Raw genomic sequence first — 55,752 nt, forward strand, 5'->3', positions numbered from 1 at the left:
CTGGTGGAGTGCGCCGGCCAGGTGCTGGAGGCCAGCATAGGGGAGCCTCTCGAAGGGGAGAGGGCGCGGGTGACCGTGGCCCCCCATGCCCTGGTGCTGTTCGAACAGATGCCTTGATAGTGATGTGAAATCAAGGAATTGACCCCGTTCCGGTTTATAATCGCGCCACGCCCATAGCCAATGTCTTTGGAGAGAGAAATGAAAGCCCAAGCCGGGATCTGCGCAGAGCCGAATCTGCATGCCCTCTATCTGATGTTCAATCGCACCGGTGACGGTGTCGAGCTGGCCACCCGTCTGGCCAGGCTGCCGGTTCTGTGGGATGCGGTGAGCGCCGATTTCCCCGACGCAGGTTTCAGCGGTCTGGTCGCCGTCGGCGCCGAGGGCTGGGATGCCATCTACCCGGCCGCCCGTCCGCCCCAGTTCCGTGGCTTCATGGCGCAGTCTGCCAATGGCCAGGAGGCCCCGAATACCCCGTTCGATCTCTTCGTGCAGCTGCGCGCCGATCGGGTGGACGTGCTCCATCATGCCGGCCATCGTGTCATGGCCCTGCTGGCCGGACTGGTGGAGCTGACCGAGGAAGTCCGCGGTTTTCGCAACCAGGATTGCCGTGATCTGACCGGTTTCGTCGACGGCACCGAGAACCCCCAGGGTGAGCACAGGGCCGACGTGGCGCTGATCGATGGGGGTGAATTTGCCGGTGGCTCCTACGTCCATGTCCAGCGCTGGGTGCACGCCATGAGCGACTGGGAGAAGCTGGCCCTCAAGGAGCAGGAGGACATCATTGGCCGCACCAAGGTGGACAACATCGAGTACGAGTCGGCCGACAAGCCGCTGACCTCCCACATCAAGCGGGTCAACCTCAAGACCCCGAAGGGAGAGTCCATGGAGATACTGCGCCAGAGCATGCCCTGGGGCACCATGCGCGAGCAGGGGCTCTACTTCATCTCCTGCTGCCGCACCCCGCAGCACTTCAATGCCATGCTGGCCAGCATGTACAAGGGGGAGGGGAGCCACTTCGATCACCTGCTGCGCTTCACCAGGGCGGTGACAGGGGCCGCCTTCTTCGCCCCCTCCATCGATTTTCTGGTCGCTCAGGGCAAGTAACCGCTTGCCGAGTGCGCGGAAACGAAAAATCCCGGCCTTGGCCGGGATTTTTCGTTCAGGTGGCGCGAGCGCGACCGGATCAGGGGGTCTGTTCGAACAGCTCGAGGGCGGAGAGGTAGAGCTCTTCGATGTCGGTGTCGCTGGTCGGGGTGATGAAGATGGTGTCATCACCGGCTATGGTGCCGAGGATACCTTCGGCCTTGCCGAGGGAGTCGAGCAGGCGGGCGATGAGCTGGGCCGCACCCGGGCTGGTGTGGATCACCACCAGGGCGCCGTTGTGGTCGACATCCAGTACCAGGTTCTTGAGCGGGCTGGAGGTGGTGGGCACACCCAGTTCCACCGGCAGGCAGTAGACCATCTCCATCTTGGCATTGCGGGTGCGGACGGCGCCGAAGCGGCTCAGCATGCGCGAAACCTTGGACTGGTTGATGTTCTCAAAGCCCATCTCTTGCAGGGCAGTGACTATCTCTGCCTGGGAGCCGAAACGCTCCTCTTTCAGCAAGGCTTTAAAGGCCTTGGCCAGTTTTTCTTGCTTGTCGTTATGTTTCATCTTGGACTCACGAATGAGGGAGGTGACCGCCTGTCACGCTCAGGCGGCAGATACGAACAGCGCTGCTATTTTGCATTCATATGCCTGTTTTGGCAAGGAAGCGGCGCTTGTTCTGCATATTGATTCAAATATAGCTTGCATCAACTTATGCTGGCGCTAGAATCAGGACGAAATTTTGAAAACTTATTCAATTGGGCTGTATGGGTATCGAATTAATCGGCATCGAAAAATCCTGGCACAAGGTGCCGGTACTGCAACAGGTCAGCTTCCGGACTGCACCCGGCGAGACCTTGGTATTGCTGGGCCCGAGCGGTGCGGGCAAGAGCTCGCTGCTGCGGATGATGAACCTGCTGGACACCCCGGATGCGGGTGTGCTGCGCATCGCCGACAGTGAATTTTCTTTCCCGTCCAGCCTCTCTCCCGCGGAATTCAACCGCCAGGCCCAGGCCTTGCGCCGCAAGGTGGGCATGGTGTTCCAGCAGTACAATCTGTGGCCCCATCTCACCGTGATGGAGAACCTGATTGAAGCCCCCATCAAGGTGCTGGGCATGAGCCGCGAGGCTGCCATCGAGAAGGGCGCCTACCTGCTGGCCCAGTTGCAGTTGGCCGACAAGCGGGATGCCTGGCCGGCGCGCCTCTCCGGCGGCCAGCAGCAGCGGGTCGCCATCGCCAGAACCCTGATGATGGATCCCCAGGTGCTGCTGTTTGACGAGCCCACTGCGGCGCTCGATCCTGAAATAACCAAAGAGGTGGCGGAGATCATCCGCACCCTGAGCCAGACCGGCATCACCCAGGTGGTGGTGACCCACGAGGTGGAGTTCGCCCGCAAGGTGGCCAGTCAGGTGATTTATCTGGAGAAGGGGCGGATCATCGAATCCGGCACCGCCGCCATCTTCCAATCCCCGCAAACCAGCCGGTTTGCCGAATTCTTGATGCATTGATACTGAATCGATAAGGAAGCTGTCATGAAAAAGAGTCTGTTGCTGGTTGCTGCCATGGGTCTGCTGAGCACCTCGGTGCTAGCCAAGGAGATCAAGTTCGCCACCGAGGCCACCTATGCGCCGTTCGAATACCTGGATGACAAGAACGAGTTCCAGGGCTTTGACATCGATCTGGCCCGCGCCGTCTGCGAGCAGGCCAAGCTGGAGTGCAGCTTCCACAACCAGGCCTTCGACAGCCTGATCCCCAGCCTCAAGTTCCGTCGCTATGACGCCGTCATCGCCGCCATGGACGTGACCCCGGAGCGGGCCGCCCAGGTCGACTTCTCCGATATCTATTACGAGAACTCAGCGGTCTTCGTGGCCAAGAAGGGCGCCTTCAAGGGGCCTGAAGAGCTGGTGGACAAGACGGTCGGCGTGCAGAACGGCACCTCCCACCAGTCCTACCTGGTGGACAACTGGGTGAGCAAGGGTCTGCTGACCGTGCCCTACGCCAGCTACCAGAGCGCCTTCCTCGACATGATGAACGGTCGCACCGACGGCGTCTTCGCCGACACCGCCGTTGCCGCCGACTGGCTCAAGCAGCACAAGGAGTACGGTGTCATCGGCACGCCGGTGACCGACGCCAAGTACTTCGGTACCGGCTTTGGCATCGCTGTGGCCAAGGGCAACCAGGAGCTGCTGACCCAGCTGAACAAGGGGCTGGCCGAGATCAAGGCCAACGGCACCTATCAGAAGATCTTCGACAAGTACTTCGCGCAGTAAGCCATGCTGAGCCTGTTGTTGGATGCAGCCTGGATGACCCTGGGGCTGGCCTTGGCATCACTGGTCGGGGGCATGGTGCTGGCGCTGGCGTTCAGCGCCGCCGAGCTCAGCAAGCGCAGTTGGCTGGTGTGGCCTGTGGCCACGCTGACCACGCTCATTCGTGGTTTGCCCGAGCTGCTGGTGGTGCTGTTCATCTACTTCGGCTCGACCCAGGTGTTGTTCCTCATCACCGGGGAGTACGTGGAGTTCAGCCCCTTCGCCTGCGGCGTGCTGGCGCTCTCCCTGCTGTTCGCGAGCTACGCCACCCAGACCCTGCGGGCGGCGCTCAATGCGGTGCCCGCCGGGCAGCGGCTGGCGGCGCTGGCGCTGGGCCTTGACAAGGGCCACATCTTCTTTCGCATCGTGCTGCCCCAGGCCTGGCGTCACGCCCTGCCGGGGTTGGGAAACCAGTGGCTGGTGCTGCTCAAAGACACCGCACTGGTCTCCCTCATCGGGGTGAACGAGATGATGCGCCAGGCCCAGATGGCCTCGGCCAGCACCTATGAACCCTTCACCTGGTACGCCGCGGCCGCCCTCATCTATCTGGCCATCAGCCTGGTGAGTGAGTTTGGCCTCAAGCAGGCTGCCCGCTACACCCGCCGTTACGGAGGCTGACCATGCAGGATTACCTGATGACCCTGCTGGGGGGGCTGGCGATTACCCTGCAGCTCACCGCGTTCAGCTTGCTGCTCGGCGTGCTGATGGCGGCGGGCATGACCTGGGTGCTGGAGCGCCGCATTCCGGTGGCGACCCAGCTGGTGCAGCTGTGGGTGCTGGTCTTCACCGGCACGCCTCTGCTCATCCAGATCTTCCTCATCTACTATGGGCCTGGCCAGTTTGAATGGCTCAAGGCGGGGCCGCTCTGGCCGTTGCTCAAGCAACCCTGGTTCTGCGCCGTGCTGGCGCTCGGGTTCAACACCGCAGCCTACTCCACCCGGCTGTTCAAGGGGGCGCTCGACGCCATCCCTGCAGGCGAGGTAGAGGCCTGCCGGGCGCTCGGCTTCTCCGCCGGCCAGACCCTGTGGATGAAGACCCGCCACGCGGCCCGTCGGCTGGTACCCGCCTACTCCAACGAAGTGATCCTGGTGCTCAAGGGCAGCTCGCTGGCCAGCACCATCACCATCATGGACATCATGGGGCTGGCCCAGCGTCTCAACGCCCAGACCTATGACACCCTGGCGGTGTTCACCGTGGCCGGGGGCCTCTACCTGACCATGAATGGATTGTTAACAATTGGTTTCCGCTGGTGCGAGAAGCGGGCACTGGCATTCCAGTCCTGAAGCAGTCGTATTTACCTCTTAATTGTGAGGGAGACACAGGAAATCTGTGTCTTTCCTCTCATTTATCGCATATTCCTCTCCGCTTTCGTCGCCGCTTGCTCCCTGGCTCACAGAACCCGTGATTACAACTGTTATCAGATTGTTTTTTAGCAGGGGATCCTTTAAGGTGAGGCGCACAATAAGAAACAGCGTTAACCCAACTAGAAACAACCTTAAACCTACGCTTAGACATGGAGTTGATCATGAAAGTTGCCGTTCTGGGTGCCGCCGGTGGCATCGGCCAAGCCCTTGCTCTGCTGTTGAAAAATCGCCTGCCTGCCGGTTCCGAGTTGAGCCTGTATGACATTGCCCCGGTCACCCCGGGCGTGGCGGCGGACCTGAGCCATATCCCGACTGACGTGAAAGTAAAAGGTTTCTGCGGTGAAGATCCGAGCCCGGCTCTGGTCGGCGCCGATGTCGTGCTGATCTCTGCCGGCGTGGCGCGCAAGCCCGGCATGGATCGTTCCGATCTGTTCAACATCAACGCCGGTATCGTCAAGAATCTGGTGGAGAAGTGTGCCGCCTCCTGCCCGAAGGCACTGATCGGCATCATCACCAACCCGGTCAACACCACGGTCGCCATCGCCGCCGAAGTGCTGAAGAAGGCCGGTGTCTATGACAAGCGCCGCCTGTTCGGCGTGACCACCCTGGACGTCATCCGTGGCGAGACCTTCGTGGCCGAGGCCAAGGGCCTGAACATCGACAAGATCCGCGTCAACGTGATCGGTGGCCACAGTGGCGTGACCATACTGCCGCTGCTCTCCCAGATCGAAGGGGCCAGCTTCACCGCGGAAGAAGCGGCTGCCATGACCAAGCGCATCCAGAATGCCGGTACCGAAGTGGTGGAAGCCAAGGCCGGTGGCGGTTCTGCCACCCTCTCCATGGGTCAGGCAGCCTGCCGTTTCGGTCTGTCCCTCATCAAGGGTCTGCAGGGCGAAGCCAATGTCATCGAGTGCGCCTATGTGGAAGGCAACGGCGAGCACGCCACCTTCTTCGCGCAGCCGGTGCTGCTGGGCAAGAACGGCGTCGAGAGCGTGCTGGACTACGGCAAGCTGAGCGCCTTCGAGCAAGAGTCCATGGACAGCATGCTGGCTACCCTGAAGGCCGATATCCAGCTGGGTGTCGACTTCGTCAAGTAAGCCGCAGCGTCGATCATGAGGGGAGCCCAGGCTCCCCTTTGTCATTTCCGGGGTTTGCCATGGAGAGCTAAGGAGATGGACCCGGCTGCCGATAAAGAGGGCAGCAGGAGATCCCTATGATGAAACCCAGTACCCTCATCGGCCTCGTCGGTCTGTGCAGCCTCCCCTTGCAGGGGGCCGAGCCGATCTCGGCGGCCGCGCAAACCCAGTCGGTGGCGGCCGCCACAGTCCCGGCGCCCTCGGCGGCCTTGGCCCCGGCATCGGCTGCATCAGCGACCCTGCCGGCCACCGCACCTGTACCGTCAGCCGCAGTGCCGGCGGCTGCCGTTGCCCCAGCGCCGGTGGCGTCGGCTGCGTTGCCTACGGCTGTCGCTGCTCCGGCCCCTGTGCTGTCGAGCGTTGATGCACCCGCCCCAGTGGCATCAACCCCGGCGGCAGCGCCGCTGCCCAGGGCGGTGAACCCTGGCTCCCTGGCCACCGGAGAGCTGCAGGCGGTGCCGCTCTATCGGCAGGACGAGCTGCTCAACTGGATAGAGCAGGGACGTCATCTGGCCCGGGTGAAGCAGGACAGGTGCCAGCTGACCCAGGACATAGAGGCGCGCGCCTCCGTGATGAAGATCCCGGCCTATCAGTTCCTGTGGGGGGACATGCTGGCCTGGGGCGTCTGCATCAAGCCAGACGCCCAGATCGGGGTGCAATACATGTGGGAGGCGGCCAATCAGGGTCTGGCTCCCGCACTGGAGCAGCTCGGGCGCTATTACTGGAAAGGCATTTTGGTCCAGAAGGATCTGGTGCGGGCCGAGACCCTGATGCGGGAGGCCGCCAGCCTGGGTTTCCAGCGGGCCCAGATAGAGTGGGTCGAGATGCTGCTGCAGGGCATGGGCAGTCCGCTGGACTACGAGGAGGCCTACCACTGGCTGCACGGCGCCGTCATCGGCGACAAGGCGACCCACCAGAAGGCGGCTAGCCTGCTGAGCCGGCTCGGCAATCGCATGCCCGCCAATGCCATCGCCCGCGCCAAGGCGATGCATTAAGCCCGGCAAGCCAGGCCACTCGATACAACAAGGCCCGCGAACCTGAGTTCGTGGGCCTTGTGCATTTCTCCGGTCAGAGGGAGGGATCAGAGATCCTGATGGGGGCCGAATACCTCGTAGTGCATCCGGTCGGCAGGCACGCCCAAACTGCTCAGCTGATCTTTCACCGCCTTCATGAAGCCCAGGGGGCCGCAGAAGTAGTAGTGGGCGTTGGCCGGGATGAGGCCCGTGACCTGTTCCAGCACCAGGGTGCCGCTGAAGTCGTAGTCCATCCCCTGCACGTCCTGCTCGGCAGGCACCCTGTACCAGACCCGGCTCTGCAAACTGGCATGTTGGCGGCTCTTGGCCTGGATCTCTTCCTTGAAGGCATGGTGGGCGCCATGCTCGCAGGCATGGAGCCAGCGGATTTCAGTTTCTGGTTGCTCGGCCAGCAACTGGTTGAGCATGCTCAGCATGGGGGTCAGGCCCACTCCGGCGGAGAGCAGCACCACTGGTGTGGTCGTCTCGGTCTTCAGGAAGAAGTCCCCTGCCGGTGGCATCAACGCCACCTCGTCACCGATGTGAAGCTGGTCATGCAGCATGTTGGAGGCCTGGCCATGGGGCTCGCGCTTGACGCTGATGCGGTAGTCGCGGCCATTGGGGGCATCGGAGAGGGAGTATTGACGGATCTCCTGATGCTCCAGCGACGGGTGATTGAGCCTGATGCTGATATATTGCCCCGGCTTGAAGCGCAGCACGGGTTTGCCGTCGACGGGGGCCAGCACGAAGGAGGTGACAAGCTCGCTCTCCTGGCGCTTCTCCTTGATGAGGAAGGGGCGGGCCCCCTGCCAGCCACCGAGCTCGCTCGCCTTCTCCCGGTAGAGCTCGCCCTCCCGACCGATGAAGATGTCGGCCAGCACGCCATAGGCCTTGCCCCAGGCTTCCAGCACCTCGTCCGTCACCGCGTTGCCACCCATTTCTTTGAGCGTGGCCAAGAGATGACTACCCACAATGTGATATTGTTCCGGCTGGATCAGGAAACCCGTGTGCTTGTGGGCGATGCGTTCCACGGCTCCGGCCAGGGCCCCCAGGTTGTCGATGTTCCTGGCGTAGGCCGCCACGGCACTGAACAGGGCCAGGGGCTGACCACCACTGCGCTGATGGGCCAGGTTGAACACATCCTTCAACTCTGGGTTGTGGTTGAACATGCGCTGGTAGAAGTGCTGGGTGAGGGCTGGCCCCGCCGATTCGAGCAAAGGAATGGTGCTCTTGATGACGGCGATGGTGGCTTGGTCTAACATAGGAGGTCCTTTCTAATTGAACATCTGGAATGTCACTTAATAAGTTGCATCCTAAATGTTTAATTGATCTGGATCAATCATCAATTCTTTGCGCTATGCGCCACAGGCACTATGAGACTAACAAGCTATACCGATTTTGGATTGAGAGCCCTGCTCTATCTGGCCACGTTGCCGGAGGGGGAATTGTCGAGCGTGGCCAAGGTGTCTGCCTTGTATGACGTCTCTCGCAATCACATGGTGAAGGTGGTGAATCAGCTGGTGAAGTTGGGTTATCTGCAGTCCCAGCGTGGCAAGAATGGCGGGATCCGTATGGCCTGTTCCCCTGAGAGCGTGAACATAGGCCAGGTGATCCGGGCGCTGGAAGGCAATCTGGACGGCATCGACTGCAACTCGCCGGTGTGCCACATCGTCTCGGTCTGTCTGCTCAAGAGTGCCCTGAAGGAGGCGATGAACGCCTTCCTTGCGGTGATGGACGGCTATACGCTGCAAGATCTGCTGGCCAACCGCGACGAGCTGCAGCAGGTGTTCGGCGAGTTGATCCCGACCCTGGTGCTGGAGCCGGATGACGAGAGCGAGTGAGACGAAAAAGGCTGCCATCGGCAGCCTTTTTTCAATCCTCGTAACCTGACTCGTTACGGTAGAGGTGTGGCATGATCCTCGCCATCTTCACCATGTTGTTCTCCACTTCGAGTATCTCGATGGGATAACCCGCCAGCCTGACGCTGATGTTGGGCTGGGGGATCTCTTCCAGATACTCCAGTATCACCCCGTTGAGGGTGCGCGGGCCGTCGATGGGCAGGTGCCAGTGCATCTCCTTGTTCAGCTCGCGGATGCTGGCGGAGCCTTCCACCAGGAAGGAGCCATCCGGCTGGGGGTGGATCTCGTCGCTCGGCGCCGGGGCCATGGAGGTGGTGAAGTCGCCCACTATCTCTTCCAGGATGTCATCCAGGGTGATCAGCCCCTGGATATCCCCATACTCGTCCACTATCAGCCCGATCCTCTCCTTGTTACGCTGGAACTTGGCCAGCTGCACGTTGAGGGGGGTGCCCTGAGGAATGAAGTAGATGGGATCGACTTCCCGCAGCAGGCTGGACTTGCTGAACTGGTCCTTGGCGACCAGTCTGAGGGCATCACGAGAGTGTAAAAATCCGACAACGTCGTCAATATTGTCGCGATAGAGCAGGATCTTGGTGTGAGCGCAGTGAGCCAGCTGGCGCAATATGCTCTTCCAGTCGTCGTTGATGTCGATGGCAGAGATCTCGCTGCGCGGCACCATGATGTTTTCCACCGTCATCTTGTCCAGATCCAGAATGCTGATCAGCATCTCCTGATGGCGCTGGGGAATGAGGCTACCCGCCTCGTTGACTATGGTGCGCAGCTCTTCGGTGTTGAGGGAGTCATCCTTGCGATGTTCCAGTCGCAGCAGCTTGAGCAAGAGGTTGGTGATGCTGTTGATGAGCCAGACAAGGGGGGCGAAGGGCACCATCAGCCCCTTGAGGATCCAGGAGGCGGGGTAGGCTATGCGCTCGGGAAACATGGCCGCCAGTGTCTTGGGGGTGACTTCCCCGAACACCAGCACCACCAGGGTGAGGCCGAAGGTGGCGATGGCGACGCCGAGATCCCCGAACAGCCGGATGCAGACGATGGTGGCGATGGCGGAGGCCAGGATGTTGACCAGGTTGTTGCCGATGAGGATGAGGCCAAGCAGGCGATCCGGTCGAGCCAGCAGCTTTTCGACCCGACGGGCTGCCTTGTGCTTGGTTTGGGCCAGATGCCGCAACTTGTAGCGGTTGAGGGACATCAGACCGGTTTCGGAACTGGAGAAGAAGGCTGACAACACAATCAAGATAACGAGAACAATCAGTAATGTGCTCGTTGAGATACTGTCCAAGAAGGGCTCCTGTTGGGGTGGTGTTTGGGTGGCTGAACCGTCAGCTCAGCAAGACTTCCTTGACGAAGCGGCTGCCAAAGTAGGCCAGGGTCAGGATGACGCTGCCGATGAGGCTCAGCATGATGACCTTGCGACCACGCCAGCCACGGGTGTGGTGACCCCACAGCAGCAAGGCGTAGACGCACCAGGCCAGGATCGAGAGGATGGCCTTGTGGGATTTGCCCTGGGCGAACATGTCTTCCAGGAAGAACAGACCCGAGGCGATGGAGAGCGTCAGCAGCAAGAGGCCCGCGGAGATGAGCTGGAACAGGCGCTTCTCCACCGTCATCAGGGGCGGCATGGCCGGCAGATGGCTTATCTTTCTGGACTTCAGCTGCCGATCCAGACAGGCAAGCTGGAGCGCAAACAGGCAGGCGATCATCAGTACCGAATAGGCCATCAAGGCGAGCCCGATGTGCAGCAGCAGTTGGGGATGCGCTTCCAGATGGGTGATGTAGCGACCCGGAATGAGGGCGCTGGCAGCGAGCAGCAAGGCCGAGAAACTGTAGACCACGGGCAGCAGGATCCAGCCGTTGAAACGGCGGGTAACGCAGGTCATGAAGCAACTGATGATGAGGCTGACCAGGGAGGCGACGTTCAACATGCTGAGATTCTGGCCGGAATGGGTGGCCAGCACCTCGCTGCCCACCGCCACGCCATGGGCGGTCAGGGCCAGGCCGACACAGGCAAACAGCGACACCTGCCCGACGGGCTTGGCGCTGAGCAGCAGGTGCAGAGAGGCGATGATGGCCAGCAGGTAAAACGCCAGGGCCAGAACAGAGATCACGATCATAACCAGGTCGTTGTCGAACAAGCTTTTATGGATAAGAGAGGCAGTATACCTTGCACAAGATATGCTCGCCAGTTGTGCCAGGGGCTAACTGCCCATATATAAGTAGCAGCTGACAGCCCCGTGCGGCGAATAATCGTCCTCCGGCGTTGACTGGGGTATAATGCCCTCCATTTGTTACACCCGCTCATTCGATGGCGGGTCACCGCCGCAAGCGGTGAGTAATCGTCCTCACAGTGCTGACTGGGGTATAATGCCCCACTAGTTACGCCAAGAATCGGAATGCGTCATGTTTGAGAATTTGACTGAACGACTCTCGCGCACCCTGCGCAATGTCAGTGGCCGTGGCCGGCTGACCGAAGAGAACATCAAGGATACCTTGCGTGAAGTGCGCATGGCGCTGCTCGAGGCGGACGTGGCCCTGCCGGTGGTGCGTGACTTCGTTGCCCGCGTGAAAGAGCGTGCCGTCGGCCAGGAAGTGGCCAAGTCCCTGAGCCCGGGCCAGGCTTTCATCAAGATAGTGCATGGCGAGCTGGTCTCCGTCATGGGAGAGGCAAACGAGCAGCTCAATTTGGCCGCACAGCCGCCGGCCATCATCCTGATGGCGGGCCTGCAGGGTGCCGGTAAGACCACGACTGTGGGCAAGCTCGCCAAGCTGCTCAAGGAGCGCCACAAGAAGAAGGTGCTGGTGGTCAGTGCCGACGTCTACCGCCCGGCGGCGATCAAGCAGCTCGAGACCCTGGCCAATGACATCTCGGTCGATTTCTTCCCGAGCGATGTGACCCAGAAGCCGGTGGCGATCGCCACCGCCGCCATCGATCAGGCGCGCAAGAAATTCTATGACGTGGTGATCGTCGATACCGCCGGTCGTCTGCACGTGGACACCGAGATGATGGCAGAGATCCAGGATCTTCACGCCACCATCAAGCCGGTCGAGACCCTGTTCGTGGTGGATGCCATGACAGGTCAGGATGCTGCCAATACCGCCAAGGCGTTCAACGAAGCGCTGCCGCTCACCGGCGTCATCCTCACCAAGGCGGACGGCGACGCCCGCGGCGGTGCCGCCCTGTCGGTGCGCCACATCACCGGCAAGCCGGTCAAGTTCATCGGTATGGGCGAGAAGACCGATGCCCTTGAGCCCTTCCACCCGGACCGTCTCGCATCCCGCATCCTCGGCATGGGGGACGTGCTGTCACTCATTGAGGAAGTGGAACGCACAGTCGACAAGGAGAAAGCCGCCAAGCTGGCCAGCAAGGTCAAGAGCGGCAAGGGCTTCGATCTGGAAGATTTCCGCGAGCAGCTGGCCCAGATGCGCAACATGGGCGGCATGATGGGCATGCTCGACAAGTTGCCCGGCATGTCCGGTCTGCCGGATAACGTGAAAGATCAGATGGATGACAAGATCACAGTGCGGATGGAGGCCATCATCAGCTCCATGACGCCCAAGGAGCGTGCTCATCCCGATCTCATCAAGGGCTCCCGCAAGCGTCGCATCGCCGCGGGTTCCGGCATGCAGGTGCAGGACGTGAACAAGCTGCTCAAGCAGTTCACCGAGATGCAGCGCATGATGAAGAAGATGTCCGGCAAGGGTGGCATGCGCAAGATGATGGGCCAAATGAAGAACATGCTGCCCCCCGGATTTGGTGGTGGCGGACGCGGTCCGTTCTGATTTTCCTGCTTGTCAGGCAAAAAGGCTCACCGCGGTGAGCCTTTTTCATGCCAACTCCTGCGCAAAAAATAGCAGGCTTGGTTGCAATTATTACGAATCCAAGTAGAATTACGCGGCTTATTTTAAGCTAGGGTCTGCGTATTTGCAGGCCTTGTTCATTAGATGTTCATGAGGACGATATGGTAACCATTCGTTTACAACGTGGTGGCGCGAAAAAGCGTCCGTTCTACCAGGTAGTAGTTTCTGACAGCCGTTGCGCCCGTGACGGTCGCTTCATCGAGCGCGTTGGTTTCTTCAACCCGGTTGCTGCTGGTAACGCTGAAAAGCTGAACCTGGACCTGGCTCGTATCGAGCATTGGGTTGCTACTGGTGCCACTGTTTCTGACCGTGTTGCCAAGCTGATCAAAGACGCTAAAAAAGCTGCTTAATCAGCCAAGCGGTAAGGAGTTAAGGTGGAAAAACCTATAGTTCTGGGCACCCTGGGTACCGTCTACGGCATCAAGGGCTGGCTTAAAGTGAACTCCTTCACCGATGTTGCCGAAGCGATTTTCGATTACAACCCCTGGCTGATCAATCAGAACGGGGTGTGGCGTGAGATTCAGGTCTCGGCCTGGAAGCGTCACAACAAGGGTCTGATCTGCAAGCTCGATGGTATCGATGTGCGCGAGGATGCCCTGGCATTGACCAATGTCGAGATTGGCGTAGCCGCCGATCTGTTGCCTGCGTTGCCTGAAGGTGAGTTCTACTGGCGTGACCTGATTGGTTGCTCCGTGATGACCACCAAGGGATACGACCTGGGCAAGGTGACCGAATTGATGGAAACCGGCTCCAACGATGTGTTGGTGGTTGAGGCCAATGTAAAAGATGCCTTTGGTGCAAAGGAGCGGCTGATCCCGTTCCTGGAAGAGCAGGTGATCAAGAACATTGATCTGACTGCTCGAACAATCGAAGTTGATTGGGATCCTGGTTTCTAGTTTCCCGCGCTAACACGGGTGCCGGAGGTTTCTTATGTGGATTGGGGTGATTAGCCTCTTCCCGGAAATGTTCCGAGCCATTACCGAGCACGGGGTAACGGGTCGGGCCGTCAAGAGTGGCCTGCTGCAGATTGAGTGCTGGAACCCTCGGGATTTCACCCACGACAAACACCGTACGGTCGATGATCGTCCTTATGGTGGTGGGCCTGGGATGCTGATGATGGTTCAGCCGCTGCGTGATGCGATTCATGCAGCCAAGCAAGCGGCGGGAGACGGGGCGAAAGTCATCTATCTCTCTCCTCAGGGGCGCAAGCTGACTCAAGCGGGCGTAACCGAGTTGGCGACGAATCAGAAACTGATTCTGGTCGCCGGTCGATACGAAGGTATCGATGAACGCGTGATACAAACCGAAGTCGACGAAGAGTGGTCTATCGGGGATTACGTGTTAAGTGGTGGCGAGTTGCCTGCCATGACCCTGATCGATGCGGTTTCGCGTCTGGTCCCCGGGGTCTTGGGTGATCAGGCCAGTGCCGAGCAGGACTCCTTCACGGATGGCCTGCTGGATCATCCCCACTACACTCGGCCGGAGTTGTTGGATGGATTGGCGGTGCCCGAGGCGCTGACAAGCGGCAATCACGAAGTGATTCGGCGCTGGCGTCTCAAGCAGTCGCTCGGACGAACCTGGCAGAGAAGGCCGGAACTTATTAACAACCTAGCTCTGACTGACGAGCAAGAATCACTTCTTGCCGAGTATGTCCGCGAAGTGCGTGACAGCGTTAAGTAGAGTTTTCAGTTTATCCTAGGTAAGGAAAGACAATGAGCAAGATTATTCAGCAGCTTGAACAAGAGCAACTGCGTACCGACATCCCGGCTTTTGCCCAGGGCGACACCGTACGTGTTCAAGTTCGTGTTAAAGAAGGTGGTAAAGAGCGTCTGCAGGCTTTCGAAGGCATCGTCATTGCCAAGCGTAACCGCGGTCTGCACTCTGCTTTCACCGTTCGCAAGATCTCCAACGGCGAAGGTGTTGAGCGTGTATTCCAGACTCACTCTCCGCTGATCCACAGTGTAGAACTGAAGCGTCGTGGTGATGTTCGCCGCGCCAAGCTGTACTACCTGCGCAACCTGTCCGGCAAAGCTGCTCGTATCAAAGAGAAGCTCAACTAATTCGATTCGAATTGGTGTCGGTATGTCGACGAATAGCTCGACAGGTAGTGAAAAGGCTCGCCAATGGCGAGCCTTTTTTGTATGCGGATTTCGCGCAGGCTGGCTTCAGCCAGGCTGGCTGACCCGCACCACAGAGTTGTCGCGCCCGAAGGGGCCGGGCACATAGTCGTCCGCTTCCCAGTCGTTGTCATAACGGGTCTCCCCGTCTGGCTGCACCAGTTGATAGCAATACTCGAAATGACTGGGGCCATCGGTGGGAAGGTTGAGGGTCGCCTTGAACTCCCCGCTCTTCATTCTTTTCAATTCAATGGGTTGCCACTGGCTGAACTCCCCCAGCAGCAAGACCTGTTCGGCCTCGCCTGCGGCCTCTTTTTCCACTGCGAAGGTCACCTTGACCTCGGGGCGGGACTTGAGAAATTGCTTGTTGATCGGCATATCGACTCCTTGTCACTGACTGCGAAGAAAGCAGCGCTGTTCATTTTTATATCACCTTATGACAAAGATGTTGATAGCAATCGTCAGGCAGGCAGGGCGAAATGACGCCGAAGCAGCTGGTGAGTGAACTCAATCTTGAGGTAGAAGCCCCTTGGCAGTGTCTGGATTGGCTGGCCATTGCGGCCGATGGCGCGAGTCAGCGCCTTGCTGTTGGCCGCCTTGGGGCGCAGTTGCATGACCTGACCGTGGCGGGCGCTGATCTGCTCCACCTCCCCCAGCACTATCATGTCCATCAGCTCCTCCCAATCCTGACGCAGCAACCTGTCTTCTTCTTCGCTCGGGCTCCACAGCAACGGCATGCCGACCCGGCGTTCGCCGATGGGTATGGTGCGGCTGCCCTCCACCGGGATCCAGAGTACCCGCGACAGCTTGTTGCGCACATTGGACTCCTCCCAGCGCTGGCCACTGATCCCGATGAGGGGAGCGACGCAGACGAAGGTGGTTTCCAGCGGTTTGCCCTGAGGATCGATCGGGATCGTCTTGAGTTCTATACCGAGATCGGGGAAGTCCTGCTCCGGGCGGCTGCCCGCGCTGGCGCCCAGCTGCCACTCGATCAACTGGCCGATCCAGCCCTTGTCCCGCCTGAGATCCCGTGGCACCGGGATACCGGCCGTCGCGGCGAGCTGGGCCAGGGTGAAGCCCGCCATGGCGTAGGCGCGCGCCATCAATTCCTGCTCTGACTGTGGATTAGCGGGCATGAGGGGCTCCTGTTGGCGAGAAGGGGGTGGACAAGTGTGATCCTGACAGAGGATCGCTGTTTTTGTAACCGATCCTTGCCCGGCTATGCACAGGGGGGGCAAGATTGTGAATTATCATCTATGGCAATGATTTTAAAGGAATTTGACTTTTTTCTCCAGCCTGGAGAACGGGAGGATCCCGGTTGCAACGAGTTGTCCAAGGGTTTGGCCTGGCTGTTGCACATAGTTATCCACAGAAATCTTGGATAAGTGACATAAAGTGGTGATACAGGGCCCGGCATCAGAAATAAATGTGAGAGCACGCCGATTTTTCTCGCCATATCGGTGCAGATAATGCGCCATCCTTGTGGATAAACTAGCCTTGGTGGATCTTTGAACAGTCGAACTTGTTCACAATTGACAGTCAGGATCCTCGGGCGCAAAAGACATGGATCTTGATCCAGTCTTTAAATATTAACTATATGTATTTAAATGAATATTTTGTTTTTATATGAATCGGGTATGATACGGCATGATTTGAAGTCGTAGTATAAAACTACTGTATATACCCGCTTGATCACAGGCTTATGCACAGTCTGGGTGGGCAACTTGCGGAGCTTGTCCTTCAGGTTTGTTTATAACTTTGCTTGAAATGCCAAGTTATTCATGAGTGGAAGATGACAGTCCCTGTTTGCCGCCACGGGGTGAATGTGGAACAATCTCTTTATAGATTCAGCCTTTATAAGGTGATCACGTGATAGATGGCGACGGATTTCGTCCCAATGTCGGCATCGTGATCTGTAACCGTGACGGGCAAGTATTGTGGGCTAAGCGCTATGGGCAGCACTCCTGGCAGTTTCCGCAGGGGGGAGTTGATGATGGTGAATCGCCGGAGCAGGCCATGTATCGTGAGCTGTATGAGGAGATAGGCCTCAAGCCCGACGATGTGACCATACTGGCGACCAGTCGCAACTGGCTGAAGTATCGCTTACCCAAACGACTCGTTCGCTGGGACAGTTCACCGGTCTGTATTGGCCAGAAGCAGAAATGGTTTTTGCTGCAGCTCGATCCTGGCAAAGAGTCCAGGATCCAGTTCGGTTGTCATGGTCACCCGGAATTTGATGATTGGCGTTGGGTCAGCTTCTGGTACCCGGTTCGTCAGGTCGTCTCCTTCAAGCGGGAAGTTTACCGCCGGGTGATGAAGGAGTTTGCCCCGCTGGCCATGCCGGTGCCGGTGGTGCAGGTTAATCGAAAGGATGGGCGGCGCAACCGCTCGCGCTAAGGAGCACAATTAGTTGCTGACGGAACTCAGACGCATCGTCGAGAGCATGGCCGAGGCCAACACCCTCGAACAGGCCTTGCAAGCATTGGTGAGCCAGACCCGGCTCGCCATGACGGTGGACTGCTGCTCCGTTTATGTCGCCGAACCGGACATGCGCCGCTATCGACTGGCGGCGACCGATGGTCTGGCCGAGTCTGCGGTGGGCAAGGCCACCCTGCCGTTCGAGCAGGGCATAGTCGGCCTGGTGGGTCAGCGGGAAGAGCTGATCAACCTGGCCGATGCGCCTTCTCACCCCAGTTTCAAGTTCCTGCCCGATGTCGCGGAAGAGGCGTTTCGCTCCTTCCTCGGCGCCCCCATCATGCACCAGCGCCAGGTGGTTGGCATTCTGGTGGTGCAGCAGAAAGAGAGCCGGCTGTTCGATGAAGGGGAAGAGTCCTTCATGGTCACCCTGGCGGCACAGCTAGCGGCCCGCATCGCCCAGGCCCAGGCCAAGGGCTGGTTGCAGAAGACCGACTGGAGCAAGCCGCTGCGCGGCATCGCCGGTGCCAGCGGCATCGCCATCGCCAAGGCCTGGGTGTGGCGCCCGCGCAAGGCGCTCAACAGCATCACCCCGCGCAAGGACGAGGAGCATGGCAAGCAGCTGGCCCGGCTGGAGCTTGCGGTGGAAGAGGTGCGCCACGACCTGGAGAGCCTGGCGCTGCGCTTTCGCGAGAGCTACAGCCAGGATTCGGTCGCCATCTTCGACATCTATCTGCACCTGCTGAACGATCCCGGCTACATCAAGCCCATCCGCAACAAGGTCAGCAAGGAGCACTGGACCGCCATCTCCGCGGTCAAGATCATCAGCGATCGGTTGATCGAGCAGTTCAAGGGGATGAAAGACCCCTACCTGCGGGAGCGCTCCACCGATGTGAAAGACATCGCCCAGCGGCTCATCAGCCGGCTGGTGCAGGACGAACCCGAGCAGCTCACCATAGGGGAGCCGGTGGTGCTGGTCGCCGACGAGGTGACCGCCACCATACTCGCCGAGATCCCGCGGGAGTTTCTGAGCGGCGTGGTCTCCCTCAAGGGGGGAACCAACTCCCATGCTGCCATCCTGGCCCGTGCCATGGGGGTGGCGGCCATCATGGGGGTGGATCTGCCCCTGGGTGACATAGGCGGGCGCACCCTGGTCATCGACGGTTACAGCGGTGATCTCTTCATCGAACCCAATCAGGTGATCCTGACCGAGTACCGGCAGCTGCTCAACGAGGAGCGGGCGCTCGATACCCTGGTGCGCAGCGTCGACAACCAACCCTCGGAGACGGCTGACGGCACCCCTGTCTCCTTGCTGCTCAACGCCGGCCTCAGTGCCGACACCGAGATCTCCCTCAATCATCTGGCGGACGGGGTCGGGCTCTATCGCACCGAGATCCCCTTCATGCTGCAGGACAGCTTCCCCTCCGAATGGGAGCAGACGGCGCGCTATCGCGGGATCCTGGAGACCTATCGGGATCGCCCGGTCTGCATGCGCACCCTGGACGTGGGGGGGGACAAGCAATTGCCCTATTTCCCCATAGTGGAGGAAAATCCCTTCCTTGGCTGGCGGGGGATCCGGCTCACCCTGGATCACCCCGAGTTGTTCCTGGTGCAGCTCAAGGCCATGCTGCGCGCCAGCGAAGGGCTGGACAATCTAGCCATCATGCTGCCGATGATCAGCAGCGTCAGTGAAATCAAGGCTTCCCGCCGGCTGCTGGATCAGGCTTGGCGTGAAGTGTCGGAAGAGGCGGTGAGCCGCGATGCGGTGATCCGCTACCCCAGCCTGGGGGTGATGATAGAGGTGCCCTCCGCCCTCTACATCCTGCCGGAGATGGCCCCCCTCATCGACTTCTGGTCGGTGGGCAGCAATGACCTGACTCAGTATCTGCTGGCGGTGGATCGCAACAACGCCCGGGTCGCCAGCATCTATGACGCCTTCCATCCCGCGGTGATCCGCGCCCTGCAACTGCTGGTCGATGCCTCCCATCGCTACCAGAAGCCGGTCTCGGTCTGTGGCGAACTGGCCGGGGATCCGGTCGGCGTGCTGCTGCTGCTGGCCATGGGCTATCGCCGTTTCAGCATGAACACCCACAACATTTCCCGCATCAAGTACGTGCTGCGTCAATCCGATCTCGGCGAGCTGAAGGCGCTGATGGCGGATGGCCTCAAGCACGACAATCCCCACGTGCTCCGTGGCCTGTTTGCCCGCTACCTGGAAGAGCACGGTCTGGGCGGTTTGCTGCGCGCGGGCCACAAGACCAAGCTGCCCGATTGATATTCAGTCTTGTTCCTGCTGACGAATGATCGGAGAATGCGGCTTTTCTTATGACTGGGGCCGCGCCATGCAGCACGACGGATATTGGGTTTTCTCGCAGATTGATCCCGTAGCATTCAGTTTGGGACCACTATCGGTACGCTGGTATGGTCTCATGTATTTGTTTGGTTTCGCCTTTGCCATGTGGCTTGCGGGCCGCCGCGCCGACGCGCCCAACAGTGGCTGGACCCGCAACGAGGTCTCGGATCTGCTGTTCTACGGCTTCCTCGGGGTGATCCTGGGCGGTCGCATCGGCTATGTGCTGTTCTACAACTTCGATCTCTTCCTGGCCGATCCCACCTACCTGTTCAAGATCTGGACCGGCGGCATGTCGTTCCACGGTGGCCTGATCGGGGTCATCACCGCCATGATCTGGTTTGCCCACAAGACCAAGCGTCACTTCTTCACCGTGGCAGACTTTGTGGCGCCGCTCATTCCGTTCGGCCTCGGCGTCGGCCGCATCGGCAACTTCATGAACGGCGAGCTGTGGGGCCGGGTCACGGACGTGCCCTGGGCCATCATCTTCCCGGAGGCCGGCCCCGAGCCGCGTCACCCCTCCCAGCTCTACCAGTTCGCCCTGGAAGGGGTGGTGCTGTTCATCATCCTGAACCTGTTCTGGCGCAAGAACCCGCCACGGGGCGCCATCTCCGGCATGTTCCTGCTGTTCTACGGCCTGTTCCGCTTCCTAGTGGAGTTCGTACGCCAGCCTGACAGCCAGCTGGGCCTCTACTTCCAGGAGATCAGCATGGGCCAGATCCTCTCTACCCCGATGATCATCATCGGCGCCCTGATGATCTGGGTTGCCTACAAGCGTCCGCAGCTGTTCGGCAACGCGGCGAAGGAGGCAAAGCAATGAGGGTATATCTCGACCTGATGCAGAAGATCCTGGATGAAGGCACCGTCAAATCCGATCGCACCGGCACGGGGACAGTCTCCCTGTTCGGTCATCAGATGCGCTTCAATCTGGCGGAAGGCTTCCCGCTGGTCACCACCAAGAAGTGCCACCTGCGTTCCATCATTCACGAGCTGCTGTGGTTCCTCAATGGCGACACCAACACCGCCTACCTGAAAGAGCATGGCGTCAGAATCTGGGACGAGTGGGCTGACGAGCATGGCGATCTGGGCCCTGTCTATGGTGCCCAATGGCGCTCCTGGCCGGCGGCCGATGGCACCGTCATCGACCAGATCCAGAAGGCGGTGGATGACATCAAGCACAACCCGGATTCGCGCCGCATCATAGTCTCCGCCTGGAACGTGGGTGAGCTGGACAAGATGGCGCTCGCCCCTTGTCACGCCTTCTTCCAGTTCTATGTGGCGGACGGCAAGCTCTCCTGCCAGCTTTATCAGCGCAGCTGCGACGTCTTCCTCGGTCTGCCGTTCAACATCGCGAGCTACGCCCTGCTGACCCACATGATGGCCCAGCAGTGCGATCTGGCCGTGGGCGACTTCGTCTGGACCGGTGGCGATGTGCACCTCTACTCCAACCACATGGAACAGACGGCGCTGCAGCTCTCCCGCGAGCCGCGTTCCTTGCCGCAGCTGGTGATCAAGCGCAAGCCGGACTCCATCTTCGACTACCGATTCGAGGACTTCGAGATCCAGGGTTATGATCCCCATCCGGGTATCAAGGCCCCTGTCGCCATCTGATCCTGCATCCGCCGTGACGGCGAGCGGTGCTCGGCGGGATCTCCCGCTTTGCTATTCCATCTGTTCGAAAGGCGCCTGCGGGCGCCTTTTTCATGCCTGATAAGAATGAATATGCAAAGAAATGAATGCTCAACAGGCGAGGGAAGGCGGGGGAAAACGTGCTTATAGCAGACATGATTTGTTTTGCCTTCGGTTTTTCCGTTGTTATCGGCAGTTAGAAACGATTTTTCATTAGTTCACTCGCCCCCTAGACTGAAAAAGTACAATTTTATGGATAGTTAGACCATGAGCGATGTGTTCAAGCGATTTCTCAAACTGGAGTCAGCCTCCGGAATAATTCTGATCCTGGCCGCCCTGTTGGCCATCGGTCTGGCCAACTCTGCCCTGGCGGAGCACTATCAGAGCTTCCTCAATACCCAGGTACAGGTGCGCATTGCCGCCCTCGACATCAACAAGCCGCTGCTGCTCTGGATCAACGATGGCTTCATGGCGATCTTCTTCCTGCTGGTCGGGCTGGAAGTAAAGCGTGAGATGCTGGAAGGGGCGCTCTCATCACGGGTGCAGGCCACCTTCCCGGCCATCGCCGCCGTGGGCGGCATGCTGGCCCCTGCGCTCATCTATGCCTTCTTCAACTACGAAGATGAAATCACCCGGGCCGGCTGGGCCATTCCAGCCGCAACCGACATCGCCTTCGCCCTCGGGGTGATGGCGCTGCTCGGCAAGCGGGTGCCGACCAGCCTCAAGGTATTCCTGCTGGCCCTGGCCATCATGGATGACCTTGGGGTCATCATCATCATCGCCCTCTTCTATACCCAGCAGCTGTCGCTGACTGCACTGGCGGTCGGCATGGTGGCGACCCTCGCTCTGCTCTGGATGAATCGCCGTGGTGAGGACAGGATCGGCCTCTACATGCTGGTGGGTCTGGTGCTCTGGGTGGCCGTGCTCAAGTCGGGCGTCCATGCGACCCTGGCCGGCGTCATCGTTGGTTTCATGATCCCGCTCAACGGCAAGCGTTATGCCTCGCCGCTCAAGCACCTGGAGCATGTGCTGCATCCCTGGAGCGCGTACCTGATACTGCCGTTGTTTGCCTTCGCTAACGCCGGGGTCTCCCTCGACGGCATCCAGCTGTCGGATCTGCTCAGCCCGGTGCCCATGGGTATCATTCTGGGGCTCTTCATCGGCAAGCCCCTCGGCATCTTCACCATCAGCTGGCTGTCGGTGAAACTCGGTATCGCCCAGCTGCCGAGTGGCGTCAACTTCAGACAGATCTTTGCCGTCAGCATCCTGTGTGGCATCGGCTTCACCATGTCGATGTTCATCGCATCGCTGGCATTCGAGCATGGCGGACTGGACTACGGCAGCTACTCGCGCCTCGGGATCCTGGTGGGATCCACCCTGGCGGCCGTGATCGGTTTTATCGCCCTGCGGATATCGCTGCCCAATCGGGAGGCGAATCAAAGCACGGAGGGGTTATGAGAAGACTCGGATGGTTAGTCTTGCTGGCGAGCCCGGCAGTCTGGGCGAATAGCCTGGCGGATTGCCAGCAGGATGCGGCGTCGGCCAGTTGTTCGGCCTATCTCAACGGGGTGGTGGACAGCGCCCTCATGCTGGGAGACCAGCAGGCCAAGGCCAGATTCGGTGAAACCTTCACCGAACGGGCCCTGAGCAGCCGGGCCGGCGAGCGAGTCAAGCAGTCGAACAAGCGCTACTGCGGGGAGCGGATGCCGGATCCGGCCCACCTCAAGCTGACCCTGCAAGAGCAGTTCGGCGCAAACAAAGTTGACTCGATCAGCGACATGTATGACATTCTGGCGGTTGAACTCAGCTGCTACCGGAGCCCGCGCAGCGCGGGAACCCCATCGGATGTCACACCTTAATTACAACCACCTTTACTATTTTTGGATGACTCAGAAGAAGGGCTCCGTCACCCAGGCGGCGGAAGCCCTCTTCCTCACTCCCCAGACCGTCACCGGCCAGATCAAGTTGCTGGAGCAGCGCCTCGGCGGCAAGCTGTTGATCCGCAAGGGGCGCTCCCTGGAGGCCACCGAGCTGGGCCAGCTGGTGTTTCGCTATGCCGACAAGATGTTCAGCCTCTCCTACGAGATGCTGGATATCGTCAACTACCGCAAGGAGAGCCAGATCCTGTTCGACGTCGGCATCGCCGATGCACTCTCCAAGCGCCTCGCCAGCCGGGTGCTGCTCTCCGTTATCCCCAACGACGGCTCCATCCACCTGCGCTGTTTCGAATCGACCCACGAGCTGCTGCTGGAGCAGCTGAGCGAGCACAAGCTAGACATGATCCTCTCCGATTGTCCGGTGGACTCCAGCCAGCATGCCGGTCTGCTCTCCAAGCGGCTGGGTGGCTGCGGCGTCAGCTTCTTCTGCAAGGCGCCGCTGCCCGAAAAGCCGTTTCCCGCCTGCCTGGAGGAGCGCAAGCTGCTCATCCCTGGCCGTCGAACCGCCATGGGGCGCCAGCTGACCCAGTGGTTCGAGCAGCAGGGCATCTCTCCCAGCATCCTGGGGGAATTCGACGATGCGGCCCTGATGAAGGCGTTTGGCTTCTTCAATCAGGGTATCTTCATGGCGCCGACCATCTATCGGGAGGAGATCCTGGAGGGGGAGGAGGTGATGCTGATCGGGGAGACCCAGGATCTGATGGAGGAGTACTACGTCATCTTCGCCGAGCGGATGATCCAGCATCCGGCAGTGAAGCGGGTGTGCGAGAGTGATTTCTCCTTCCTCTTTGCCGGTCAGGAGGACTTCACCACCATTCAGCCGGCGACCCTGTCATTTTAAATCGACGGGGCAGGGGGTATGATTCCTGTCTTGCAGGGGAGGGAATGCGATGCAGTTGGAAGAGATGGAGGCGAATGCCGGACGTGCGGTGACCCTGCTCAAGGCGCTGGCCAATGAACGGCGCTTGTTCATTCTGTGCCAGTTATTGGACAGAGAGCTATCGGTAGGGGAACTCAACGGGGTGCTTGGACTGAGTCAATCGGCCCTGTCACAGCATCTGGCGGTGTTGCGGCGCGATGAGCTGGTGGCGACGCGAAAAGAGGCCCAGACGGTCTACTATTCGCTGCGCAGCCATGAGGTACGCGAGATGATTGGATTGTTGCATAAGTTGTATTGCAGCGAACCCAAATAAAAAACCGGCACTAAGGCCGGTTTTTTTAGCTTTGTTCAGCCGAAGCTGATTAAGCCATGGCTTTGATCTGGGAAGACAGGCGGCTCTTGTGACGAGCAGCTTTGTTCTTGTGGATCAGGCCTTTGGTCGCCATACGATCCATGATCGGCTGAGCAACAGCGAAAGCGGCAGTGGCTGCAGCCTTGTCGCCAGAGGCGATGGCAGCGATCACTTTCTTCAGGTAGGTACGGGTCATGGAACGACGGCTGGCGTTGTGCTGACGACGTTTCTCTGACTGAAGAGCACGCTTCTTAGCAGATTTGATGTTAGCCAAGGTAAAACTCCTAAAACTGTCTTAGCGAGTGTATTGAAAAGGCCCGGAAATATGCCTTCCCAACCACATATTGTCAAATGATTTGTGCAAATAAACACCGCCCCCCGGTGGTGTGTCAGATGGGAGACGGTTAAACTGTCGGCCGATTCTAACAGCATTCTTTTCTTTCTGACAGTTCCAGAGGCCTCGTCTTGAGTAAGAAATTGATCAAATCCGGCATGATAGTGTCCGGAATGACGCTGGCGTCCCGCGTGATGGGCTTGGTGCGCGATGTGGTCATCGCCAATCTGCTCGGTGCCGGGGTGGCCGCAGACGTCTTCTTCTTCGCCAACCGCATTCCCAACTTCTTGCGCAGGCTGTTCGCCGAAGGGGCTTTCAACCAGGCCTTCGTGCCGGTGATGACGGAGTACAAGAAAAACGGTGACGAGCAGGCCGTGCGCGAGCTGCTGGCTGCGGTGGCGGGCACCCTTGGGGGTATAGTCACCATAGTCACGCTGCTCGGGGTGCTGGGCTCGGGTGTGCTGACTGCCATCTTTGGCTGGGGCTGGTTCTGGGACTGGCTGCACGGCGGGCCGGCGGCCGAGAAGTTCGAGCTTGCCAGCCTGATGCTCAAGATTACCTTCCCCTATCTCTGGTTCATCACCTTCACCGCCATGGCCGGTGCCATTCTCAACACCTTCGGTCGCTTCGCCGTTTCCTCCTTCACGCCGGTGTTTCTCAACCTCACCATGATTGCGGCGGCCTGGTGGATAGCCCCGTTGCTGGAGCGGCCCGAGATCGCGCTGGCGATCGGCGTCTTCCTCGGCGGTCTGGTGCAGTTTCTGTTCCAGTACCCCTTCCTGCGTCAGATCAACATGCTGGTGTGGCCCAAGTGGGGTTGGCACCATCCCGGTGTGGTGAAGATCCGCACCCTGATGATACCGGCGCTGTTCGGCGTCTCGGTCAGCCAGATCAATTTGCTGATCAACACCATGCTCGCTTCCTTCCTGGCGACCGGCGCCATCAGCTATCTCTATTATTCGGATCGCCTGCTGGAGTTCCCCCTCGGCCTGTTCGCGGTCGCCATCAGCACTGTGATCCTGCCGGCGCTGGCCAGGAAACATGTGGATGCGGATCCGGCCGATTTCTCCCGCACCATGGACTGGGGGGTGCGCATGGTGATGCTGCTCGGCCTGCCCGCCATGGTGGGGATTGCGGTATTGCGCGAGCCCATACTGCGGGTGTTGTTCATGCGCGGCGAGTTCGGCATGCACGAGGTGGCCATGTCGAGCGCCAGCCTGCTGGCGTCCACCACGGGCTTGCTGTCGCTGATGCTGATCAAGGTGCTGGCCCCTGGCTACTACGCCCGCCAGGACACCAGGACCCCGGTGCGGATAGGCATCATGGCCATGGTGGCCAACATGGTGTGCAACCTCATCTTCATCTATCCGCTTGGCTATGTGGGGCTGGCGCTCGCCACCGCCTGCTCCGGCACCCTGAATGCGGCCCTGCTGTTCAAGGGACTGTATCAGCAGGCGGTCTATCGCCCTTCCCGCAACACGGGCCTGTTCTGCCTCAAGCTGCTGGCAGCGACAGTGCTGATGGGGTGCGTGCTTGGCTATCTGTCACCGGATCTCGCCCAGTGGGGGGCCTGGAGCATGGGCAAGGCCAGTCTGGAGCTGACCTTGCTGCTCTGCCTTGGGGGCGCGTTGTATGGAATAGTCCTGCTGGTACTGGGGGTCAGGCCAAGACACCTGAAATCGGGTCAGCAATGAGGCTGATGAGGCCCGGGTTCCGGGCCAGATACCTGAAATCGGCTCAACAGCAGGGCTGACCCTGATTGCTGCCTGATATATAATCCGCCGATTTCCATGGCAGCAACGCACAAGGCACTGATGGAGCTCATTCGCGGCATTCACAATATCAAGCCCCGTCACCGGGGCTGTGTATTGACCATAGGCAACTTCGATGGGGTTCATCAGGGACACCATGCGGTGTTGGCTCGCTTGCAGGAGAAAGCCGCCCAGCTTGGCCTGCCCGCCTGCGTCATGCTGTTCGAGCCGCAGCCCCTTGAGCTCTTTGCGGGGGACGCCGCCCCTGCCCGGCTCAGCCGCTGGCGAGAGAAGTACGAAGCCCTCAAGGGGATGCAGATAGATCGCATGCTCTGCGTGCGGTTCACGCACCGCTTCGCCGAGCAGGCCGCCAGCACCTTCATCGAGCAGCTGCTGGTGGAGAAACTTGGCGTGCACTACCTGGTGGTGGGCGATGATTTTCGCTTCGGCAAGGGGCGGGAAGGGGACTTCCACCTGCTGGAGGAGGCGGGCCATCGCTTCGGCTTCGAGGTGATCAGCACCCAGAGCTTCCAGGTCGAACGCCAGCGGGTCAGCAGCACCCTGGTGCGCGAGGCCTTGAAGGCCGGGCGGATGGCGGAGGTGGAGCTGATGCTCGGCCGCCCTTATGCCATCAGCGGCCGGGTGGCCCACGGCGACAAGCTGGGGCGCACCATAGGTTTTCCTACCGCCAATCTCGCGCTCAAACGGCAGGTGATCCCGGTCGGTGGCGTGTTCGCGGTGGAAGTGTTATGTTCCGGCAAGACCTTCCCCGGTGTCGCCAATGTGGGTGTACGGCCGACCTTGAGCGGTACACAAGCCAGATTGGAAGTACATCTATTTGATTTTTCTGGTGATCTATACGGTCAGCAGGTCAAGGTGCTGCTTCGCCACAAGCTGCGCGAAGAGCAGAAGTTTGCCTCTTTCACCGCCTTGAAAGAGCAGATCGAACGAGATGCCCTGGCGGCCCGAGCCTGGTTCGGGCTGCCACCATTCAATTTACCCAGCACTCTTTTAGAAAAGAAGGGAACCCAGGACTGATGAGCGACTATAAACACACCCTGAATCTGCCGGAAACCGAGTTTCCGATGCGTGGCGATCTGGCCAAGCGCGAACCCAACATGCTCAAGCGTTGGTACGATCAGGATCTTTACGGCGCCATTCGCCGCGCCAAAGCGGGCAAGCCTTCTTTCATTCTGCATGATGGCCCTCCCTACGCGAACGGCAGCATTCACATCGGTCACTCGGTCAACAAGATCCTCAAAGACATCATCATCAAGTCCAAGGGCCTCTCCGGCTTCGACTCCCCCTATGTGCCGGGCTGGGATTGCCACGGTCTGCCCATCGAGCTGAAGGTGGAAGGCATGGTCGGCAAGCCGGGGGAGAAGGTTTCCGCCGCCGAGTTCCGCGCCGAGTGCCGCAAATACGCCAAGACCCAGATCGAGGCGCAGAAGACCGATTTCATCCGCTTAGGGGTGCTGGGTGACTGGGAACACCCCTACCTGACCATGGACTTTGGCACCGAAGCCAACATCATCCGCTCCATGGCCAAGATTGTCGCCAATGGTCACCTGCACAAGGGTTCCAAGCCGGTGCACTGGTGTACCGACTGTGGCTCCGCCCTGGCGGAAGCCGAAGTGGAGTACTACGACAAGAATTCCCCCTCCATCGACGTGCGCTTCAAGGCCGTCGACGAGGCGGGTGTTGCCGCCAAGTTCGACTGCCCTGAAGGTCACTTCGGCCGTGGCCCGCTCTCTGCCGTGATCTGGACCACCACCCCCTGGACCCTGCCGGCCAACCGCGCCATCGCCATGCACGCCGATCTGGACTACGCCCTGGTACAGGTGGAGGGTGACAACCCCGAGCGCCTGATCCTGGCCGCCGAGCTGGTCAAGGACGTGATGGACCGCGCCGGTATCGAGAAATTCCACAATCTGGGCTATGCCAAGGGCGCGGCGCTCGAGCTGCTGCGCTTCAGCCACCCCTTCTACCGCTTCGACGTGCCGGTCGTGCTGGGTGATCACGTCACCCTGGATGCCGGTACCGGCGCCGTGCACACCGCCCCTGGCCACGGTCAGGAAGACTTCGTGGTCGGTCAGAAGTACGGTCTGGAAGTGGCCAACCCGGTGGGCAGCAACGGCGTCTACCTGCCGGATACCGAGCTGTTTGCCGGCCAGCACGTGTTCAAGGCCAATGCGGCCGTGGTCGAGGTGCTGACCGAGCGCGGTGCCCTGCTGCACCACAAGGTATTCAACCACTCCTACCCGCACTGCTGGCGTCACAAGACTCCGATCATCTTCCGTGCCACCCCCCAGTGGTTCATCAGCATGGAGCAGAAGGGGCTGCGCAAGCGCGCGCTGGAAGAGATCGAGCGCATCGAGAAAGATGGTATCAAACAACACGGCCAGAGCGGCTGGGTGCCGGCCTGGGGCAAGAACCGTATCCAGGCCATGGTCGAGAACCGTCCTGACTGGTGTATCTCCCGTCAGCGTACCTGGGGCGTGCCCATCTCCCTGTTCGTACACAAGGAGACTCAGGAGCTGCACCCTGAATCCGTGCGCCTGATGGAAGAGGTGGCCAAGCGGGTCGAGCAGTCCGGTATCCAGGCCTGGTGGGATCTGGACAAGGCCGAGCTGCTGGGCAGCGACGCCGACCTGTATGACAAGGTGCCAGACACCCTGGACGTCTGGTTCGACTCAGGTTCGACCCACTCCTCCGTGGTAGACGCCCGTCCCGAGTTCAACGGCAACCCGGCCGACATGTATCTGGAAGGCTCTGACCAGCACCGCGGCTGGTTCATGTCCTCCCTGATGATCGGCGTGGCCATGAAGGACAAGGCTCCCTACAACCAGGTGCTGACTCACGGCTTCACCGTGGACGGCCAGGGCCGCAAGATGTCCAAGTCCATCGGCAACGTGGTCAGCCCGCAGGACGTGATGAACAAGCTGGGCGCCGACATCCTGCGTCTGTGGGTAGCGAGCACCGACTACACCGGCGAGATGACGGTCTCCGACGAGATCCTCAAGCGCTCCGCCGATGCCTATCGCCGTATCCGCAACACAGCCCGCTTCCTGCTGGCCAACCTGAACGGCTTCAATCCGGCGACCGATATGGTGGCACCGGCCGACATGGTAGTGGTGGATCGTTGGGCCGTGGGTCGTGCCAAGGCGGTACAGGCCGAGATCATGGCCGCGTTCGACGAGTACAACTTCCACGGCGTGACCCAGAAACTGATGCAGTTCTGCTCCATCGAGATGGGCTCCTTCTATCTGGACGTCATCAAGGATCGCCAGTACACCGCCAAGGCGGACAGCCTGGCCCGTCGCTCCTGCCAGACCGCCCTCTATCACATCGCCGAGGCCATGGTGCGCTGGATGGCGCCCATCATGAGCTTCACCGCCGACGAGATCTGGGCCCTGCTGCCGGGTGAGCGCGGTGAGTTCGTGTTCACCGAAGAGTGGTACGACGGCCTGTTCGGGCTGGAAGCGGGCGAAGTGCTGAACGACGATTTCTGGGCCGAGATCCTCACCGTGCGCGGTGAAGTGAACAAGGCACTGGAAGCCGCCCGTGGTGAGAAGCGCATCGGTGGCTCCCTGCAGGCCGAGCTGACCCTGTTCGCCAAGCCCGAGCTGGCCAAGCGCCTGAATGCCCTGGCCGATGAGCTGCGCTTCGTGCTGCTCACCTCCAAGGCCAAGGTGGTGGTGGCTGACACAGCGCCGGAAGGTGCCGTTGCGACCGAGCGCGATGATCTGTGGCTGAACGTGACCCAGTCTGCTGCCGCCAAGTGCGACCGCTGCTGGCACCATGTGGAAGACGTGGGCACCATAGCCGGTCACGAAGAGATCTGTGGCCGCTGCGTCACCAACGTCGAGGGTGACGGCGAAACGCGTCAATTTGCCTGATGAACATGACTCAAGACACTCAAAAAACCGGCCTGCGTTGGCTGTGGCTGGCTGTGCTGGCCTTCGTACTGGACCAGGCGAGCAAGCTCGCCGTGGTCAAGCTGCTGCCGTTTGGCTATCCGGGGGTGGAGATCACCCCCTTCTTCAACCTGGTGCATGTCTACAACAAGGGCGCCGCGTTCAGCTTCCTGGCCGATCAGGGGGGCTGGCAGCGCTGGTTCTTCGCGGTCCTGGCGTTTGCCATCTGTGGCCTGCTGACTCACTGGCTGCGCAAGCAGTCGGTCACCCAGCGCTGGAGTGGCATCGCCTATTCGCTGATCATCGGCGGCGCCCTTGGCAACGTGTTTGACCGGCTGGTGCTGGGCCACGTGGTCGATTTCCTCGACTTCTACTGGCAGCGTTCCCATTGGCCCGCGTTCAACCTGGCGGACAGCTTCATCTTCATCGGCGCCGCCATGATAGTGCTGGAAGGCTTCCGCTCCGAAAAGCAGAAGGAGGCGGCATGAGCCAGGCCATAGGTGCTGACAGCAGCGTGCTGTTCCACTTCTCCATCAAGCTGGAAGACGGCTCGGTCGCTGACAGCACTGCGTTGCACGGCAAACCGGCCCGCCTGCGGATGGGCGACGGCAGCCTGACATCGAGCTTCGAGCAGTGTCTGCTGGGGTTGCAACAGGGAGAGGCCAAGAGCTTCACGCTGGCGCCCGAGCAGGCATTCGGCCTCTCCAATCCCGACAACATCTACCATCTGGACAGAGCCAAGTTTGGTACCGATGTGGAGCCAAAAGTCGGCACCATCATCCTGTTCGATCAGCCCAATGGCAGCGAGCTGCCGGGCATCATACGGGCGGTGGAAGGGATGTCGGTCACGGTCGATTTCAACCACCCGCTGGCGGGCCACACCGTCACCTTCGAGGTGGAGATCCTGGGTGTGGATGACGAGGAAAAGGTGAGCTGATGGATATTTTGCTTGCTAACCCCCGTGGTTTCTGTGCTGGTGTCGACCGTGCCATCAGCATCGTCGAGAGCGCATTGGAAAAATTCGGGGCCCCCATCTATGTCCGTCACGAGGTGGTGCACAACCGCTACGTGGTGAACAAGCTGAAAGAGGCGGGGGCCGTCTTCGTCGAGGAGCTCGACGAAGTGCCGGACGACAGCATCGTCATCTTCTCCGCCCACGGCGTTGCCAAGACGGTGCGCGAGATGGCCAAGTCCCGCGCCCTCAAGGTGTTCGATGCCACCTGTCCCCTGGTGACCAAGGTGCACATGGAGGTTCATCGCGCCAGCCGCAAGGGTTCCGAGGCCGTGCTCATCGGTCACGCCGGTCACCCCGAGGTGATAGGCACCATGGGGCAGTACGAGAATCCGGAAGGGGGCATGTATCTGGTGGAAACGCCGGAGGACGTGGCCAGGCTCAAGGTGAAGAACCCGGATGACCTCTGCTTCGTCACCCAGACCACCCTGAGCGTGGACGAGACCTCGGACGTCATCGATGCGCTGCGCAAGCACTTCCCCAAGATCCAGGGGCCGCGCAAGGATGACATCTGCTACGCTACCCAGAACCGTCAGGATGCGGTCAGGGAGATGGCCGGGCTGGTGGATGCCATGCTGGTAGTGGGATCTCGCAACTCTTCCAACTCCAACCGCCTGCGGGAGCTGGCCGAGAAGGTGGGGGCGCGAGCCTACCTCATCGACGATGCCTCCATGATTGAATCCCCCTGGTTGGAAGGGGTCGAGCGTATCGGGGTAACGGCAGGTGCCTCTGCTCCCGATGTGCTGGTTCAGAATGTCATCGCCCGTCTGCGTGAGCTGGGTGGCAAGATAGTGACAGAACACCCGGGTCGCGAAGAGAACGTGGTCTTCGAGGTGCCGCCCGAGTTGCGTATCCTCTGATTGACATGCCGGCCCTGTGCCGGCATTTTTGTGATCAAGCTCCCATACCTTGTATATAAAACCATCATAACTTCTCGTTTGAACCCGTAGTTGCAATTACCAACACCGACAACACTGTTTAGACTGTCTCTATCTCACCAATACCGCCCCCAACCATGGATGGAACTGAAGGAGGGTTTGGCACGGTGCACAACAGGACGTTTGCGCCTCTCGGCTTCACGCTCATCGAGCTGATGGTCACCATAGCACTCTTGTCTATCCTGCTGACGCTGGGAGTCCCTTCCTTTCACTCCTTGATCAGGAACATGAGCCTGACGACGCAGGCGAATCAGTTCGTGGCTTCCGTACAACTGGCACGCAGCGAGGCGGTCCGGCGCAATCGCAGCGTGTTATTGTCGGCGCAGGCTGACAACACGGCCTTGCATTGGGAGCGGGGATGGCAGGTGTGGAGTGATAACAATGGCAACGGCAGTCTGGATGGCGGGGAACTGATCCGCCAGTTTGGCTCGCTCGGGGGAGATGTCTTGACCAGTGACACTGCGATGCTGCGTTTCACCAGCAATGGCTTTCTCGATGGACGCACTCCTCAGGGACATGTCTTCAGTCTCACGCCATCCTCCTGTGCCGGAGTGAGCGGGCGCAGTATCAGCATCAATGGGACAGGTCACCCGTCGGTTGAGGAGGTCACATGCATGTGACGCGCGATAGCGGTTTTTCGCTGCTGGAGGTCATGATCGCCGTGTTGGTGCTGTCGGTGGGTATTCTCGGTATGGCCACTCTCCAGTTACAGGCGCTAAAGAGCAACCAGTCGGCGCTGAGCAAGACCGAAGCGACCCAGTACGCCAGCTTGATCGGCGATCTGATGCGGGCCAACCGCAGCGCCGCCCTGGCCGGTCAGTACGATATCGCACTGGGTGAGAGCGCGTCAGGGGCGACGGCGGCCGTGGCGGACCTTCAATACTGGAAGCAAACACTCGCCTCCTTACCGCAGGGGGATGGGTCCGTGGTGGTCAGCCAGGGGCGTGCCACCATCAGGGTGCAGTGGCAAGGGGGCCGTCAGGCGGGTGAACCTGCCCAACAGGCCTTGATAGTGAGGACAGAGTTGTGAAGAGCGCATCGAGGTATCACCAGGCTGGTGTAGGTCTGGTAGAGGTGATGATTGCCCTGCTGCTCTCCCTGTTCACTATTGGGGTCATCATCCAGGTCTTTCTGGGCAATCACCGTACTTTTCTGATCACTGAGGCGGTCGCCCGGGTACAGGAGGAGAGTCGCTTCGCTCTCAATCTGATGCAAAAAGAGCTGCGACTGGCTGGGTATCTGGGATGCATCAGCAAGCAAGGGGTGACCATTACCAGCACCCTGAGCGCGACGACAACCCCTTATGACTTTCGCATCCGGATCCGTGGTTATGACAACCTGGGCAGCACCTTGCCCACCGCGATCTCCGGGTTGTTCGGGGCAGGGGAACCCAAGCCGCGCAGCGGCAGTGATCTGTTGCTGATCCAGAGCCCGGTCGGTAGCGGAGTACCCGTGATCCGCAACAACAGTGCCGCCCAGTTGTTTGCTCAACTGCTGTCGACCAAGGCCAACTACTGTGCGCCCAACAAGCCTGCTTACAGTGATTTTTGCGAGGGCGACATCGTCATGGTGTCCGACTGCCAGAAGGCGAGGGTCTTCCAGATCACCAATGTGCAGGCCGCGGGGGGAGAGCTCAATATCAACCATTCCAACAACAACAGCTATGTCCCAGGCAATACGGTGAGCTCCTGGGGAGGGAGCAGCGCCCCTGCCGAGGAGCGATTTGGCCCGGGTTCGTTGCTTCACCGACTGGAGACTCGGCTTTACTACATTGCCCGTCCCGCCGCTGATCGTCCCTGGACCCTCTATCGCAAGAGCGGTAGCTCCGCTGGCACGCCTGTGGTGGACGGGATAGCCGATCTGCAGCTCACTTATGGTGAGGATCGCAATAGGGATCGCGCTGCCGATACTTATGTGACAGCGGGATCAGTGAGCAACTGGGACAATGTGATGAGTGTCGGGATCGCCCTGTTGCTTCGCAGCGGTCAGGGTGGTGTGCTCTCATCGCCTCAATCGGTCAGCTTTGCTGGCGGTACCTTCCAGAGCGCGGACAGCCACTGGTACTGGGCAACCGAGACCACGGTGGCGCTGCGTAACAGGGTTCCCTAGGAGGCACGATGCGGCAACGAGGAATGGTATTGATCTTGAGCCTCATCTTCCTGACGGTGGTGAGCCTGCTGGCGATGGCCGCCATGCGTGGGGGCGTGCTGCAGGAGAAAATGGCGGGGAATTATCAGGAGAGCCTGCAGGCATTCCAGGCGGCCGAGGCGGCGCTACGGGGGGCTGAGCGTTATATCGAAGGCGGAACTGCTGGGCCCTTCGACAACAGCGATGGACTCTATGAGTTGGTAGACACTGCCATGGATCCGCTGGCATCGGCCACTTCATGGCGCAGCCACAATACAGGTGGTCAGGGGCCATCACCCGAGTATTTCATCGAGCGGCTGCCTTATACCCAGAGCCTAAACGAGAATCTGGCTGCGGACGAACCCCAGGGTGAGCGTCGCCTCTACCGCATCACTGCCAGGGGGTATGGTCTGTCGAGCGAGAGTTTCGTGCTGTTGCAGTCAACCTACAGTCGATAGGAGGGGAGCGAGGATGCGTAGATCAGCATGGATGCTGTTGGGACTGTTGCCAGTGCTGACGGCTCAGGGGGCACTCGATATCGCCCAAACCCCCCTCTATCTCGGCACCCGTGCCGAGCCCAACATCATGTTCACCCTGGACAACTCGAGTTCGATGCTCTCCGAGGTGATGCCGGAAGAGCTGGTGCCATCCAACCTCAACGTGTTTTTCATCTATCCAAGAGCCGATGAGGTGTATGGCAGTTATGACTGGAGCAACAGCACGGTTACGTTCGCCGCTACCAATGACCTCAATGCCTATAGCCGGTCGAGCCAAAACAACAAACTCTATTACAACCCATCCTTGAGTTATCGCCCCTGGGCCAATGCGGATGGATCCCTGATGGTGAATGCCAATATAAGTTGTGCGCCACATAACCCGACCAATACGACGGCAGGTTGCCGCGATTTGACCAAGAACAACAAGCTGCGGGCAAACTACTACACCAGTTTTTCCGCCGATTACAACAGAAATGCGGAAGAGACATTCTGGCCAGCCATCTACTTTGCCTACAAGGGAAGTGGCGACGTGAGGAAGGCTGGCAGCTATACCCGGGTTGAGATCAAGTCGGGCAGCACCTATGACAACCGGCCCAACCGCAGCGATTGCAAGAGTGCTCCTGTCTGCACTTATGCCGAAGAGATCCAGAACTTTGCCAACTGGTATACCTATTACCGCTCCAGGATCCTGGCAGCTAGGGCAGGGATAGGGCGCGCCTTCGCAACCCAGGGCAATACCATCCGGGTGGGATTCACCACCATCAATAGCGGCAGTACCATGCTGCGCAATGTGGCGCCATTTACCGGTACCCAGCGCGCTGGTTTCTTTACGGACCTCTATAACGGCAAATTTAATGGCATCCATTACACGCCGCTGCGGACCAGTCTCCAGGATGTGGGGAATTACTTTTCTCGCACGGACAACAATGGTCCCTGGGCAACCAGTGCGGGCAGTACTGCAGCGCATCTGACCTGTCGACAGAGTTACAACATTCTGATGACAGACGGCTACTGGAGCGAGGGGCGTTCTTATAATCCGAACCCTGTGGTCGGTGATCTGGACAAGGACGGAACGGCCGACACCTTGGCCGACGTATCCCTCAACTATTGGAAGACGGATTTGCGCACCGACCTGGTCAACAAGGTGCCGACCAGCACGGCAGATCCGGCGAATTGGCAGCATCTGGTCAACTTCACCGTGGGATTGGGAGTGAATGGCACATTGAATCCCGCCAACGGGATGCCAGCTAGCTGGCCCAACCCTTACGGTTCCGACGCCAGAAAAGTGGATGACCTCTGGCATGCCGCAGTCAACAGCAAGGGAGGATTTTTCAGTGCCGCCGATCCCACCACCTTCGCTACCGCGCTCGGCAATACACTGGCCCAAATCGCATCGCGTACCAGCTCGGCCAGTTCGGTGACGGCCAATGCCACTCGGCTCGACAGCAATACCCATATCTATCAAGCCCGTTACAACAGCGGGGATTGGTCAGGTCAACTCATTGCCATCCCGCTCGATGACAGCGGCGCTTTGGGGGGACAAGCCTGGGATGCAGCGGCTGAACTGCCAGAACCCGACGAGCGCCGCATCTTCACTCTGCAGGGGGGGAGTGGCATCGACTTCACTTGGGGGGCTCTCAACATAGCGAACAGAGCTCTGTTCGCCGTAGGAGGAGACTCTCTTGGTGAGTCAAGAGTGGATTATCTACGTGGTGATCGCAGCGGCGAGCAGGGGCGAGGGGGATCCTTCAGAGACCGCAGCACCATTCTGGGGGATATCATCAACTCGGATCCCGTCTATGTGGGGCGTCAGGACTATGGCTATGGCGCGGCCAGCGGGCTGACTCAAACCGAGCGGGAGAGATATGCCGCCTTCCTGAGTTCGACTCTGGTGACCGGCCGCCCGCCGATGCTCTATGTCGGGGCTAATGACGGTATGCTGCATGGCTTCAGGGCTAGCGACGGCGTAGAGACCATGGCCTACGTTCCTGTATCCCTGCTTGGGGGGTTGGCGCCTTTGACCCAGACGGGCTATGCCCACCGCTACTATGTGGATGGTTCGCCCAAGGTGGGGGATGCCTATCTGAATGGTGACTGGAAGACGGTGCTGCTGGGCAGCACAGGGGCAGGTGGCAAGGCGGTGTTCGCCATCAACGTGACGAACCCTACCGATATGGTGGCCAGCAATGTGATGTGGGAATTCAACGCCAGCAGCAATGCCGAGATGGGGGTGGCGCTCTCGGTGCCGACCCTGGGAAGGGTCAAGGCGGGTAACAAGTGGGTGGCGTTGGTGGCCAATGGTTATAACAGTCAGAGCCAGATAGCCAGGTTGTTTGTGATCGATCTGGCTGATGGCTCCCTTATAAAGGAATTGAGCACAGAGGTTGGCTCCAATTCAGCCCCAAATGGCCTGTCGAGCCCCTTGCCAGTGGATGTGGACGGGGACAAGCTGATCGATTACGTCTATGCCGGCGATCTGCAGGGCAATCTGTGGAAGTTCGATTTGACAGCCAACAACAGCAACCAGTGGGCTGTAGCGCTGACGAGCGGGAGTGGCAGAAATCAGGTTCCGGCGCCTTTGTATCAGGCATGTGACGGTACTTGTTCGGCGACGACACGCCAGCCCATCACGGTTCGACCACTGGCACTTCGACATCCCAATGGTGGGGTGATGGTCCTGTTCGGGACGGGAAGCTATTTTACCAACGATGATAAAAGCCTGCCGAGTACGCCGCGGGTGGACGCTGTATATGGCATCTGGGATGCCGATGGCCAGACCAGCACCATTACGGCCAGCCAGCTACAGAGTCAGTCCATCACCAACGAGCTGGCAGCCAATGGCACTACTCGCAAGTTCAATGTACGGGTCGTTTCCAACAGTGCAGTGGACTACAGCGCTCGCAAGGGGTGGTTTCTCAAGCTCATTTCGCCAGGACTTTCCAAGGGCGTGGGTGAGCGTCAGGTGGCAGAAATGATGTATCGTCACAAGCGATTGATCTTCAACACTCTCATCCCCTCATCCGACGCCTGTGATTTCGGAGGACGCTCCTGGTTGATGGAGATTGAGCCCTTCTCGGGGGCTCGCCTCACTTACTCGGTATTCGATGTCAATGGCGATAATGCCGTCAATGATGATGACTATGTCGACGTGCCGGACGGTAACGGGGGTTCCACCAAGGTGCCCGCCAGTGGCAAGCAGTTTGATGAGCTGACGACGACCCCGAGCGTGGTGGAAGATGGTGAGGTTGAGCGTAAATACATGAGCGGTTCCAGCGGCAATGTGTCGGTGACGCTGGAGGAGGGGGCGGGTGAGCTGGGAGGCAGGCAGTCTTGGATTCAACTGGAATGAAACAGCCCAAGGGATTTTCCCTGCTGGAACTGATGATAGTGGTCGTGGTGGTGGCGATCCTGTCGGCCATCGCCTACCCCAGTTATCAGGAGCATATCGCGGCGTCACGCAGAGCGGAGGCGAGAGCCGCCCTGATGGAAGCGGCCCAATACATGGAGCGGGAATTCACCCTGACGGGAGACTATGGCTCGGCCAGTCTTGCGTCGGCCGGGCTCAGCACTCTGCCGAGAGAGGGTGGCTCTGCCTATTACCAGTTGGCCGTCAGTGCCAGTGGCAGTCTTTTCACCCTCAGCGCGACGCCAACGGGGGGCATGAACGGAGACAACTGCGGTGTGCTGATAGTGGATCAGGCGGGGCGGCAAACCGTCTCGGGTGCATCATTCACTGCGGCTGACTGCTGGTGATTCACTTCCAGCAATCAGATGGCGTCTTGGTATCGGCCTTGTTGAGGGTCAATATGGTGCAACCTGCATCGTTGCTCTGACTGCCCTTGGCGGTGGCTATCAGGGTATAAACCGTGGCGGTAGCGCCAGAGATGGTGAAGGTGTAGTAATCGCTTGCCGGGTTACTGACTTGGGATGGATCCCCACTATAACTGGCATTGGATATGCGAAATTCCTCCTGCTTGAGCTGCATGCTCAGCAGTCCCTTGAGAGCCTCGGCGCGGCGGGACTTTTGCAGTCCATTGGTAAAGCTCGGATAGGCTACAGCCGCCAGGATGGCGACGACAGCCACCACGACCAGCAGCTCCAGCAAGGTAATACCTGATTGTTTGGTTCTCATGGGCGGCGTGCTCTCGAAACGGTTTGATACTATAGAATAGTACTGACGCTGGGCTCTACTGGCATGGGCAAAAAGAAAGGAGTCTTGAGCTAAATGATGCGCACAGTAGGACGTGTTTCCGGTTTCACCCTGATTGAGCTGTTGCTGACACTGACGGTGGCTGCATTGCTGCTGGTCGTAGCCCTGCCCAGCTACCAGTCATTGCGACAGGAGCAAATGGTCAGGGCTGCGACGCAGGCCATCTATACCGATGTCATGCTGCTCAAATCCGAGGCGGTCAAACGCAATCAGACGCTCAATCTCCTCCTTTTTAACAGTGGTGCGAGCAACTGGTGTTACCGGGTCCATGTCGATGGCAGTTGTAACAGTTGTGCCGATGCTTGTTCCAGTATCGAGGGGCGCAAAGGGGTAGATGCCAGTGAGTTTCCCGGTATCACCTTGGTGGCGAGTTACAGTGAGTCGGCAACCAATATCAGACCCCTCAGTATTTCTCCCCGCCGAGGCTCTCTCACGGCGGGCAACATTGAAGTCTCATCTGGAAGCCATATCATGCGGGTCGTCACCAATAATGTCGGACGGGTGCGTACCTGTGCCGTCAGCAATGTAAGCGGGGTGCCAACATGCTGAGGCGACATGCAGGTTTCAGCCTGGTGGAGCTGATGGTTTCCATGGTGGCGGGTTTGCTGCTGGTGGCCACGGTGATCTCGCTTTTCGCGACCATTCTCAGGGCCAATAGTACCGCCATGAAGGTAAGTCGCCTCAATCAAGAGATGCAGGCGATCACCGATATGATAGCCCGCGATATAGAACGGGCAGGCTATGATGCCAGTGCTGCCACCGCTACCAGATTGGTATCTGGTGCTGCACCTTCCCCCTTCTATTTCGATGCCAGTGTCGACCTGCTGGATGAGACGGCAACAGGTTCCAAGCTCTATCGCTGTATTAGAGTGAATTATGATGACAATGAAAATGGTGTGCTGAATAACAGCGCATCCAGCAGTCTTGAAACGCGTGTTTACAGTTACAGCAGTGCCGAAAAGGGAATCAAGCTGGCGACGGGAGCCAGCCCTGCCTGTGACAGTGGCAGTCTCATCTCGACCGATAACACCATAGAAGTTACTCAGCTCACCTACGGCTTGTTGGCGAATAGTCAGGTGAGTGGCGCCAGGGCCATCCAGCTCAATATATCGGGTCGCTACAAGGACAACACGACGTTGACGTTGAACTTGCAGCGGGATATCAAGCTGCGCAATGACGGATACTGATATGAGAACCCAGTCCGGTTTTACGACGTTCACAGTCACACTGATCCTGCTGTTGATCCTGCTGGCAGTCACTCTGCTGGTGGGTAAGCTGCTGGTGGCCGATCGTCGCATCACATTGAATGAAACCCTCTATCGTCAAGTGATGGCCTTGGCAGAGCAGGGGTTATCCTATGGCTTTGGTCGCCTCTCTGCTGAAGGCTCATCTTGTCCCTCTTCGCTGCCCGCTTGGTCAGGGAACTCTTTTTCTCCATCTGGTGCAGGCGGGGCTTATACCCTGACAGTCGAATGCATAACCCCCTTTCCCGTGGTGGCGGGAAGTACCACACTCGTTGCCCCCATCCGTATTCGTTCCGTGGCCAATTTGAGTGACAGCCAGGCCCAGGCGGCGGTCGAGGCACAATATGTGCAAAATAACGTGCTGGCAGGCACCCCCGCGGCTCCTCTGACCGTTGCCGGTGGCATGGCGGTGGGGGGGAATTTTACCGTTGTTGCCAATCCCAATGGAGGGGGGCCCGGAGTGCCGCTGTCCATCTGGACCAATGATTATGTAGATCTGAATACGGGGTCCGGCCAGACCTGCCATCAGGGGGATTACGCCGGTGGCTGCAGTGCCAACATCAGCCAACCGGGCAGTAAGCAGTCGGATATCAAGGATAGCGATCCCGATTTTCCAACCGACCTGGTGTGGTATTTGTTCAATGAGAATGACGATGATGCTGGTTGGGCAAACATCGAATCCAGGGCCAATCAGATAGTCACGAACTGCAATGGTCTGGGGCCGACGACAACCGGGCTTATCATTGTCGACGGTGATTGTAGTCCGGGGTCCAATATTGGTACTCAGGCCGCCCCTGTTGTGTTGATCATTCGAGATGGCAACTTGACCATCAATGGTAACCGTCAGCTATTTGGGTTGGTGTTCGCTTACGCCTCCGACCCTGCCACTACGACCGCGGATATCAAACTCACCGGCGGAGCCATCGTCAATGGCGCTCTGGCTGCCAACTTCAAGCTGGGCAATTCCAATGGTACCTATGATGCGAAATATGATGAGGCTGCACTGAGCAATATCAGGACAGGTGCCGCCTTTCAGACTCTTAAGCAGGTTCCAGGTAGCTGGCGCGACTGGTAGAGGACAAGCAAATGAAACGGCAAAAAGGATTTGGCCTGTTTGAGATACTGGTAACCCTGGTTGTGTTGGGGGTGGGGGTGGTCGGCCTGGTGATGCTTTCGAAGTCGGCCCTCACGGCCTCCCAGGATGGGCGGCGGTATGAAGTTGCCATGCGACTCGCGGAATCCAAGATTGAGGAATTTCGTAATTTCAACAGTCTGGTGACGGCGACGGCCCCGCTCACTGCCTATTCGGCCATTACGAGTGGCAATGCGACCAAGAGCCAGTCTGGTGACAGTTACACATTGGCCTGGACAGTGACCAACCAATATTGGAACGGAGCTACTTCTGCATGGCAGAACACGGCTCCTGCAGGGTATCTGCTGAACTACCCTGGGCGAAAGCAGATCAATACGACGGTGAGCTGGACCAACAGCGAAGGAGTGACCGCCTCGGTCGCGCTTACGGGTTATGCCTCTCCTACGGAATCATTGACTGCGGAACAGTTGAGTGGGGGGCTGGATACCGCTCGGACAGGGCCGAAGATAAATTACACCCCTGGGGTGGCGCCGGACGTCATCTCCATCGATCTCGGTAACGGCAGCAGACAGGAAACCAGCAAACCTTCTCCGACAGTGGTGGCCAAAAACAACACTGTCGGCAAGGAAGTACAGTTTGAAACAGTGACGTATCAGCCTGCAAATCAAGGGAATACCCAGCAAATACAGCAAGATATCAGCTCGGTAAGCTGCGCCTGTACCTATGGTTCAACCTTGAGTGCCTCTCTGCCGGGTCAGGCCTACAGTACTTCCACCAACCAGCTCTACTGGAAAGTAGGTGCACAGCAGAGCAAGCAGACCGGGACCGTCAGCGGCAATAACCAGCCAGCGCTCTGCACAAGCTGCTGCAAGGATCATTTCGATGGTTCGGGGGGGAGTTTTACCAGCTACTATGCACCGCTCAATACCAGTCGACAGCGCTATAACAGCGCACTGTCCGTGGCGGCCAGTGGCACCTATGTTGATGCTTGCCGGTTTGTGCGACTGGATGGATACTATCGCCCCCTCCCGGATTGGAACCTGGTCAAGGTCATTGTTACCACCTCGGATTTCTTGGCCAAGGCCGCCAATCAGGTCAGTTACCAGAATTACATCCAGTATGTGGTCAAGACCTATATCGACTGGCAGAAACAGACCCTGAACTGGACCTCGACCCCGACGGCAACCGCACCTGCGATCAGTGATTTTTCCACATGGCTTCAAACCCCTGCCAATGTTGCGCCTGGTGGTGATGCGGTTACGGAGATCGCGATCAATACCGGTACGCGCCAGCTGATTGCCCGTGGCATCTATGTCGATATTTTGAACCCCACCTATCTGACCGGGATAGATACCAATGTCACTGGCTATCTGGCAAAGGTGCCTTTTCAGGATATCAACCTGACCATGTTGGCGGAGTGGTCCATGACCCCACTCAATGGCCAGTTGACGGGGGCAGCTACCGACTACGCCACCGTCAGCAATGAGCCGGTCGATACCATAGTGGATCTCAATAACTACTACTTCGGCAGCTATAGCCGTGGCTATCTGGCAGCCAAGAAATCCACCAAGGACAGTAGCCAGGTGCTGCAGAGCGTGAAGGTAAAAGCCACCGTCTATCAGGGTAATTCAGGGGTCACCGCTACGCTGATTTCACCAAGCGATCAAAGCTTGGCACTCAGTACCGAACTGGCAGTGAAAATAGACACTGGCGTGGTGACACAACCCTTGTTGACGGTAACGGGCAAGGTGGAGTGTCTCGAGAAAACAAAAAACAACGATCCCACTCCCAAGGCCTGCAAGAAGAATGTCTTCAGCAGCTTGGGCATCAGCACCTCGACATCCGGGGCCACTTGTCATGTGGATGCGCCGAGCAGTGATAACCAGACGGCCATCTATACCTGTACGGCTGCACAGAATAGTACTCTGGTGGTGAACTTCTCCTACTCGGGAAACAACACGACCTTCCTGCTGAAGCCGAGTTCGTTAAGTATTCCCATGACACCGCCAGCCAGCGGCCAGGTCATCAGCGGCCCCTGCACCCTGCTGGTGGACAACGGTGTCACCAACGCAGCAAACCTGACCTGCTCTCCCTGAAGTTGTTGCGGGAGCCAAGGCGCTGGCACAGCCAGCGCCTTTTCTTTATCATTCCCCATCATTTTCGAATTCAAGATGCATCGCCATGGCAAAAGCCCTCTCTCTGATGCTTGCCCAGTTAAATCTGACGGTAGGCGCCATCGAAGATAACTGTGACAAGGTGCTGGCTGCCGCCGCAGAGGCCGACCAGCAAGGCGCCGATCTGCTGGTTTGCTCCGAGCTGGCGCTGACCGGCTATCCCCCTGAAGATCTGTTGCTGCGCAGCGATCTGATGATACGAGTGGAGGCTGCCCTGGCGCGTGTCGCGGCCTGGCAGGGTCGTTGCGCCATTCTGGTGGGACACCCCTGTCGTGAAGGAGAAGCACTCTACAATGCAGCCTCTCTCTATGAGCAGGGCAAGCTCATCGCCCGTTACTTCAAGCAGGATCTGCCCAACTACGGGGTGTTCGACGAGAAGCGTTACTTCACCGCGGCGAGCGATACCTGCGTGGTGTCGTTCCGTGGCCACCAGCTGGGCTTGCTCATCTGCGAAGATCTGTGGCAACCGGGCCCGGCACTCGCGGCCAAGGCGGCCGGTGCCGAGCTGCTGCTCACCATCAATGCCTCTCCATACGATCAGGAGAAACCCTGGATCCGCCGCGAGCTGATGGCCGAGCGTTGCGAGCAGACCGGCTTGCCGCTGGTTTACCTCAATCAGGTCTGTGGTCAGGACGAACTGATCTTTGATGGTTGCTCCAAGGTGTTCAACGGCCAGAGCGAGCTGACCCACAAGCTCGCTCCGTTTGCCGAAGAGCTGGCGCTGGTGCGCTTTGTCGACGGCCAGCCGTTGAAAGAGCGGGAACCGGCTGCGCCGCTGGAGCCCCTGGCCGAGACCTATCAGGCGCTGGTGCTGGCGGTGCATGACTATGTCACCAAGAACGGCTTCCAGGGAGCCGTGCTGGGCCTCTCCGGCGGCATCGACTCCGCCCTGACGCTCGCCATCGCGGCCGATGCCATAGGTGCGGACAAGGTGCAGGCGGTGATGATGCCGTTCCGCTACACAGCTCAGATGAGTGTGGAAGATGCCAAGGAGCAGGCCGAGCGGATGGGGGTCGAGTTCAACATCATCTCCATCGAGCCCATGTTTGAAGGCTTCATGACCCAGCTGGCGCCGCTGTTTGAGGGGACGGCCCGGGATACCACCGAAGAGAACCTGCAGGCTCGCTGCCGTGGCGTGCTCTTGATGGCGCTCTCCAACAAGCGTCGCCGTATCGTATTGACCACCGGCAACAAGAGCGAGATGGCGGTCGGCTATGCCACTCTGTACGGTGACATGGCGGGCGGTTTCGACGTGCTGAAAGATGTGCCCAAGACCCTGGTCTTCAAGCTGTGCGAATATCGCAACTCGGTCGACTACGTGATCCCGCAGCGGGTCATCGATCGTCCCCCTTCGGCAGAGCTGGCACCGGATCAGGTGGATCAGGACAGCCTGCCTCCCTACGACATCCTGGACGCCATCCTCAAGCGCTATGTGGAAGAAGACGCCTCGGTCGCCGACATGGTGGCGGAGGGCTTCGAAGAAGCCGTGGTGCGCAAGGTGATCCGTCTGGTGGATCTCAACGAATACAAGCGCCGTCAGGCTGCCGTCGGGCCCCGCATCACGGCTCGCAACTTTGGTAAGGATCGCCGCTACCCCATCACGTCCGGGTTCGGTAAACAGAACTGGTAAGGAGTCACCATGAAGAAGATTGAAGCCATCATCAAACCGTTCAAGCTGGACGATGTGCGCGAAGCCCTGGCCGAGATCGGCATCAACGGCATGACTGTATCCGAAGTCAAAGGCTTCGGACGCCAGAAGGGCCACACCGAGCTCTACCGCGGTGCCGAGTACATGGTCGACTTCCTGCCCAAGGTAAAGGTTGAGCTTGTGGTGCAGGACGAAGAGCTGGACGCCTGTCTGGAAGCGATCCAGAACACCGCCCGCACCGGCAAGATAGGTGACGGCAAGATCTTCGTCTGCGAGGTGGAGCGCGTGATCCGCATCCGTACCGGCGAAGAGAACGAAGACGCGATTTGATGTGATGGATGTGCCTCGACACGACCAAGCGTACGAAGATGCCGCCCCCTTGATGTCAGGGATGCGTCTCGTGGTGGCGGCAGGCCTGCTGATGGCGCTGACTGCTTGCAGTAGCCGGCCACCGGCCCAGCCGGAAAACCTGTGCCAGATCTTTCGGGAAAAGCCGGAGTGGCACAAGGCGGCACTCGAGATGAACGAGAAGTGGGGAACCCCGGTGCATGTGGTGATGGCCATGATGTATCAGGAGTCCTCCTTCGTGCACGATGCCCAGCCGCCGATGCAATACTTCCTCTTCATCCCGACCGGGCGCGCCAGCTCTGCCTATGGCTACGCCCAGGTCAAGGATGAGACCTGGGACGATTACCAGCGTGAAACCGGCAACGGCTGGAGCGATCGCGACGACTTCGCCGACGCCATCGATTTCATGGGCTGGTACACTAACAAGGCGCAGCGGCTCAATGGCACCTCCAAGTGGGATGCCTATGGCCAGTATCTCAACTATCACGAAGGCTGGGGTGGCTACCGGCGTGGCAGCTACCGCAGCAAGGGGTGGCTGATGAAGGTCTCCCGCAAGGTGGAGGCCCGTGCCCAACGCTACGGCGCCCAGTATCGACAATGCAAGGATCGGCTCCCCAGCGGGGGCTGGTTCTCGTAACCAATCAGGAGTCAGAAATGCCGTTATTGGACAGTTTTACCGTCGACCATACCCGCATGGCAGCCCCGGCAGTCCGGGTGGCGAAGACCATGCAGACCCCGAACAAGGACACCATTACCGTGTTCGATCTGCGCTTCTGCGTGCCGAACCAGGAGATCCTCTCCGAGCGCGGCATCCACACGCTGGAGCACCTCTTTGCCGGTTTCATGCGTGATCACCTGAACGGCAATGGGGTCGAAATCATCGATATCTCCCCCATGGGCTGCCGTACCGGCTTCTACATGAGCCTGATCGGCGCCCCGGACGAGGCCCGCGTGGGTGCGGCCTGGCAGGCGGCCATGAGCGATGTGCTGACCGTGCAGGAGCAGGGCAAGATCCCCGAGCTGAACGAATACCAGTGCGGTACCTACAGCATGCACTCCCTGGAAGAGGCCCATGCCATCGCTCGCCACGTGCTGGAGCGCGGCATCGGCGTCAACCACAACGATGAGCTGGCGCTGCCGGAAGAGAAGTTGAAAAGCCTTTGAGCCAACAGCGGAAAAATGAAGAAGGCCGGTCAGTGACCGGCCTTTTTTTGTGTCTGACGGGCTCAGGAGGGGAGCGGCATCACCCGATTGCGACCCAGCTCCTTGGCCTTGTAGAGCAGCTTGTCGGTGCGCTCTATCAGGGCGTCCGCCGTCTCTTGGCCATTGTATTCCCCCACACCGAAGGAGGCGGTGATGTGATCGATGCGGCGGCCCGATTTGCGATCCAGCAGCGACATCCGCTCTATGACCCGGCGCAGGCTCTCCGCCATCTGACGGGTCAGCGCCAGAGCCCGGCCCGGCACCAGCAGGGCAAACTCCTCCCCCCCGAGCCGATAGGCGGTGATCCCTTCCTTGCTGACTTCCCGCAGCCGCTTGCCGACGATGCGCAGCACCTGATCCCCCAGCAGGTGGCCATATTCGTCGTTGAAGTTCTTGAAACGATCGATGTCGGTCATGATCAACGAGAAGGGTTGCTTGTTGCGGATCAGGCTGTCCAGCTCCAGATCGAAGGCGCGACGGTTGAGCAGGGCGGTGAGAGCGTCCTCGGTCGCCATCTTGCGCGTCTCGTTCAGCGCCGCCTTGAGCTCCTTGATCTCCTTCTCGGCGCTGCTGAGCTGGTTGCGAAAGTGCAGGGTGGACATGCGTACATCCCGGGACTCGCGCACCAGCTCCCGCAAGATGGCCATGGTGTCATCCAGGCTCAGCCCCTCGTCATCGATGAGGCTCAACTTGTCGAAGCTCTTGTCGAGCATCGCCTGGAACTGGCCGGTGTCGACCAGCGCATCCTGCATGGAGTGGCCGAGCTCGTTGGCCATGGCGACCAGATTGAGCTTCATCGTCTCCATCTGCTGTTCGTCCTGGCTGGCCAGATGCTGGTGATAGAGACGCTCGCAGGTGGTGAGGGAAAAGGTGCCCTGCAGCTTGATGGCGTGATCGACGGCATGGTTCAGCTCGGGCATGGCGCCGGAGACGTAGTTGTACCAAAGATGGTAATTGTTCGGGGTGGTGGGGATTTGATACTTGATCATCAGGGGGACCGCCTGCTTCAAATAGGCGGCCGATTGGGCGAACGAGTCCTTGCTCATGAGTTCCGAGTCTCACATACCTGCAAACTGTGCCCAGTATGACAGAGAGATTGGGCAAAAGGCAGTCGATGGATGCCATTAGCTCCCCCCTTCGATATAATGTCTGCGTTACTACCTACCCTAAGGCCTGCTTATGTCTCAAAAAGATCCTTTCCTCCAACGCGAGGCCGAAAAATACGATAACCCCATCGCCAGCCGCGAGATGCTGCTGGAACTCATCAAGGGCCATGAAAAACCCATGTCCCGGGAAGAGTTGGCCAAGGTCCTCAAGCTGACCGACGAAGAGCCGCTGGAAGCCTTGCGCCGTCGTCTGCGCGCCATGGAGCGTGATGGACAACTCGTGTTCACCAGGAACCAATGTTACGCCCTGCCGGATCGCCTGAATCTGGTGAAAGGCTATGTGCTCGGCCACAAAGATGGATTCGGTTTTCTGCGCCCCGAGGGTGGTGGATCGGATCTCTTCCTGAACAACCGCGAGATGCAGCGGCTGATGCACGGTGACTACGTGCTGGTGCAGCCGACCGAGATTGACCGCAAGGGTCGTCAGGAAGCGCGTCTGGTGCGCCTGCTCAAGGCCCGCGAGGCGGACATCGTCGGCCGTTACTTCGTCGAGAACGGCGTTGGCTTCGTGGTGCCGGATGACAGCCGCATCGGCCAGGACATCATCATTCCGGACGGTGAGAACAAGGGGGCCCGCCAGAGTCAGGTGGTGGTCGTTCGCATCACCCAGCGCGCCACCGCCCGTATCAATGCGGTCGGTACCGTGCTGGAGGTGCTGGGCGAAAACATGGCGCCGGGCATGGAGATTGAAATTGCCCTGCGTACCCACGGCATCCCCCATACCTGGCCGGAAGAGGTGACCAAAGAGGTTGCCGGTCTGGGCGAGCAGGTGCCGGAGAAGGCCAAAGAGGGTCGCATCGATCTGCGCGCCCTGCCGCTGGTCACCATAGACGGGGAAGATGCCCGCGACTTCGATGACGCCGTCTTCTGCGAAGCCAAACGCGGCGGCGGCTGGCGCCTGTGGGTAGCCATCGCGGACGTCTCCGCCTATGTGAAGCCGGGGACGGCGCTGGATGCCGAAGCCTATCAGCGCGGCAACTCCGTCTACTTCCCCGAGTTTGTGGTGCCCATGCTGCCGGAGGTGCTCTCCAACGGTTTGTGCTCCCTGAACCCGCAGGTTGACCGCCTCTGCATGGTGTGCGAGATGACCATCTCCGCCGCCGGTCGCATGTCCGGTTACAAGTTCTACGAAGCGGTGATGAACTCCCACGCCCGCATGACCTACAGCAAGGTGGCGGCGATCCTGGATGGCGAGCCCAAGCTGCGTCAGCAGTACGAGCCGCTGGTGGGTCATATCGAGGAGCTCAACAACCTCTACAAGGCGCTCAAGCACGCCCGTCACCAGCGTGGCGCGGTGGAGTTCGAGAGCGAGGAGACCCGCTTCATCTTCAACGCCCAGCGCAAGATCGACCAGATAGTGCCGCTGGTGCGCAACGACGCCCACAAGATCATCGAAGAGTGCATGATCCAGGCGAACGTGGCGGCCGCCCGCTACATCGAGAAGAACGAAGCCTCAGCCCTGTTCCGGGTGCACGACCGTCCAGGCGAAGAGCGTCTGACCGGGTTCCGCGACTTCCTGGCCGAACTGGGCCTGGAGCTCAAGGGGGGCCTCGAGCCCGAGCCGAAGGACTTCGCCGAGCTGGCCGCCAAGTTTGAAGGGCGCCCGGATGCGGAGCTGCTCTCCACCATGCTGCTGCGCTCCATGCGTCAGGCCATCTATCAGGCCGACAACATAGGTCACTTCGGTCTGGCCCTGAAGTCCTACGCCCACTTCACCTCGCCGATCCGTCGCTATCCCGACCTCATCCTGCACCGTGCCATCAAGTACCAGACGGCCAAGGAGCAGCAGGGCAACCTGCGCCACAAGTGGACGCCGAGCGGTGGTTACCACTACCAGCTGGAAGAAGTGGATCCCATGGGCGAGCACTGCTCCATGACAGAGCGCCGTGCCGACGATGCGACCCGCGACGTGGCCGACTGGCTCAAGTGCGAGTACATGCTGGATCACGTGGGTGATGACTTCGACGGCGTCATCGCCAGCGTCACCGGCTTTGGCTTCTTCGTGCGCCTGGCGGATATCCACATCGACGGTCTGGTGCACGTCAGCACCCTCACCAACGACTACTACCAGTTTGATCCCCTGCACATGCAGCTGATCGGCGAGAACTTCCGCCGTCGCTACCGTCTGGGTGACAAGGTGCGGGTCAAGGTGATGGGGGTGAACCTGGACGATCGCAAGATCGACTTCGTGATGGTGGAAGAGCCGCTCCAGGCCACCGGCAAGAACGCCAAGGAGATGGCGCGCAAGCAGGCCGAGATCAAGAAAGAGAAGGCCAAGAGCGCCCAGCGCCACGAAAAACGCAAAGAGGGCAAGGATCACGGCAAATCCGACAAGGGTGGCCGCGCCAAGCCCAGCAACAGACGACCGAGCAAAAACGCTCGCGACAAGGCCAAGAGCACTAAATGAGTACAGAACTGATCTACGGCATTCACGCTGTATCCGCGCTGCTTGAGCGCACCCCGGAGCGTTTCATCGAGGTATGGGCCCTCAAGGGCCGCGATGACGACCGGCTGCAACCCTTGCTGACCGAGCTGGAATCCCTCGGCATCAAGGTGCAGAGCGTGAACCGCAAGACGCTCGATGACAAGGCGGAGGGCAACAATCACCAGGGCATCATGGCCAAGGTGATAGAGGCGCCCAAGCTGGCCGAGCACGACCTGGCCAGTCTGCTGGACGGCCTGGCGATGCAAGAGACCGCCCCCTTCCTGCTGGTGCTGGACGGGGTAACCGATCCGCACAACCTCGGCGCCTGCCTGCGCAGCGCCGATGCGGCCGGGGTCCATGCGGTGATAGTGCCGCGGGACAAGGCCACCGGCCTGACCTCCATAGTGCGCAAGGTCGCCTGTGGCGCCGCCGAAGTGGTGCCGCTCATTCAGGTCACCAACCTGGCGCGCACCCTGCGCGAGCTGCAGGAGCGCGGCGTCTGGATAGTCGGCACCGCCGGCGAGGCGGACCACGACCTCTATCAGGCCAAGCTGACCGGCCCGATGGCGCTGGTGATGGGCGCCGAGGGCAAGGGGATGCGTCGCCTGACCCGCGAACATTGCGACGAGCTGGTGAGCATACCGATGGCGGGGGCGGTATCCAGCCTCAACGTCTCGGTGGCGAGCGGCGTCTGCCTGTTCGAAGCCGTGCGTCAGCGCCGCAGCTGATACCGTGATGATGGACAGACCTCCCTTTTTCCGGGACAGGGTCACAGATGAGCAGGAGGCCAGGCGCCTCCTCTCTTTTGCCCGGCCGCTGACGCTCGCCCCCAAATCCTGCCTCTGGCACGCCGGTGACAGTCCGGATCTGCTGATCAGGGTGGAGCAGGGGTTGCTGCGGGCCAGGGTAGTGCTGGCGGATGGGCGGGAGTACATCAAGGAGTTCTACTGGGAGGGGGACGAGTTTCTCGACTTCCATCACCTGCTCAGTGGCGAACCCGCCCGCTACAGCGTGGAGGCGCTGGAGCCTTGCCGGTTGCAGCTGTTCCAGCTTGCCGACCTGCGCCAGCTCTCCTGCTGGTCCGCCTGGTATCAGCACCTGCTGGAAGTGCAGCTGCGCATCAAGGAAGAAAAAGAGCTGCTGCTCTTGACCGAGAGCCCCCAGGCCCGCTATCAGCACTTCCTGGACTGCTTTCCCGCGCTGGATGCCAGGGTGCCGGATCACCAGATCGCCGCCTATCTCGGCATCAGCCCCATCAGCCTGAGCCGCATTCGCAAGCGGTTGAAAGCGCTTAACAAGCAGTAGTGTTGCCGATGCGCCATGAGGGGTTGTGTTGCCACCAGATATCAAACCTTTCATACAGTGCGTCTCGGCATCACGCCTGCCAGTCAGCCTGAGCCGCATTCGCAAACGGCTGAAAAGTCTTAACAAAGGTTAATGCCGCCCTGGCTGCGCTCGCCTATGCTGGCAGGCCGAATTGATAAGGAGTCGCCGATGAACTGGATCCTGAAACCCTGGTCTGCACTGACCACGGACGAGTTGTACGAGTTGCTGGCACTGCGGGCCGAGGTGTTCGTGGTGGAGCAGAGCTGCCCCTTCCAGGATCTGGATGGGGTGGATCGCCGGGACGGTGTGCTGCACCTGCTCGGTTATGAAGGCGATCATCTGGCCGCCTATGCCCGCATCATGGCCCCCGGCATCGGCGACGACAGTGGTGCCGCCATCGGCCGGGTGGTCACCTCCCCCCAGTCGAGAGGGGGCGGTCTGGGCCACAGCTTGCTCGATGAGGCGGTGACCGCCTGCACGGCCCGCTGGCCGGCGCACAGCATCTGGCTCGGTGCCCAGGCTCACCTGCAGGGCTTCTACGGCCAGCACGGCTTCGCGCCGGAAGGGGAGGGCTATATCGAAGACGACATCCCTCACATGGGGATGCGCAAAGCCCCTTGAGTCGATGGCAAGTCCAGGGAGCCTTCATGAGCTGGCTCCCACATTGCTGCGACACAAACGGGTATGATCTCGTCCCCTTGTTGATTGGAACCCCGTCGTGACCCTCCCCATCTTCGCGGCCATCTTGCTGGCCGCCTTGCTGCACGCCCTGTGGAATGCGCTGGCCAAGCGCCAGGCCGAGGGGCGTGTCAGCGTGTTGCTGGTCTCCCTCTGCTCCGGCCTCTTCTCCCTGCCTTTCCTGCCGCTGGTGGGGTGGCCTGCCCAGGTCGAGTATCCCTGGTTGGCACTCTCCATCCTGTTGCACTGCGGTTATTGCCTCTTTCTCGGCCGGGCCTACCGTTTGGGGGAGTTTGGCCAGATCTATCCGCTGGCCCGTGGCAGCGCGCCCCTGGTGACCCTGCTGCTCGGCGCCCTGCTGCTGGGTGAGGTGCCCGGTGTCGTGGCTGTGGCGGGGGCCATGGTGCTGGTGGGCGGGGTCTTGTTGATGGCCTGGCGCGGCGGCATCCGGCTGGCGCCTGCGGCCCTGTGCGCCGTGCTGATCACGGCGCTGTTTACCGCCGGCTATACCCTGTCTGACGGGGTCGGGGCCCGCTCGGCGGGGGAGCCGATACGCTATACCCTCTGGCTCTTTACCCTGACGGCCCTGATGATGCCGCTGCTGATGAGATGGCAGAGCCGCACCGCCTTGCGCAGCCTGACCCGGGCCGAGTGGTATTCGGGCGCCCTGGGTGGCGCCCTCTCGCTGCTTGCCTATGGGATCGTCATCTGGGCCATGACCCGGGCCCCCATCGGGCTGGTGGCGGCGCTGCGCGAGAGCAGCGTGCTGTTTGCCGTACTGCTCTCCTGGCTCTGGCTGGGGGAGCGGCTGGGGCGGGTCAGGCTGATGGCGGCCCTGGTGATCCTCGGCGGCATATTGTTGATCCGGCTTGGCTGATGGGGAGAAGCCGGATCTGTCGCCGGCTCAGGGGGTGACTTCGGAGATCAGGCTGAACCCCTCCTCTGCAGCGGCGAGCCGCACCCTGACCTGACCCAGCTCCGCCAGAGTGCCGGCATGGGTGCCGCCGCAGGGGATGGTCAGCTCTTTTCCCTCAAGCATGCAGAGCCAGTAGCGGGAGTCGATGATGGCCTCGCCGGCTCGCGAGCGGCGGATCTCGCCCCCCGCCGCCAGCCAGCCGGCGAGTTGCCGGTTGACCTTTTCTTCTATCAGCGCCAGATCCGCCAGCAGCGCCTCGCCGTTGACCCCCTTCTTGCGCAGGCTCTTGCCGATGCGGTATTGCTCCCGGGAGCCCAGGGGCTCGACCCGCGAGCTCTGGATGGCGAGGCGGTCGAAGTCGGGCTGATCCAGTGCATCGCGCTCGCTCACCTCCTTGCGCCAGTAAGGGGCGAGTGCCCGGTTGAGGGCCAGCGCCACAAGATGGCAGCCGCTGTGGCCCAGACTCAGGGCGTGGCGGGCCTCGGCGTCCACAATCAGTTCCACCTGGGTGCCGATGGCAAACTGATGGGAGCCGGCGAGAGGATGCACCACCACGAAGGCCCAGCCCTCGGCGCCCCGCTTGACCGGAATATCCTGATCCACGAACAGCCTGCCTTCCGGGCTGATGGCCCCCATCCGGCAGGGGCCCACGGCCGCCTCACCGCCATCCCTGCGCACAGTGCCCACATCTCCCGGTTGATCGGGCCAGAGGTGGCTCTGGGGGTGGAAGGGGGTGAGATCGGTGACGAGCAGGCTGGGTTGCCCCTGCTCGCAATAGACTACGCTGGCCTGTTCCTGATGATGGCCCAGCACGAAGCTGACTCGGGTATGTTCCATGGCAAGGCTTCCGCAACGAGAAATGGAGAAGAGAAAGCGGCAGCATACGCCAAAGCGGGGGCCGGCTCATTAACCTCTGTTAACGAGCCGGCCCGAAGAAGGCGGGGTGAGCACTAGATCATGGTGACCAGCAGATAGGCGTTGAGGCCGATCACCAGCGCGACGATGACGCGACCTGTTGCCTGGGTCAGCGGATGGTTGCGATGCTCCCCCATCAGGGCGCGATCGCCGGTCAGGATCAGCAGCGGAATGAGTGCGAGGGCTATGCCAAAACTCAGAATGACCTGGCTCAGCACCAGGATCTCCGTGGTGTTGAGTCCCATGGCGATCACCACGAAGGCGGGGGCCATGGTGATGGCCCGGCGCAGCCAGAGCGGTATGGTGAAGCGCACGAAGCCCTGCATCACCACCTGGCCTGCCAGGGTCCCGACCACGGTGGAGGAGATGCCGGACGCGACTAGGGACAGCCCGAACAGGGTGGCGGCAGCCTGACCTAGCAAGGGAGTGAGCGTCTGGTAGGCCGTTTCAAGCTCCGCCACCTGCTGGTGGCCCGCGTCGTGGAAGGCTGCAGCGGCCATGGCCATCATGGCCATGTTGACGAAGCCGGCTATGGTCATGGCGATGGCCACATCGACCCGGGTGCTGTGCAGCCGCTGGGAAAGGGTTCCCTGGTCCTGGGTGTGCTGGGTCAGCGCCGAGTGGAGGTAGATGACGTGGGGCATGACTGTCGCCCCCAGCACGCCGGCGGCCAGATAGACGGCATCGCCGTTGGGCAGCCCGGGGAAGAGCGCCCCCTCCAGCAGGCTCGGCAGATGGGGGCGGGAGAAGACCAGCTCGACGATGTAAGCGGCGGCCACGAACAGCAGCAGGCCGCCCACCACGAACTCCAGCGGCTTCTGACCGCGAGCCTGCAGCATCAGGATGGCCCAGGTGACCACGGCGGTGATGCAGGCTCCCTCCAGCAGGGTGACGCCGAGCAGCAGCTTGAAGCCCACGGCCGCACCGATGAACTCGGCGAGATCCGTGGCCATGGCGATGATCTCCGCCTGCACCCAGTAGGCCCAGACTGCCGGTTTGGGTAATTTGTCCCGGATGTGCTCCGCCAGATTCTTGCCGGTGACTATGCCGAGCTTGGCGGAGAGGGTCTGCACCACCATGGCCATCAGGTTGGCCCAGACCACCACCCACAGCAGTTGATAACCAAAGGTGGAACCGGCCTGGATGTTGGTGGCGAAGTTGCCCGGATCTATGTAGCCGATGGCGGCGATGAAGGCGGGGCCAAGAAGGGTCAGCTTGAATTTGCGGGCCGGGATGGCCGTGGTCAATGCGGGTTGCATGGTGTCACCCTCCATAAGAGCATGGAGATAGAATAGATCTAAATGATAATTGTTATCAATTGAAGTTTTGCATCAGGTTCATCGACAAAAACATCTGCCGACGCCAGTTGCAGTGGGAGAGGCGATTTCGTACAATACGCCGCCCTAGAAAGCAGCGTCTAAACACCACTATGTTCCTTGCCTCCGAGGTCTGGCTGCACCTGGGCGGAGGCTGAATTAATCCGTAAGGAGCTAAAATGCGTCATTACGAAATCGT

General features: G+C 59.9%; 59 protein-coding genes (2 of these 59 only partly in view). 48 read left to right on the forward strand and 11 right to left on the reverse strand.

Translation table 11 applies throughout. The annotated features are described in order from the left end of the window. Both AC3WR3_RS06825 and AC3WR3_RS06830 read left to right on the forward strand, forming a co-directional pair. Positions 1-117, forward strand: partial view of an ABC transporter ATP-binding protein gene (locus AC3WR3_RS06825; protein WP_492291494.1) — the 3' portion only. Its footprint begins 918 nt before the window's first position; 117 of the gene's 1,035 nt are visible here — the last part of the coding sequence; its start codon lies off the left edge, out of view; it ends in the stop codon at positions 115-117. A gap of 81 nt (positions 118-198) precedes the next feature. After that, a complete protein-coding gene (locus AC3WR3_RS06830) occupies positions 199-1,104 on the forward strand; it encodes a Dyp-type peroxidase (RefSeq protein ID WP_492291495.1) in 906 nt (301 codons plus the stop codon). 79 nt (positions 1,105-1,183) lie between these two features. On the opposite strand, the gene argR is transcribed toward AC3WR3_RS06830, so the two are convergent. Beyond that, positions 1,184-1,654: a transcriptional regulator ArgR gene (gene argR / locus AC3WR3_RS06835; RefSeq protein ID WP_005308670.1), complete on the reverse strand. Its 471-nt coding sequence runs from the start codon at positions 1,652-1,654 to the stop codon at positions 1,184-1,186. Between the two features lie 200 nt (positions 1,655-1,854). Between argR and AC3WR3_RS06840 the strand changes: the two genes are divergently transcribed. The 6 genes from AC3WR3_RS06840 (at position 1,855) to AC3WR3_RS06865 (ending at position 6,888) form a co-directional block, all read left to right on the forward strand. Continuing rightward, entirely contained in the window at positions 1,855-2,595 is a 741-nt protein-coding gene (locus AC3WR3_RS06840) for an ATP-binding cassette domain-containing protein (RefSeq protein WP_139436858.1), read from the forward strand. Positions 2,596-2,619: 24 nt separating this feature from the next. Further along, positions 2,620-3,357 (forward strand): transporter substrate-binding domain-containing protein, encoded by a 738-nt coding sequence (locus tag AC3WR3_RS06845; RefSeq protein ID WP_005332335.1) that lies wholly within the window; start codon positions 2,620-2,622, stop codon positions 3,355-3,357. 3 nt (positions 3,358-3,360) lie between these two features. Beyond that, on the forward strand, positions 3,361-4,011 hold the full coding sequence (gene artQ / locus AC3WR3_RS06850) for an arginine ABC transporter permease ArtQ (protein WP_492291496.1): 651 nt from the start codon (positions 3,361-3,363) through the stop codon (positions 4,009-4,011). A 2-nt stretch (positions 4,012-4,013) separates the two neighbouring features. Continuing rightward, on the forward strand, positions 4,014-4,676 hold the full coding sequence (gene artM / locus AC3WR3_RS06855) for an arginine ABC transporter permease ArtM (RefSeq protein ID WP_139436854.1): 663 nt from the start codon (positions 4,014-4,016) through the stop codon (positions 4,674-4,676). Between the two features lie 242 nt (positions 4,677-4,918). Continuing rightward, positions 4,919-5,854, forward strand: coding sequence for a malate dehydrogenase (gene mdh, locus AC3WR3_RS06860; protein ID WP_139436852.1), 936 nt, complete (start codon positions 4,919-4,921; stop codon positions 5,852-5,854). 443 nt (positions 5,855-6,297) lie between these two features. After that, the gene (locus AC3WR3_RS06865) at positions 6,298-6,888 is read left to right on the forward strand and encodes a tetratricopeptide repeat protein (RefSeq protein ID WP_043131536.1); all 591 of its coding nucleotides are present in this window, start codon (positions 6,298-6,300) and stop codon (positions 6,886-6,888) included. An 86-nt stretch (positions 6,889-6,974) separates the two neighbouring features. Here AC3WR3_RS06865 and hmpA read toward each other — a convergent pair whose 3' ends face one another. Continuing rightward, a complete protein-coding gene (gene hmpA, locus AC3WR3_RS06870) occupies positions 6,975-8,168 on the reverse strand; it encodes an NO-inducible flavohemoprotein (RefSeq protein WP_492291497.1) in 1,194 nt (397 codons plus the stop codon). Between the two features lie 111 nt (positions 8,169-8,279). Here hmpA and AC3WR3_RS06875 point away from each other — a divergent pair, with 111 nt between their 5' ends. Next, the gene (locus AC3WR3_RS06875) at positions 8,280-8,747 is read left to right on the forward strand and encodes an Rrf2 family transcriptional regulator (RefSeq protein ID WP_025325692.1); all 468 of its coding nucleotides are present in this window, start codon (positions 8,280-8,282) and stop codon (positions 8,745-8,747) included. Between the two features lie 31 nt (positions 8,748-8,778). Here the strand turns inward: AC3WR3_RS06875 and AC3WR3_RS06880 are convergent, their stop codons facing one another. Beyond that, positions 8,779-10,059 carry an HlyC/CorC family transporter gene (locus AC3WR3_RS06880; RefSeq protein ID WP_202047416.1) on the reverse strand — a complete coding sequence of 427 codons (1,281 nt, stop codon included), beginning with the start codon at positions 10,057-10,059 and terminating at the stop codon, positions 8,779-8,781. Positions 10,060-10,099: 40 nt separating this feature from the next. Further along, positions 10,100-10,891 carry a cytochrome C assembly family protein gene (locus AC3WR3_RS06885; RefSeq protein ID WP_041204421.1) on the reverse strand — a complete coding sequence of 264 codons (792 nt, stop codon included), beginning with the start codon at positions 10,889-10,891 and terminating at the stop codon, positions 10,100-10,102. Positions 10,892-11,177: 286 nt separating this feature from the next. On the opposite strand from AC3WR3_RS06885, the gene ffh reads away from it, so the two are divergent. The 5 genes from ffh (at position 11,178) to rplS (ending at position 14,695) form a co-directional block, all read left to right on the forward strand. Beyond that, entirely contained in the window at positions 11,178-12,557 is a 1,380-nt protein-coding gene (ffh, locus tag AC3WR3_RS06890; protein WP_139436841.1) for a signal recognition particle protein, read from the forward strand. A gap of 179 nt (positions 12,558-12,736) precedes the next feature. Continuing rightward, positions 12,737-12,985: a 30S ribosomal protein S16 gene (gene rpsP, locus AC3WR3_RS06895; RefSeq protein WP_042649810.1), complete on the forward strand. Its 249-nt coding sequence runs from the start codon at positions 12,737-12,739 to the stop codon at positions 12,983-12,985. Positions 12,986-13,009: 24 nt separating this feature from the next. After that, entirely contained in the window at positions 13,010-13,531 is a 522-nt protein-coding gene (gene rimM, locus AC3WR3_RS06900; protein WP_005332346.1) for a ribosome maturation factor RimM, read from the forward strand. A gap of 34 nt (positions 13,532-13,565) precedes the next feature. Next, a complete protein-coding gene (gene trmD / locus AC3WR3_RS06905) occupies positions 13,566-14,315 on the forward strand; it encodes a tRNA (guanosine(37)-N1)-methyltransferase TrmD (RefSeq protein ID WP_011704631.1) in 750 nt (249 codons plus the stop codon). A 32-nt stretch (positions 14,316-14,347) separates the two neighbouring features. Next, a complete protein-coding gene (gene rplS, locus AC3WR3_RS06910; protein ID WP_005313505.1) occupies positions 14,348-14,695 on the forward strand; it encodes a 50S ribosomal protein L19 in 348 nt (115 codons plus the stop codon). 105 nt (positions 14,696-14,800) lie between these two features. Here rplS and AC3WR3_RS06915 read toward each other — a convergent pair whose 3' ends face one another. After that, positions 14,801-15,130 carry an isoamylase early set domain-containing protein gene (locus AC3WR3_RS06915; RefSeq protein ID WP_025325698.1) on the reverse strand — a complete coding sequence of 110 codons (330 nt, stop codon included), beginning with the start codon at positions 15,128-15,130 and terminating at the stop codon, positions 14,801-14,803. 83 nt (positions 15,131-15,213) lie between these two features. Beyond that, positions 15,214-15,888 carry a DNA mismatch repair endonuclease MutH gene (mutH, locus tag AC3WR3_RS06920; RefSeq protein WP_492291498.1) on the reverse strand — a complete coding sequence of 225 codons (675 nt, stop codon included), beginning with the start codon at positions 15,886-15,888 and terminating at the stop codon, positions 15,214-15,216. A gap of 733 nt (positions 15,889-16,621) precedes the next feature. Between mutH and rppH the strand changes: the two genes are divergently transcribed. From rppH to AC3WR3_RS06960, 8 genes are all read left to right on the forward strand, one after another. Continuing rightward, a complete protein-coding gene (gene rppH, locus AC3WR3_RS06925; protein WP_139436835.1) occupies positions 16,622-17,149 on the forward strand; it encodes an RNA pyrophosphohydrolase in 528 nt (175 codons plus the stop codon). 13 nt (positions 17,150-17,162) lie between these two features. Continuing rightward, a complete protein-coding gene (gene ptsP, locus AC3WR3_RS06930; RefSeq protein WP_492291499.1) occupies positions 17,163-19,442 on the forward strand; it encodes a phosphoenolpyruvate--protein phosphotransferase in 2,280 nt (759 codons plus the stop codon). Positions 19,443-19,509: 67 nt separating this feature from the next. Then, entirely contained in the window at positions 19,510-20,337 is an 828-nt protein-coding gene (lgt, locus tag AC3WR3_RS06935) for a prolipoprotein diacylglyceryl transferase (protein ID WP_041207083.1), read from the forward strand. Further along, positions 20,334-21,128 carry a thymidylate synthase gene (gene thyA, locus AC3WR3_RS06940; RefSeq protein WP_492291500.1) on the forward strand — a complete coding sequence of 265 codons (795 nt, stop codon included), beginning with the start codon at positions 20,334-20,336 and terminating at the stop codon, positions 21,126-21,128. The genes lgt and thyA overlap by 4 nt, the downstream gene beginning before the upstream one ends. Before the next feature lie 285 nt (positions 21,129-21,413). Beyond that, complete coding sequence (gene nhaA, locus AC3WR3_RS06945) at positions 21,414-22,604, forward strand: Na+/H+ antiporter NhaA (protein ID WP_492291501.1); 1,191 nt, start codon at positions 21,414-21,416, stop codon at positions 22,602-22,604. Continuing rightward, positions 22,601-23,005: a hypothetical protein gene (locus AC3WR3_RS06950; RefSeq protein ID WP_492291502.1), complete on the forward strand. Its 405-nt coding sequence runs from the start codon at positions 22,601-22,603 to the stop codon at positions 23,003-23,005. The genes nhaA and AC3WR3_RS06950 overlap by 4 nt, the downstream gene beginning before the upstream one ends. Then, on the forward strand, positions 22,992-23,924 hold the full coding sequence (nhaR, locus tag AC3WR3_RS06955; protein ID WP_005332358.1) for a transcriptional activator NhaR: 933 nt from the start codon (positions 22,992-22,994) through the stop codon (positions 23,922-23,924). Before AC3WR3_RS06950 ends, nhaR begins: the two co-directional genes overlap by 14 nt. A 49-nt stretch (positions 23,925-23,973) precedes the next feature. Next, positions 23,974-24,276 (forward strand): ArsR/SmtB family transcription factor, encoded by a 303-nt coding sequence (locus AC3WR3_RS06960; protein WP_342059335.1) that lies wholly within the window; start codon positions 23,974-23,976, stop codon positions 24,274-24,276. A gap of 49 nt (positions 24,277-24,325) precedes the next feature. Here AC3WR3_RS06960 and rpsT read toward each other — a convergent pair whose 3' ends face one another. Then, the gene (gene rpsT / locus AC3WR3_RS06965; RefSeq protein ID WP_139436823.1) at positions 24,326-24,589 is read right to left on the reverse strand and encodes a 30S ribosomal protein S20; all 264 of its coding nucleotides are present in this window, start codon (positions 24,587-24,589) and stop codon (positions 24,326-24,328) included. 191 nt (positions 24,590-24,780) lie between these two features. On the opposite strand from rpsT, the gene murJ reads away from it, so the two are divergent. The 12 genes from murJ to AC3WR3_RS07025 all read left to right on the forward strand — a co-directional run bounded on the left by murJ (position 24,781) and on the right by AC3WR3_RS07025 (position 38,644). Next, a complete protein-coding gene (gene murJ / locus AC3WR3_RS06970) occupies positions 24,781-26,343 on the forward strand; it encodes a murein biosynthesis integral membrane protein MurJ (RefSeq protein ID WP_492291503.1) in 1,563 nt (520 codons plus the stop codon). Between the two features lie 120 nt (positions 26,344-26,463). Further along, positions 26,464-27,438: a bifunctional riboflavin kinase/FAD synthetase gene (ribF, locus tag AC3WR3_RS06975; RefSeq protein WP_025325710.1), complete on the forward strand. Its 975-nt coding sequence runs from the start codon at positions 26,464-26,466 to the stop codon at positions 27,436-27,438. Further along, entirely contained in the window at positions 27,438-30,299 is a 2,862-nt protein-coding gene (gene ileS, locus AC3WR3_RS06980) for an isoleucine--tRNA ligase (protein ID WP_492291504.1), read from the forward strand. Before ribF ends, ileS begins: the two co-directional genes overlap by 1 nt. Beyond that, complete coding sequence (gene lspA, locus AC3WR3_RS06985) at positions 30,299-30,805, forward strand: signal peptidase II (protein ID WP_043131468.1); 507 nt, start codon at positions 30,299-30,301, stop codon at positions 30,803-30,805. Before ileS ends, lspA begins: the two co-directional genes overlap by 1 nt. Beyond that, positions 30,802-31,254 carry an FKBP-type peptidyl-prolyl cis-trans isomerase gene (gene fkpB / locus AC3WR3_RS06990; protein ID WP_265435306.1) on the forward strand — a complete coding sequence of 151 codons (453 nt, stop codon included), beginning with the start codon at positions 30,802-30,804 and terminating at the stop codon, positions 31,252-31,254. The genes lspA and fkpB overlap by 4 nt, the downstream gene beginning before the upstream one ends. Then, positions 31,254-32,189: a 4-hydroxy-3-methylbut-2-enyl diphosphate reductase gene (gene ispH, locus AC3WR3_RS06995; RefSeq protein ID WP_103859167.1), complete on the forward strand. Its 936-nt coding sequence runs from the start codon at positions 31,254-31,256 to the stop codon at positions 32,187-32,189. The genes fkpB and ispH overlap by 1 nt, the downstream gene beginning before the upstream one ends. A 185-nt stretch (positions 32,190-32,374) precedes the next feature. Then, a complete protein-coding gene (locus AC3WR3_RS07000; RefSeq protein ID WP_330847525.1) occupies positions 32,375-32,887 on the forward strand; it encodes a GspH/FimT family pseudopilin in 513 nt (170 codons plus the stop codon). Continuing rightward, positions 32,878-33,297 (forward strand): type IV pilus modification protein PilV, encoded by a 420-nt coding sequence (gene pilV / locus AC3WR3_RS07005; RefSeq protein WP_052814600.1) that lies wholly within the window; start codon positions 32,878-32,880, stop codon positions 33,295-33,297. Before AC3WR3_RS07000 ends, pilV begins: the two co-directional genes overlap by 10 nt. Further along, positions 33,294-34,376 carry a PilW family protein gene (locus AC3WR3_RS07010; RefSeq protein WP_492291505.1) on the forward strand — a complete coding sequence of 361 codons (1,083 nt, stop codon included), beginning with the start codon at positions 33,294-33,296 and terminating at the stop codon, positions 34,374-34,376. Before pilV ends, AC3WR3_RS07010 begins: the two co-directional genes overlap by 4 nt. Before the next feature lie 23 nt (positions 34,377-34,399). Beyond that, a complete protein-coding gene (locus AC3WR3_RS07015) occupies positions 34,400-34,852 on the forward strand; it encodes a pilus assembly PilX family protein (protein WP_492291506.1) in 453 nt (150 codons plus the stop codon). A gap of 13 nt (positions 34,853-34,865) precedes the next feature. After that, the gene (locus AC3WR3_RS07020) at positions 34,866-38,240 is read left to right on the forward strand and encodes a pilus assembly protein (RefSeq protein ID WP_492291507.1); all 3,375 of its coding nucleotides are present in this window, start codon (positions 34,866-34,868) and stop codon (positions 38,238-38,240) included. Further along, positions 38,237-38,644, forward strand: coding sequence for a type IV pilin protein (locus tag AC3WR3_RS07025; RefSeq protein ID WP_492291508.1), 408 nt, complete (start codon positions 38,237-38,239; stop codon positions 38,642-38,644). The genes AC3WR3_RS07020 and AC3WR3_RS07025 overlap by 4 nt, the downstream gene beginning before the upstream one ends. 1 nt (position 38,645) lies before the next feature. Here the strand turns inward: AC3WR3_RS07025 and AC3WR3_RS07030 are convergent, their stop codons facing one another. Continuing rightward, positions 38,646-39,023: a type IV pilin protein gene (locus AC3WR3_RS07030; RefSeq protein ID WP_492291509.1), complete on the reverse strand. Its 378-nt coding sequence runs from the start codon at positions 39,021-39,023 to the stop codon at positions 38,646-38,648. 93 nt (positions 39,024-39,116) lie between these two features. Here AC3WR3_RS07030 and AC3WR3_RS07035 point away from each other — a divergent pair, with 93 nt between their 5' ends. From AC3WR3_RS07035 to luxS, 8 genes are all read left to right on the forward strand, one after another. Continuing rightward, a complete protein-coding gene (locus AC3WR3_RS07035) occupies positions 39,117-39,650 on the forward strand; it encodes a GspH/FimT family protein (RefSeq protein ID WP_492291510.1) in 534 nt (177 codons plus the stop codon). Continuing rightward, on the forward strand, positions 39,644-40,288 hold the full coding sequence (locus AC3WR3_RS07040) for a PilW family protein (protein WP_404837722.1): 645 nt from the start codon (positions 39,644-39,646) through the stop codon (positions 40,286-40,288). The genes AC3WR3_RS07035 and AC3WR3_RS07040 overlap by 7 nt, the downstream gene beginning before the upstream one ends. A 1-nt stretch (position 40,289) precedes the next feature. Continuing rightward, positions 40,290-41,420 (forward strand): PilX N-terminal domain-containing pilus assembly protein, encoded by a 1,131-nt coding sequence (locus tag AC3WR3_RS07045; RefSeq protein WP_454008919.1) that lies wholly within the window; start codon positions 40,290-40,292, stop codon positions 41,418-41,420. Positions 41,421-41,431: 11 nt separating this feature from the next. Continuing rightward, positions 41,432-43,534, forward strand: a complete 2,103-nt coding sequence (locus AC3WR3_RS07050) for a prepilin-type N-terminal cleavage/methylation domain-containing protein (protein ID WP_454008918.1) — start codon at positions 41,432-41,434, stop codon at positions 43,532-43,534. An 85-nt stretch (positions 43,535-43,619) separates the two neighbouring features. Further along, complete coding sequence (locus AC3WR3_RS07055; protein ID WP_139743728.1) at positions 43,620-45,242, forward strand: NAD+ synthase; 1,623 nt, start codon at positions 43,620-43,622, stop codon at positions 45,240-45,242. Between the two features lie 9 nt (positions 45,243-45,251). Then, entirely contained in the window at positions 45,252-45,590 is a 339-nt protein-coding gene (gene glnB / locus AC3WR3_RS07060; protein WP_025325723.1) for a nitrogen regulatory protein P-II, read from the forward strand. A 61-nt stretch (positions 45,591-45,651) separates the two neighbouring features. Further along, a complete protein-coding gene (locus tag AC3WR3_RS07065; RefSeq protein WP_275066077.1) occupies positions 45,652-46,245 on the forward strand; it encodes a transglycosylase SLT domain-containing protein in 594 nt (197 codons plus the stop codon). A 17-nt stretch (positions 46,246-46,262) separates the two neighbouring features. After that, on the forward strand, positions 46,263-46,772 hold the full coding sequence (luxS, locus tag AC3WR3_RS07070; protein WP_017782209.1) for an S-ribosylhomocysteine lyase: 510 nt from the start codon (positions 46,263-46,265) through the stop codon (positions 46,770-46,772). 62 nt (positions 46,773-46,834) lie between these two features. Here luxS and AC3WR3_RS07075 read toward each other — a convergent pair whose 3' ends face one another. Further along, complete coding sequence (locus AC3WR3_RS07075; protein WP_162519217.1) at positions 46,835-47,857, reverse strand: GGDEF domain-containing protein; 1,023 nt, start codon at positions 47,855-47,857, stop codon at positions 46,835-46,837. A gap of 133 nt (positions 47,858-47,990) precedes the next feature. On the opposite strand from AC3WR3_RS07075, the gene rnr reads away from it, so the two are divergent. From rnr to AC3WR3_RS07100, 5 genes are all read left to right on the forward strand, one after another. Further along, positions 47,991-50,384: a ribonuclease R gene (gene rnr / locus AC3WR3_RS07080; RefSeq protein ID WP_139436795.1), complete on the forward strand. Its 2,394-nt coding sequence runs from the start codon at positions 47,991-47,993 to the stop codon at positions 50,382-50,384. Then, positions 50,381-51,130 (forward strand): 23S rRNA (guanosine(2251)-2'-O)-methyltransferase RlmB, encoded by a 750-nt coding sequence (gene rlmB, locus AC3WR3_RS07085; protein WP_492291511.1) that lies wholly within the window; start codon positions 50,381-50,383, stop codon positions 51,128-51,130. Before rnr ends, rlmB begins: the two co-directional genes overlap by 4 nt. 10 nt (positions 51,131-51,140) lie before the next feature. After that, positions 51,141-51,707 (forward strand): Crp/Fnr family transcriptional regulator, encoded by a 567-nt coding sequence (locus AC3WR3_RS07090; RefSeq protein ID WP_492291530.1) that lies wholly within the window; start codon positions 51,141-51,143, stop codon positions 51,705-51,707. A 189-nt stretch (positions 51,708-51,896) separates the two neighbouring features. Continuing rightward, the gene (locus AC3WR3_RS07095; RefSeq protein WP_319917960.1) at positions 51,897-52,349 is read left to right on the forward strand and encodes a GNAT family N-acetyltransferase; all 453 of its coding nucleotides are present in this window, start codon (positions 51,897-51,899) and stop codon (positions 52,347-52,349) included. Positions 52,350-52,446: 97 nt separating this feature from the next. After that, a complete protein-coding gene (locus tag AC3WR3_RS07100; protein ID WP_492291512.1) occupies positions 52,447-53,283 on the forward strand; it encodes an EamA family transporter in 837 nt (278 codons plus the stop codon). A 27-nt stretch (positions 53,284-53,310) separates the two neighbouring features. Here AC3WR3_RS07100 and AC3WR3_RS07105 read toward each other — a convergent pair whose 3' ends face one another. Together AC3WR3_RS07105 and AC3WR3_RS07110 are read right to left on the reverse strand one after the other, a co-directional pair. After that, positions 53,311-54,159 carry an alanyl-tRNA editing protein gene (locus tag AC3WR3_RS07105; RefSeq protein WP_492291513.1) on the reverse strand — a complete coding sequence of 283 codons (849 nt, stop codon included), beginning with the start codon at positions 54,157-54,159 and terminating at the stop codon, positions 53,311-53,313. Positions 54,160-54,272: 113 nt separating this feature from the next. Beyond that, positions 54,273-55,496 (reverse strand): Nramp family divalent metal transporter, encoded by a 1,224-nt coding sequence (locus AC3WR3_RS07110; protein WP_492291514.1) that lies wholly within the window; start codon positions 55,494-55,496, stop codon positions 54,273-54,275. 236 nt (positions 55,497-55,732) lie between these two features. On the opposite strand from AC3WR3_RS07110, the gene rpsF reads away from it, so the two are divergent. Beyond that, positions 55,733-55,752: the beginning of a 30S ribosomal protein S6 gene (rpsF, locus tag AC3WR3_RS07115; protein WP_005331771.1), read on the forward strand. The gene runs 367 nt beyond the window's last position; only the first 20 of its 387 coding nucleotides appear in the window; it begins with the start codon at positions 55,733-55,735; the stop codon falls past the right edge of the window.

It is taken from the genome of Aeromonas sp. EU05-FHT14A05 (genome assembly GCF_058791175.1).

Coding starts and splice junctions, on each gene's coding strand:
- AC3WR3_RS06830 (WP_492291495.1), top strand. CDS start 199: ATGAAAGCCCAAGCCGGGATCTGCGCAGAGCCGAATCTGCATGCCCTC.
- argR (WP_005308670.1), bottom strand. CDS start 1,654: ATGAAACATAACGACAAGCAAGAAAAACTGGCCAAGGCCTTTAAAGCC.
- AC3WR3_RS06840 (WP_139436858.1), top strand. CDS start 1,855: ATGGGTATCGAATTAATCGGCATCGAAAAATCCTGGCACAAGGTGCCG.
- AC3WR3_RS06845 (WP_005332335.1), top strand. CDS start 2,620: ATGAAAAAGAGTCTGTTGCTGGTTGCTGCCATGGGTCTGCTGAGCACC.
- artQ (WP_492291496.1), top strand. CDS start 3,361: ATGCTGAGCCTGTTGTTGGATGCAGCCTGGATGACCCTGGGGCTGGCC.
- artM (WP_139436854.1), top strand. CDS start 4,014: ATGCAGGATTACCTGATGACCCTGCTGGGGGGGCTGGCGATTACCCTG.
- mdh (WP_139436852.1), top strand. CDS start 4,919: ATGAAAGTTGCCGTTCTGGGTGCCGCCGGTGGCATCGGCCAAGCCCTT.
- hmpA (WP_492291497.1), bottom strand. CDS start 8,168: ATGTTAGACCAAGCCACCATCGCCGTCATCAAGAGCACCATTCCTTTG.
- AC3WR3_RS06875 (WP_025325692.1), top strand. CDS start 8,280: ATGAGACTAACAAGCTATACCGATTTTGGATTGAGAGCCCTGCTCTAT.
- AC3WR3_RS06885 (WP_041204421.1), bottom strand. CDS start 10,891: ATGATCGTGATCTCTGTTCTGGCCCTGGCGTTTTACCTGCTGGCCATC.
- ffh (WP_139436841.1), top strand. CDS start 11,178: ATGTTTGAGAATTTGACTGAACGACTCTCGCGCACCCTGCGCAATGTC.
- rpsP (WP_042649810.1), top strand. CDS start 12,737: ATGGTAACCATTCGTTTACAACGTGGTGGCGCGAAAAAGCGTCCGTTC.
- trmD (WP_011704631.1), top strand. CDS start 13,566: ATGTGGATTGGGGTGATTAGCCTCTTCCCGGAAATGTTCCGAGCCATT.
- rplS (WP_005313505.1), top strand. CDS start 14,348: ATGAGCAAGATTATTCAGCAGCTTGAACAAGAGCAACTGCGTACCGAC.
- AC3WR3_RS06915 (WP_025325698.1), bottom strand. CDS start 15,130: ATGCCGATCAACAAGCAATTTCTCAAGTCCCGCCCCGAGGTCAAGGTG.
- mutH (WP_492291498.1), bottom strand. CDS start 15,888: ATGCCCGCTAATCCACAGTCAGAGCAGGAATTGATGGCGCGCGCCTAC.
- lgt (WP_041207083.1), top strand. CDS start 19,510: ATGCAGCACGACGGATATTGGGTTTTCTCGCAGATTGATCCCGTAGCA.
- thyA (WP_492291500.1), top strand. CDS start 20,334: ATGAGGGTATATCTCGACCTGATGCAGAAGATCCTGGATGAAGGCACC.
- nhaA (WP_492291501.1), top strand. CDS start 21,414: ATGAGCGATGTGTTCAAGCGATTTCTCAAACTGGAGTCAGCCTCCGGA.
- AC3WR3_RS06950 (WP_492291502.1), top strand. CDS start 22,601: ATGAGAAGACTCGGATGGTTAGTCTTGCTGGCGAGCCCGGCAGTCTGG.
- nhaR (WP_005332358.1), top strand. CDS start 22,992: ATGTCACACCTTAATTACAACCACCTTTACTATTTTTGGATGACTCAG.
- AC3WR3_RS06960 (WP_342059335.1), top strand. CDS start 23,974: ATGCAGTTGGAAGAGATGGAGGCGAATGCCGGACGTGCGGTGACCCTG.
- ribF (WP_025325710.1), top strand. CDS start 26,464: ATGGAGCTCATTCGCGGCATTCACAATATCAAGCCCCGTCACCGGGGC.
- ileS (WP_492291504.1), top strand. CDS start 27,438: ATGAGCGACTATAAACACACCCTGAATCTGCCGGAAACCGAGTTTCCG.
- lspA (WP_043131468.1), top strand. CDS start 30,299: ATGAACATGACTCAAGACACTCAAAAAACCGGCCTGCGTTGGCTGTGG.
- fkpB (WP_265435306.1), top strand. CDS start 30,802: ATGAGCCAGGCCATAGGTGCTGACAGCAGCGTGCTGTTCCACTTCTCC.
- ispH (WP_103859167.1), top strand. CDS start 31,254: ATGGATATTTTGCTTGCTAACCCCCGTGGTTTCTGTGCTGGTGTCGAC.
- pilV (WP_052814600.1), top strand. CDS start 32,878: ATGCATGTGACGCGCGATAGCGGTTTTTCGCTGCTGGAGGTCATGATC.
- AC3WR3_RS07015 (WP_492291506.1), top strand. CDS start 34,400: ATGGTATTGATCTTGAGCCTCATCTTCCTGACGGTGGTGAGCCTGCTG.
- AC3WR3_RS07020 (WP_492291507.1), top strand. CDS start 34,866: ATGCGTAGATCAGCATGGATGCTGTTGGGACTGTTGCCAGTGCTGACG.
- AC3WR3_RS07025 (WP_492291508.1), top strand. CDS start 38,237: ATGAAACAGCCCAAGGGATTTTCCCTGCTGGAACTGATGATAGTGGTC.
- AC3WR3_RS07030 (WP_492291509.1), bottom strand. CDS start 39,023: ATGAGAACCAAACAATCAGGTATTACCTTGCTGGAGCTGCTGGTCGTG.
- AC3WR3_RS07035 (WP_492291510.1), top strand. CDS start 39,117: ATGATGCGCACAGTAGGACGTGTTTCCGGTTTCACCCTGATTGAGCTG.
- AC3WR3_RS07040 (WP_404837722.1), top strand. CDS start 39,644: ATGCTGAGGCGACATGCAGGTTTCAGCCTGGTGGAGCTGATGGTTTCC.
- AC3WR3_RS07045 (WP_454008919.1), top strand. CDS start 40,290: ATGAGAACCCAGTCCGGTTTTACGACGTTCACAGTCACACTGATCCTG.
- AC3WR3_RS07050 (WP_454008918.1), top strand. CDS start 41,432: ATGAAACGGCAAAAAGGATTTGGCCTGTTTGAGATACTGGTAACCCTG.
- AC3WR3_RS07055 (WP_139743728.1), top strand. CDS start 43,620: ATGGCAAAAGCCCTCTCTCTGATGCTTGCCCAGTTAAATCTGACGGTA.
- glnB (WP_025325723.1), top strand. CDS start 45,252: ATGAAGAAGATTGAAGCCATCATCAAACCGTTCAAGCTGGACGATGTG.
- AC3WR3_RS07065 (WP_275066077.1), top strand. CDS start 45,652: ATGCGTCTCGTGGTGGCGGCAGGCCTGCTGATGGCGCTGACTGCTTGC.
- luxS (WP_017782209.1), top strand. CDS start 46,263: ATGCCGTTATTGGACAGTTTTACCGTCGACCATACCCGCATGGCAGCC.
- AC3WR3_RS07075 (WP_162519217.1), bottom strand. CDS start 47,857: ATGAGCAAGGACTCGTTCGCCCAATCGGCCGCCTATTTGAAGCAGGCG.
- rnr (WP_139436795.1), top strand. CDS start 47,991: ATGTCTCAAAAAGATCCTTTCCTCCAACGCGAGGCCGAAAAATACGAT.
- rlmB (WP_492291511.1), top strand. CDS start 50,381: ATGAGTACAGAACTGATCTACGGCATTCACGCTGTATCCGCGCTGCTT.
- AC3WR3_RS07090 (WP_492291530.1), top strand. CDS start 51,141: ATGGACAGACCTCCCTTTTTCCGGGACAGGGTCACAGATGAGCAGGAG.
- AC3WR3_RS07095 (WP_319917960.1), top strand. CDS start 51,897: ATGAACTGGATCCTGAAACCCTGGTCTGCACTGACCACGGACGAGTTG.
- AC3WR3_RS07105 (WP_492291513.1), bottom strand. CDS start 54,159: ATGGAACATACCCGAGTCAGCTTCGTGCTGGGCCATCATCAGGAACAG.
- AC3WR3_RS07110 (WP_492291514.1), bottom strand. CDS start 55,496: ATGCAACCCGCATTGACCACGGCCATCCCGGCCCGCAAATTCAAGCTG.